Below are 57,320 nucleotides of genomic sequence, written 5' to 3'. Positions count from 1 at the left end.
TCACACCGACGTAGAAGTCGTCGATCGGGATCAGCCGGGTACCGCGCACCGAGGCCGCCTCGACGAACACGTCCCGCCCGGCCGCCAGCAGCGCGGGGTGCGCGTCACCGGCCGGGGAGGCGCCGCCGAGGTTGCCGCCGACGCCACCGCGGTTGCGGATCTGCGGCGAGCCGACGGTGTGCGCCGCCAGCGCGAGGCCGGGCAGCGGCCCGGACAGCTCGTCGATGATCCGGGTGTACGGGACGGAGGCTCCGAGCTTGACGACGCTGCCGTCGTTCGACCATTCGGTGAGCTCGGTGACGCGGTTCAGGTCGAGAATCGCGGATGGCCGGTGCACGTCGAAGTTCATCTCGACCATGACGTCCGTACCACCCGAGATGGGCAGCGCGGTCGGGTACTCAGCCTTCGCCGCGAGCGCCTCGTCCCAGGTGGCGGGCCGAAGGAACTCCATGCGGGTGTCTCCTCAAGTCGTCGCCCGCCGGGTGTCCGGCGGCGTGTCGCCCAGTGAACTCCTGTGACGCGGCCCACTGGCAGTCACCGATGGCATGAAGCCCCGGCTGTGGTCCCGCCCGGCATCCTGTACGTTCCTCTAAGGAGCAGAACCCCGCAGTCCAGGTGTTCGCCGGGTGCTACCTACGACCGTAATCCGGCCGTGACGGACGGGCTACGCCCCGCGATCCGGTGGCCCGCTGGTACGTAACGCCGAGCACGGATGTTCGGGCACACTGTGACCCCCGGACCGATGGCCCGGCCCCCGCCCGCCCTCCCTTCCCCCTCGCTTTCCCTCCCTTCCCTCGATCCAGTCCCCCGTAAGGAGTCTGCGGATGCGCGTCCGTGACCTGCTCGCCCCCGGCGCCCCGCGACTGCGCCTGCTCGCGGCCGAGGAAGAGCTGGACCGGCAGGTCAGCGGCGTGATGACCACCGACCTGCAGGACCCCGGCCGCTACCTGCACGGCGGCGAACTGGTGCTCACCGGCATGCTCTGGCGCACCGTCCCGGCCGACTCCGAGCGCTTCGTCCGGACCCTCGCGGCCGGCGGCGCGGTCGCCCTGGCGGCCGGCGAGGCCGAGGTCGGCCCGGTGCCCGACGACCTGGTCGAGGCCTGCCGCCGGCACCGGATGCCGCTGCTGGCCGTCCCCGACGACATCGCCTTCGGCACCGTCACCGAGTTCATCGGCCGCCAGGTCTCCGCCGACCGCGCGGCCGACCTCGCCGCCCTGGTCGACCGGCACCGGCTGCTGGTCTCCGCGGCCGGCGGCGGCGGGCTGGACGCGGTGCTGGACCTGCTCGGCGGCGACCTCGACCTGGACTGCTGGGTCCTCGCCCCCACCGGCGCGGTGATCGCCGGCCCCGCCGACCGGCTCTCCGCCGAGGACCGCGACCAGCTGGTCCGCGCCCACCTCGCCGCCCAGCGCCAGCGCCGCCGCCCCCCGCACCGGGCCCGCCTGGCCGCCGGCTCCTACTCGCTGCTGCCCGCCGCGGCCTCCACCGAGCACGACGCGCAGCAGGCAGACAGTCCGCCGGCCGACAGTTCGCTGGCCGACTGGATGCTCGCGGTGGCCGGCGACATCACCGAGTGGACCACCAAGCGCCAGCAGCTCGCCGAGAACCTGGCCCGCCTCGTCGCCGCCGAGCGCCACCGCCGCGACGAGGGCCGCCGGCTGCGCCGCCGCCTCGCCGACGAGGTGCTGGCCCTGCTGCGCCGCGACGCCGACCCGGCCGAGATCAGCCGCACCCTGTACGCCTCCTCGGCGATGGCCGCCCGCTACGAGAGCGCCGAGCCCAAGTCCCAGGCGGAGGAGGGCTCTTGGCTGGTGCTCAGCGCCGAGGGCACCGGCCTGCCGGAGGGCACCGTCCGGGCCGTGCTGGAGGAGGCGCTCGGCGCCGCCACCGACCGCGCCCTGGTCGCCGGGACGGGCAGCGGCGCCGTCGTGGTGCTGCCCGCCCTGGACAGCCCGGTGCCCGCCGACACCCTGCGCGACCTGCTCGCCCCGCTGGAGGCCGGGCTCGGCTCCGAGGGCCGGATCACCCTCGGCGTCTCCGCCCCCGCCCCCGAGGCCGGCGGACTGCGCGGCGCCCTGGAGGAGGCCCGGCACGCCCGCCGGATCGCCGCCTCCCGGGTGGGCCGGGTCTGCGTCGCCGGCCCCGAGGAGCTCGCCTCGCACGTGCTGCTGCTGGCCGCCGTCCCGGACGAGGTCCGCCGGGCCTTCCGCAGCCGGCTGCTGGACAAGGTGATCGCGTACGACATCGAGCACCAGGCGGACCTGGTCCGCACCCTGGAGGCCTTCCTGCGCTCGGACGGCTCCTGGACCCGCTGCGCCGGGCAGCTGCACGTCCACGTGAACACCCTGCGGTACCGGATCGGCCGGATCGAGGAGCTGACCGGGCGTGACCTCTCCCGGCTGGAGGACCGGGTGGACTTCTACCTGGCGCTCGAACTGGCCTGACGGCCCGTTCGGCACAGCACGGAGCCCGCCGCGGAAGGACCGCGGCGGGCTCTCGTCGTGCGTCCGTGCGCTACTGCGGCGGGATGATCGAGGTCAGCCAGGTGAAGGCGCCCGGGACCATCTTCTTCCACTGCTCGGTGGTGTGCGGGCCGACGCCCTCCTCGACCTGGATGGTGGTCGGGGCCTTGGCCGCGGCGCGGATCGCCTCGCCGTCCTCGAAGCCGTCGCCCTTGGAGCCGCTGACGAACAGGGCGACCTTCGGCGGCTGCGGGGAGGCCTTCAGGATGTTGACCGGGTTGTTGGCCTCGCGCAGCTTCGGGTCCTTGCCGACCAGCGAGTCCTTCTCGACGGCGGGGTCGTTGTAGCCCGACATCGCGATGCCGGCCCGGTACCGGTTGGGGTGGGCCAGCGACAGCTTGGCCGCGCAGTGGGCGCCGGCCGAGTAGCCGGCGATCGCCCAGCGGTCCGCGGACGGGTCGGCGCGGAAGTTGTCCAGCACCATCTGCGGGACGTCCCGGGTGATCCAGGCGTCGGCGTTGACCTTGCCGGGGATGTCGGTGCAGCCGGCGTCCTGGTTGGCGCCGAGCAGCAGGGTGCGCGGCGAGACCAGGATGAACGGGGCGACCTTGCCCTGCTGCATCAGCGGCTTGAGCTGCTCGGAGACCTTGAGCGTGCCGTACCAGGTGGAGGAGGAGCCCGGGTAGCCCGGGATCAGCTCGACCACGGGGAACTTCTTGTCCTTGAACGCCGGGTCGTTGTACTGCGGCGGCAGCCAGACCAGCACCTCGCCGTCGACGCCGGACACCTGGCCCTTGAGCTCGGTCTTCTGCACGTCGCCCGGTACCGCCGGGTCGTTCACGCCGCCGAAGCTCTGCTTGACCTTCGGGAGTTCCTTGGCCGCCTCACCGCTGGTGCCGCCGGGCGCGTCCGCCGGTGGCACCGGGGGCACCGCGCGGACGTGGTTGCCGGTGCCGAGCAGGTCGTCCCAGTTGCCGTAGATCAGGTTGGCGTTGTTGACCATCACGAAGACCATCAGGACGGCTGTGACCTGGCAGAACATGATCATGACGATCCGGGTGAGGGTCCTCACCGGCTGGGGGCCGCCGACCTTCCCCCAGAACAGCAGCGCCACTGTGATGGACACCGGCACAAGAATGACGGTGAGGATGAAGAATGGCGTACCTGTCAGTTCCATCGAGTTCTCGTATCCGGGTCGCTCGCCGTTCGGGCCCCAGTCGTCCGAACGCGCGTCAATGGCATCAGACGGCCGATGGCGGATGATCGGTTGCCGTCCGAATCTGTGCGGAACCTGAGAGGAACATCACGTTCTCGTGATGCGCCCCCTTCGGATCGGCGCCTAGTCTGTCACCCGGACGGCGGTTGTCCGGACCAGATGTTCAGCGAACTTCCAGGAAAGGTCCCCCGGGGCACCTTACCTCCCAGGCCGTTCGCGTCGGCGGGCGAGGCGGTGCGATCCCGTGCGGCCGGGCCAGGGAGACTATGGGGATGAGCATCACCCGCTTTCGTCCGTCCCGCCGCTTCTGGCCCGTGTGCGCCGTCCTGGCCGTCGCGGTCACCGCGGCCGGTTGCAGCAGTACCGGAGGCAGACGCGCCGAGGAGGCCCGCGCCAAGGCCGCGTCCGCGGCCGGCGGCGCCGTCACCACCCCGCGCTGGAAGGTCGCCATGGTGACCCACGCCGGGGCCGGCGACGCCTTCTGGGACACGGTGCGCAAGGGCGCCGAGCAGGCCGCCGCCAAGGACAACATCGCCTTCCTGTACTCCAACGACGCGCAGACCCAGAACCAGGTCCAGCTCGTCCAGGCCGCCATCGACCAGAAGGTCGACGGCCTGCTGGTCACCCTCGCCAAGGGCGACGCCATGGCTGACGTCCTCGCCAAGGCCAAGGCCGCCGGCATCCCCGTGATCACCATCAACTCCGGCCAGGAGTACTCCGGGAAGTTCGGCGCGCTCACCCACATCGGCCAGGACGAGGCCACCGCCGGCCAGGCGGCCGGCACCGAACTGTCCGCCCGCGGACGCAAGAACGTGCTCTGCGTCATCCACGAGCAGGGCAACGTCGGCCAGGAGCAGCGGTGCTCCGGCGCCCAGTCCAAGGCCGGCGGCGCCTTCCAGGTGCTCTACGTCAACGGCGTCGACATGCCGGACGCCCGCGCCTCGATCTCCGCCAAGCTCCAGGCCGACCCGGCCATCGACACCGTGCTCACCCTCTCCGGCCCGATGGCCGCCACCGGACTGCAGGCGATCCAGGACGCCCACCGCCCCGTCGAACTGGACACCTTCGACCTCGGGCAGCAGGTGGTGGCCGGGCTCAAGTCCGGCAGCGTCGGCTTCGCCGTCGACCAGCAGCCCTACCTCCAGGGCTACGAGGGCGTCGACCTGCTCTGGCTCTACAAGTCCAACCTGGACATGCTCGGCGGGGGCAAGCCGGTCGAGACCGGCCCGCAGATCCTCACCAGGGAGAACGCCGACGCGCTCGCCGGGTACGTCGCGAGGGGGACCAGGTGAGCACCCCGGACCTCCTCGCCCAGGACGGCCTCGTCCAGGACCGCCCGGCGGCCCTGCGGCGGCTCCTCGCCCGCCCGGAACTGGGCTCGCTGATCGCCGCCGTCGCGGTGTTCGTGGTCTTCGCCGCCGTCGCCGCGCCGTTCCTGCGGGCCTCCTCGCTGGGCACCGTGCTCTACGCGGCGTCCACCATCGGAATCATGGCGGTGCCGGTGTCGCTGCTGATGATCGGCGGCGAGTTCGACCTCTCGGCCGGTGTGCTGGTCACCACCGCCGCGCTGACCTCCTCGATGGTCTCGTACCAGTTCACCGCGGTGACCTGGGTCGGCGTCCTGGCCTCCCTCGCGACCACGCTGGCGGTCGGCTGGTTCAACGGGTGGATGCTCGGCCGCACCAAGCTGCCCAGCTTCATCGTCACCCTCGGCACCTTCCTGATGCTGACCGGCGCCAACCTGGGCGTCACCAAGGCGGTCTCCGGGACGGTCTCCACCAAGCCGATCTCCGACATGGAGGGCTTCGCCGCCTGCCGCTGGCTGTTCGCCTCCGAGGTCACCGTCGGCGGGCTGACGATCAAGGCCACCGTCTGGTGGTGGCTCGGCCTGCTCGCGGTCGGCAGCTGGGTGCTGCTGCGCACCCGCTTCGGCAACTGGGTCTTCGCCGTCGGCGGCGACGCGGCCGCCGCCCGCGCGGTCGGCGTGCCGGTCGCCCGGACGAAGACCGTGCTCTACCTCGGCGTCGGCTTCGGCGCCTGGGTGCTCGGCCAGCACCTGCTGTTCTCCTTCGACACCGTGCAGTCCGGCGAGGGCGTCGGCAACGAGCTGATCTACATCGTCGCGGCCGTCATCGGCGGCTGCCTGATCACCGGCGGCTACGGCTCCGTCGTCGGCTCCGCGCTCGGCGCGCTGATCTTCGGCATGGTCAGCAAGGGGATCATCTACGCCCAGTGGAACCCGGACTGGTTCAAGTTCTTCCTCGGCGCGATGCTGCTGATGGCCGCACTGCTGAACGCCTTCGTCAAGCGCCGGGCCGAGCGGGGGCCGCGATGACGGGCAGTGAACTCCTCGCCCTCGAGGGCGTCGGCAAGAGCTACGGCACCGTCAGGGCGCTCCGGGACGTCTCGCTGACCCTGCGGGCCGGCGAGATCAGTTGCGTGCTCGGCGACAACGGGGCCGGCAAGTCCACCCTGATCAAGATCATCTCGGGGTTGCACCGGCACGACGAGGGCAGCTACACCGTGGGCGGCGAGGAAGTCCGCCTCGACTCCCCGCGCCAGGCCCTGGACCGCGGTATCGCCACCGTCTACCAGGACCTCGCCGTCGTCCCGCTGATGCCGGTCTGGCGCAACTTCTTCCTCGGCTCCGAACAGGGCATGCGCCGCTGGGGCGGCCTACGCCTGGACGCCGACGGGATGCGCGCCACCACCCGCGAGGCACTCGCCCGGATGGGCATCGACCTGCACGACGTCGACCGGCCGATCGGCACCCTCTCCGGCGGCCAGCGCCAGTGCGTGGCGATCGCCCGCGCGGTGCACTTCGGCGCCAAGGCCCTGATCCTGGACGAGCCCACCGCCGCACTCGGCGTCAAACAGTCCGGCGTGGTGCTCAAGTACGTCACCGCCGCCCGCGACGCCGGGCTCGGGGTCGTGCTGATCACCCACAACCCGCACCACGCGCACCTGGTCGGCGACCACTTCACCCTGCTCAAGCGCGGCCGGATGGCGGGCAGCCACCCCCGCGCCGAGATCAGCCTGGAACAGCTCACCACCGAGATGGCCGGCGGCTCCGACCTCGCCGAGCTCTCGCACGAGCTGGCCCGACCCTCCGCCTTCGATTCCCGTGAGGAGCGTCCGCAGCCGTGACCAGCCCCCAGAGCAGCACCAGGCCGCCCGTCCTGCCCACGCTGCTCGGCCTCGGCCCGCGCGCCGAGCGCCGCCGCCGCGCCCTGCCCGCGGGAATACTGCGACTGCCCACCATCGGCATCGACATCGGCGGTACCAAGGTGGTCGCCGGGGTGGTCGACGGCGAGGGCAAGGTGCTGGAGAAGCTGCGCACCGACACCCCCGACAAGAGCAAGAGCGCCAAGGTGGTCGAGGACGTCATCGTCGAGCTGGTGCTGCAGCTCGCCGACCGGCACGACGTCCACGCCGTCGGCGTCGGCGCGGCCGGCTGGGTCGACGCCGACCGCTCCCGGGTGCTGTTCGCCCCGCACCTCAACTGGCGCAACGAGCCGCTCCAGCAGGCGCTCAGCGAGCGGCTGCGGTTCCCGGTGATCGTGGAGAACGACGCCAACGCGGCCGCCTGGGCCGAGTGGCGCTTCGGCGCCGGGCGCGGTGAGGACCACATGGTGATGCTCACCCTGGGCACCGGCATCGGCGGCGCGGTGGTCCGGGACGGCTACGTCGACCGCGGAAAGTACGGCCTGGCGGGCGAGTTCGGGCACATGCAGGTGCTGCCCGGAGGCCACCGCTGCCCGTGCGGCAACCGCGGCTGCTGGGAGCAGTACTCCTCCGGCAACGCCCTGGTGCGCGACGCGCGGGAACTGGTCGCCGAGGAGTCCCCGGTGGTGCAGCCGCTGCTGGCCCGGGCGGGCGGCACGGTCGAGGGCATCACCGGGCCGCTGGTCACCGAGGCCGCGCGGGAGGGCGACCCGACCGCCATCGAGCTGCTCTACGAGGTCGGCACCTGGCTCGGCGTCGGCATCGCCAACCTGGCCGCGGGGCTCGACCCGGGCCGCTTCGTCATCGGCGGCGGGGTCTCCGAGGCCGGCGACCTGCTGCTCGGCCCGGCCCGGGACACCTTCCGCCGCACCCTCACCGGCCGCGGCTTCCGCCCCGAGGCCACCATCGTGCACGCCGCCCTCGGCAACGAGGCCGGCCTGGTCGGCGCCGCCGACCTCGCCCGGCAGGTGGCCCGGCGCTTCCGCACCATCAAGCGCCGCCGGGTGGAGCGCAGCGCGCTGTAGGGGTGGGGCGGGGCGGGGTGGGCGTGGGCGGCTGACGGGTCTCAGCCGACGGGATTCAGCTGACAGAGTTCAGCGAACAGATTTCGTTATCTGTTCGCTGAACTCTGTCAGCTGAAAGTTGTCAGTTGTCAGCTGTTCGGCCCCCGCCCCTCGCCTTGCCCCCGGTCGCTTTCGCTCCGTCAACTACCGGTTGGTAACGCCTCGGTGTGGTTGTCGGATCATCTCTCCTGTGGAACAACTGGGTTGACGTCGACCCAGGAGGACTCGGATGAGGGCTCTGACCCGTCTCGCACCACCACTGCTGCTCACCACCGCGTTGGTCTGGTCCACCGCGCTGCCGGCCGGTGCGGCGGCCCCGCCGCCGAAGGCGCCCGAAGCGGTCGGCTGGGGCGGCGCGGTGGCCACCGTCGACGCCGACGCCACCGCCGCCGGGATCGAGGTGCTGCGCAAGGGCGGCAACGCGGTGGACGCGGCGGTCGCCGCCGCGGCGGCCCTCGGGGTCACCGAGCCGTACTCCTCCGGTGTGGGCGGCGGCGGGTACTTCGTCTACTACGACCACGCCACCGGCCGGGTGCACACCCTCGACGGCCGCGAAACGGCCGGCCGCGGCGCCGACACCGGACTGTTCCTGGAGGACGGCAAGCCGCTGGCCTTCGCCGACGCCGTCACCAGCGGCCTGTCCGTCGGCGTCCCCGGAACCCCGGCCACCTGGGACGCCGCACTGCGCCGGTGGGGCAGCCGTTCGCTCGCCCGGAACCTCGAACCCGCCGAGCGGATCGCCGACAACGGCTTCGTCGTGGACGAGACCTTCCGCAAGCAGACCGCCGACAACCAGGCCAGGTTCAAGGACTTCCCGGCCACCGCGAAGCTCTACCTGCCCGACGGCAAGCCCCCCGAGGTCGGCACCGTCCTGCGCAACCCCGACCTCGGCGCCACCTACCGACTGCTCGCCAAGGACGGCGTCAAGGCCTTCTACCAGGGCCAGTTGGCCCAGGACATCGTCAACACCCTGCAGCACCCGCCGGTCGACCCGGCCTCCGGCCGCAACGCCCGCGCCGGCAAGGTCGATTCCGCCGACCTCGCCGCCTACCAGGTCCGCGACCAGGCTCCCACCCACGTCTCCCACGGCGCCTACGACGTCTACTCGATGGCCCCCTCCAGCTCCGGCGGCACCACGGTCGGCGAGGCGCTCAACATCCTGGAGGACGGCGGCGACGTCTCGACGTACAGCAACACGCAGTACTACCACCACTTCCTGGAGGCCTCCCGGATCTCCTTCGCCGACCGCAACCGCTGGGTCGGCGACCCGGCCGCCGTCGACGTCCCCACCAAGCAGCTGCTCTCCGAGCGCTACGCCACCTCCCGGGCCTGCCTGATCAGCCCCGACCACGCGCTCACCAGCCCGCTCGCCCCCGGCGACCCGCGCCACCCGGCCGACTGCGCCGACGCCGGCCAGACCGCCGCCGAGCCCTACGAGGGCCCCAACACCACCCATCTGACGGTCGCCGACCGCTGGGGCAACATCGTCTCCTACACCCTGACCATCGAGCAGACCGGCGGCAGCGGCATCACCGTCCCGGGCCGGGGCTTCCTGCTCAACAACGAGCTGACCGACTTCGACTTCGCCCCGCTCGCCCCCGGCGTCCCCGACCCCAACCTGCCGGGCCCGGGCAAGCGGCCGCGCTCCTCGATGTCCCCGACCGTCGTGCTGCGCGACGGCGAGCCGTTCCTCGCCACCGGCAGCCCCGGCGGCGCGACCATCATCACCACCACCCTGCAGGTGCTGCTCGGGCGCCTCGACCGGGGCCTGAGCCTGGAGCAGGCCATCGCCGCGCCGCGCGCCAGCCAGCGCAACAGCACCGCGACCCAGGCCGAGCCCGCCTTCCTGGCACTGCCCGAGCGGGCCGGGTTGGAGGCCCTCGGGCACAGCTTCGCCAACGCCGGCGAGATCGGCGCCGCCACCGGCGTGGAACGGCTGCCGGACGGGCGCTGGGTGGCCGCCGCCGAACCGGTTCGGCGTGGCGGCGGTTCGGCGGCGGTGGTCCGGCCCGTGCGCTGACCGGACCGGCGGCCGGGCGCCGGGGCCGGCCGGATTGTCAGTGCCGGACGGTATGTTCGGGGTGGGCCTTCCCCGCGCGGGGCGGCCCACCCCGTCCGTAGCCACCGCTGTACCCGCAGCCGGGGCTCCAGCCGTGGATCCAGCCGTATCCCCGTCCGTACCGAACCATCGGGAAGGCCGCCCGCCGTGACCGTCCGCATCGCCACCTGGAACATCAACTCCGTCACCGCGCGGCTGCCCAAGCTCCTGGAGTGGCTGGAGAGCGCCAAGCCCGACGTGCTCTGCCTGCAGGAGCTCAAGTGCGCGGCCGACGCCTTCCCGTACGACGAGGTCCGCGAGCTCGGCTACGAGACGGCCGCGCACGGCACCGGCCGCTGGAACGGCGTCGCCGTCGTCTCCCGGCTCGGCCTGGACGACGTCGTGCGCGGCCTGCCCGGCCAGCCCGGCTACCTCGCCGACGGCGCGCTGCTGCCCGACGTCGAGCCGCGCGCCATCGCCGCCACCTGCGGCCCGGTCCGGGTCTGGTCGGTCTACGTGCCCAACGGCCGCGAGGTCGGCCACGCGCACTACCAGTACAAGCTGGAGTGGCTGGAGGCGCTGCGCGCGGCCTCCGTCGAAGACGCCGCCGGCTCCCGCCCGTTCGCCGTCCTCGGGGACTTCAACATCGCCCCGACCGACGAGGACGTCTTCGACGTCGCCGCCTTCGAGGGCCTCACCCACGTCACCCCGGTCGAGCGCGCCGCGCTGGAGGCGCTCGCGGGCATCGGCCTGCAGGACGTGGTGCCGCGCCCGCTCAAGTACGACCGCCCCTACACCTACTGGGACTACCGTCAGCTGGCCTTCCCGAAGAACCGGGGCATGCGGATCGACCTCACCTACGCCAACAAGGCCTTCGCCGATGCCGTCACCGACAGCTACGTCGACCGCGAGGCCCGCAAGGGCAAGGGCACCTCGGACCATGCGCCGGTCGTGGTCGACCTCGACCTCTGAGGCCCATCGGGAACCTTCGGCGGAGGTCACCCTGGGTGACGGGCCGTAACTCGAACGGTCCTGAGCGCTGGCTGAGCGCGAGGCGCGTGCCTACCGTCGGTGAATGACCGGGTGCGGTTGATCGACCACGTGGACATGGAGTCCCCGGCTGCGCCCGAGAATCCCGGAGGTTCCGGCATGCGCCCCACGCGTACGGCCGCCGCCGCCCTGATCGGCGCGGCGGCACTGACCGGCCTGACGGCCCCCCTCGCTTCCGCCAGGGACGGCGCGGCCTCGGTCAGCCCGTCCCAGGCCGCACCGGGCCAGACCGTGACGGTCACGGTCTCCTGTGAGAAGTCGGACAAGCCCGACGCCAAGACCATCACGGCCCGCTCCGCCGCCTTCGAGGGCGGGCCGGCGACCCTCACCCTGGGCCCCGACGGCAGACATGCCGGCTCCGCCCGGCTGAACTCCCAGCACAGCGGGGACAGCAAGGTCGACGGCACCTGCCCGGACGGCGGCGCCTTCTCCACCACCGTGACGGTCGCCACCGTCGCGGCCGCCACCCCCGACAGGGGCCTCGGCGGCTGGAGCGAGGCGGCGGGGGAGTGGGCCGGCTCGCTCGGGCAGTCCGGTGCCGGCAGCCAGCAGGTCGCCCCGCACGGCGCCGTGAAGACCGGTCTCGGCGGCTCGGTCGCGGCGGATCCGGGCGAGCTGGCCGGTGGTCTCGCGCTGGTCGCGGGCGGCCTCGGTGGATTCTGGCTGCTGCGGAGGCGCGGTGCCTGAGGGCCTTGGCCTCGCCACACGCCCCGCCGCGCCCCTGTGCCGCGCCGCCGGACCCTGACGGGACCGGCGGCGCGGCGGTGTGTCAGACGGTCCGGGGCTGCGGGCCTGCCAGGCGCTCCACCCGCGTGCGCCCGTCCCGCGAGGGCCCCTCCTGCTGCGAGGGCCCTTCCTGCTGCGCGAGCCTGTCGTCGTGCGCGAGCGTGCCGCCGGCCAGCAGGTACTGGGCCAGCACGTAGGTCGCCATGATCCAGAACTGATGCCCCGGCAGCTCCCGCCACTTCGCCAACTTGGTGGCGATCAACGTGTCGGAGAGCAGGAACAGGGCCCCGCCCAGCCCGGTCCGCCAGCCCAGCCCGGCCGAGGTGACGGCCGTCGAGGCGAGCAGCAGGCTGTAGCCGGCCACCGGGACCTGCAGGTCCCCGAGGTCCGGCCAGAGCCGGCCCACCAGGACAACCCAGGCCGTCGCGTACGCCGCCGCGACCGCCAGGGCCCGCCGGCGGTCGGTGAGCGCGCCGCGCCGGACGAACATCGTGACGTAGCAGACGTGCGCCGCCGCGAAGGAGCCCATGCCCGCGAGGAACGCCGGGTCGTTCTTCAGCTGGAGCAGCACGTCTCCACCCGCGCTCAGCAGCAGCGCCGGCGCCAGCAGTTTCGGCGCCTCCCGCCCGGCCGCCCTGGCCGCCGTCACGCTGTGCGCGGCCAGCAGCGGCATCAGGGCCGGCTTGGTGGCGTTCTGCACCACCGGGGCGCCGGACAGGATCGAGCCCAGGTGTGCCGCCGAGGCGGCCGCGAAGCCGCCCAGCAGGCCGGTGGTCGACCGCAGGCGCGCGCCGAGGACGGCGCGGGTGGTCGTACGGATACTCATGCTGCTGCGGCCTCCGGCGGTCGGGCGGTGGGGGATCGCACCGACCCTAAGGGAGCCGGACGGGCGGCGGAAGGCCGGGTTACCGGCGCGTAACCCGGGCGGGGCACGCCGGATGACGGCGTGGCGTCCGGGGGGAGGGGTGGGGAGCGGAGGGCGGGCGGCCGATTCGAGGGCTCTTGCGGAGACTTCCTCAGGAGGCCGGTTGCTGCCACCGGGTGACCCGGGCACCGTCTAGTCTGGATCCCGACATGGATCAGCAGGACTACGCGGTCGGCGCCACCCGGGTGGCCGCCGGCAGGCCGAACGGACCTACGGGCGGGGCAGGACGGGGAACCGCCGCCGCCGTCCTCGCCGTACGCGAAGCCGCTCCCGCCGGGGCCGTCGAGGGGGCGCCCGGGCCCGTTCCGGCTGGTCCCGCTGCTCCTGCCGCTCCCGTTGCAGCCGTCACTCCCGCCGCACCGGTCACACCCGCCGCTTGCGCCGACGCTGCTGACGGCCCGCAGGCCGTCGCTGCCTCCAGCGGCGCCGCCCTCTCGCCCGACCCGGGGCTGCTGCGGCTGGCCCACTGGTTCGCCGCCGCCACCCCCGGCACCGCCGACGACCTCTGTGCCGCCTCCTTCGGCCTCTACCCCGCCCGCCACCTCGGCGCGCCCGCCGCGCCCGCCGACCCCGACGTCAGCTGGTGGCACGGTCCCACCGTGCATGCCGCCGCGTCCCCGCGCTCGCGGGGGGCCAGGGACTCGCGTACCGAGGGCGGCCTGCGCCGGGCCCGCCGTGACGACGCCGCGCTGCCCGTCGTCCGGTCAGGTGCCAAGCCGGGCAGGCCCGGCAGGCACCGCAAGCCCGAGCGCACCCGGGTGCTGCCGGAGGCGCCCGTCGACGCGTGCCCGCCGCCGCCTCCGGTCGCGCAGGATCGTTCCGGCGAGGAACTGCCCGTCGCCGAACGGCGGATCGCCGCCCGGCTGCTGCTCGCCCACCCGCTGGTCACCGCCTCCGGCCCGCACGCCGACGGCTTCCCGCTGATCCGCCGTCACCGGCTCTGGCTCGCCGAACGGTTCGATACCCTGCTCGGCTACCGCCTCGACGTCGGGCCCTGGCACGCCCGGCTCTGCAAGGCCGGCCTCGGCGCCGGCGCCGCCCGCCGTCTCGAACACCCCGCCACCGGAGCTCCGTTCACCCCGGGCGCCTACGCCCAACTCGCCCTCGCCCTGGCGCTGTTGGTCGACGCCCCGGAACAACTCCGGTACCGGCGGCTGCTCGACGCGATGCGCGCCGCCGCGCCCGGACTGGCCGCCGACCCGGGCGACGTCGACATGGCGCTGGCCACGCTGGCCGGGTGGCAGGTGCTCGGCGACCTGCCGGCCGACCCGGCCGACGACTCCTTCGTCCTCACCGTGGACAGTGAACTCGCCCGCGCCGTCCCGGCCGGCCCGCCCGCCCTCGCCGCCGACGCCGCCGACCTCATCCGCCGCGCCGCCGAGGCCGAACCCGCCACCGCCGTACGCCGCCTGCTCGCCGAGACGCCCGCCGTCCTCACCGCCGACCTCCCCGAGGGCCACCGCGCCTGGCTGCACGAGCACCGGCTGAGCGGTCCCGCCGCGCTCGCCGAGTTCCTCGGCCTGGAGGCCGAGCTGCGTGCCGAGGGCGTCGCCCTGCTCGATCCGGCCGCCGAACTCACCGACCTCGCCCTCCCCGGCGCCGGCACCCTCGCCCAGGCCACCCAACTGCTGGTCGAGTGCCTGGTCGAGGAGGTCCGCCCGCTGCCCGGCGAGGGCGCCGACGGCGACGCCCCGATCCCGGACGCGCTGATAGACGGCGTCCTCGGCGACATCGCCGACGACTACGGTCTCCCGGCCCGCTACCTCTGCGACCGCACCGCCCTGCGCCGCGACGCCCTGGACCTCCTCCACCGGCTCGGCCTGATCACCCCCACCCCCCAGCCCAAGCGGCCCCCCACCTGGCACCTCCGCCCGCACGCCGCCCGTTTCGCCCCGGCTGCCGACCTCCAGCCCACCCCCGGCACCGGCCGCCACTCCCGCCCCATCCCCCTGGTCCCCTCCCCGCCGGCCGCCCGCACCGAACAGCGGGCGTAGGGAGCGAACGGCCTCCGCGCAAGCAGAAGCACCGCGTCCGTCATGCGGGACGGCGGTGCTGGGCGGCGTGCTGGGGTGGCGGGATTCGGGTGGGATGCGGGTGGGAGGTGGCTACTTGCTGGCGGTGGTGCTGGCGAGGGGCCCGTGTTCGACGGTTTCCACGGTGGCGCCGACGCCCAGGGCGCCGAGGGCGATGGAGGCGAGGACGGCGGTGCAGGCGAGCAGGCGGCGGTGCCGCTTCGGCAGGGGGAAGCGCGGTTCCTGGTAGGGCGCCTGAGGGTTGGCGTTCATGACAGGGAGGCTTCCAGGGCGGCGTGAACGGTCGGTACGCGCGGGTGAAGTCCGGACGGGGGTTGGACGTCGGTTGGCCGCGTACGCCCCACCCGCCGGGAGCGGGGCGTACGAGCTGGTCAGCGCTGTGCGCTCCGCTCACCGACGGTGGCCCGGACGGCGTCCCGCAGGCCGTGCGGCGGGTGGAAGCGGGACGGGCCCGCGGCCGGGTCCTCCCGGAGCTCCTTGACCAGGGAGACGCACAGCAGCAGCATCACCACGACGAACGGCAGGGCGACCAGGATGGTCGCGTTCTGCAGCGCGCTGAGCCCGCCGGCCAGCAGCAGGGCCGCCGCGACCCCGCCCATCAGGACGCCCCAGACGACCACCAGCCAGGTCCGCGGGTGCAGCGAGCCGCGGCTGGAGAGCGAGCCGAGCACCAGGGAAGCCGAGTCGGCGCTGGTGATGAAGAAGGTCATCACCAGCAGCACCGCGACCACGCTGGTGACCGAACCGAGCGGCAGCGCGCGCAGCATCTCGAACAGCGAGGCCTCGGGGCCCTGCGGGATGGTCGCGACCAGGTCGGCCGCGCCGGTGGTGACCAGCCGGATCGCGGTGCCGCCCATCACGCAGAACCAGACGACCGTCGCCCCGCTGGGCACCAGCAGCACGCCGAGCAGGAACTGCCGGATGGTGCGGCCACGCGAGATGCGGGCGATGAAGGTGCCGACGAAGGGCGCCCAGGAGAGCCACCAGGCCCAGTAGAAGATCGTCCAGGTGCCGAGCCAGGTCTCGTCGGTGAACGCCCCGGTCTGGGTGGACATCGCCAGCAGGTCGGAGAGGTAGCCGCCGACCGTGGACGGGATCGCGTCCAGGGCGAACACCGTCGGGCCGAACACGAAGACGAAGAGCATGATCAGCGAGGCCAGCACGACGTTCGAGGTGGAGAGCCACTTCACGCCCTTGTGCACGCCGGAGAAGGCGGACAGGACGAACGCGGCGGTCAGCGAGCCGATGATGACCAGTTGGGCGTTCTGGGTGTTGCGGACGGAGGAGATGTAGCCGAGGCCGTCGGCGACCTGCAGCGCGCCGAGGCCGAGGCTGGTCGCGGAGCCGAAGACGGTGGCGAAGACGGCCAGCAGGTCGATGGTCCGCCCGGCCCAGCCGTCCGCGCCGCGCTGACCGATCAGCGGGACGAAGGCGGCGGAGATCCGGTTGCCGCGGCCCTTGCGGAAGGTGGTGTAGGCGAGGGCGAGGCCGCCGACCGCGTAGATCGCCCAGGGGTGCAGGGTCCAGTGGAAGAGCGCGAACTCCAGGGCCTGCCGGGCGGCGGCCGCGCTCTGCGGCTCCAGACCGGAACCGGGCTGCGGGGCGGCGAAGAGCTGGAGCGGCTCACCGACGCCGTAGAACATCAGGCCGATGCCCATCCCCGCGCTGAACATCATGGCGACCCAGGCGAGGGTGGAGAACTCCGGTTCGTCGTCGTCGCGGCCGAGTCGGATCCGGCCGAACCGGCTGAAGGCGAGCAGCACGGTGACGACGAGGAAGATGTCGGCGGCGACCACGAACAGCCAGCCGAAGTTGTGCAGGACCCAGCCGAGCGCGGTGCTGGAGGTGCGACCGAGCGAGTCCTCGGCGAAGACGCCCCAGGCGACCACCGCCAGCACCAGGACGGCGCTGATGCCGAAAACCGCCCGGTCGGTCGCCAGGGTCGCGGCAGGCTCGTCGGGCTCCTTCACGCGCTGGTCGGGCTGCGGCGGCTGGGTGCTCATCGGATGGCCTCTCGACAGACTCGATGTCTCCGGGGCGCGGTGGTTCGCGCCGTAAGTCGCACTATGTCCAGTGCGTTCCGTGAGGCGGGGGAGGGCGCGCCGGGTGGGCGGGGAGCGGCCGGCGAGTGCGGAACGGCCGAAACGGTTCGGCGACGGGGCCGGGGCCTGGACTGTGACGGACGGCGGTGGTCACGCAGCGCGTCGGAGCGCCTACGCTGGGACGGCGGGGCGCTTACTGTGTGCCCGTGTCGGCCGCGCCGGCGTGGCCCCGGGCCGGGCGGTCGCCGAGGAGGTGCCCAGGTCCCATGTTCGAAAATGTCACGCCCCCGATCCCCACGCCCGGGGTCGCCCCGTCCGGGATCGTCAAGCCGCTGCCCGCCGAGTGGTTCGTCCCGCACGGCACCAACGCCGAGATGCGCTGGGAGGCCCTGCGGGACGCCGACGGCGCGGCCGTCGTCGGCCGGCACGTGCCCGTGGAGCGGTTCTTCGTCCGCAACCACACCGGCACACCGTTGATCGACCCCGACACCTGGCGGCTGAGGCTGTTCGGCGCCGGCCTGCGCGGGGCGCCGACGGCGGAGCACCCGGTGGAGTTCGACCTGGCCGGCCTCCGGGCGCTGTCCGCGACCCGGATCAGCGCGGTGATCGAGTGCGCGGGCAACGGCCGCGACTACTTCCGCCGCCAGCAGGGCCAGTGCGTCCCGGGCACGCCGTGGACGCTCGGTGCGATCGGCTCGGCGGCCTGGCGGGGCGTCCGGCTGGCCGAGTTGCTGCACGCGGCCGGGCTGACCGGCGGGGCGGTCGACGTGCTGCCGACCGGCCTGGACGCGGACTACGTGGTCGACGGGGTCAACCACGGCCCGGTCCGCCGACCGCTGCCGCTCGCCAAGGCGCTGGACGACGCGCTGCTCGCGTACGAGATGAACGACGAGCCGCTGACGCCCGACCACGGCGCGCCGCTGCGGCTGGTGGTGCCCGGCTGGGTGGGTGTCGCCTCGATCAAGTGGGTCGGCACCATCGAGGTGGCCGACCACCCGCTCCACTCGCCCTGGAACACCGACTTCTACCGGATGTTCGGCCCGGACCACCCGCCGGGCGGCGGGGCGCCGCTCACCGCGCAGGTGGTCCGCAGCGCCTTCGAACTGGCCCCGGACGCGGCGCTGGAGGCCGGCCACGTCCACCGGCTGCACGGGCGCTCGTGGTCCGGCACGGCGGCGGTGCGCCGGGTCGAGGTGAGCGCCGACGGCGGCCGGACGTGGCGGCGCGCCGAACTGCACGGCGGGTCGCACGCCGACGACTGGACGCGCTGGAGCGTCGACTGGCGGCCCGAGCGGCCCGGCCGGTACGAGCTGCGCGCCCGTGCGACGGACCGCCGGGGCAACACCCAGCCCGAGCGGGAGGCGTTCAACCGGGAGGGCTACCTGTTCGGTGCGGTGGTGGCCCACCCGGTGACGGTGGTCTGAGCCCGCCCGGGGTCAGCCGGTGGACTGGACCTCGTACGGGGCCGGGTAGCGCGTCTCGTACGGGTTCAGCACCAGCCGCACCACGTCCTCCAAGCGCCGCCGGGCGTCCCCGAGGGTGGTGCGGCCGGTCACCCAGGCGGTCAGCTCGCCCTGCCAGGCGTGCGCGACGATGTGGCGCACCAGGTCGCTCGCGGCGGCCGGCACCTCGGCCGTCACCGCCTGCAGGGCGGTGCTGTCGGCGCGGGCCATGCCCTGCAGTGCCTCGCTGGCGAACGGGTCGGTGGAGGCGGCCACGGACACCCGCAGCCGGGCGAGTTCGGGCTGCCGCTGGTAGGCCCGCATGCCGCCCCGGACGAACCGCACCGCCCGGTCGGTCGCGCCCGGACCGGCCCGGGGCCCGCGCAGCTCGGCCACCAGGTCGGCCAGCAGCAGGCGGTGCCATTCGGCGATCGCCGCCGCCAGGAGGTGGTCCTTGGAGGAGAAGTAGCGGTACGCCGTCCCCAGAGCGACTCCGGACCGCTCGCACACGTGCTTCATCTGCAGCCGCTCGACGCCGATCTCGTTCACCAGGGCGAGCGCGGCCGCTATCAGGTTCTCGCGGCGTTCGAGCTGACGTGGAGACATCGCCTCCACCGGCCGTGGTGACAGGTCAACCTTGGTCACCCGCACCATGATACGGGCCGGGACCGCTCAGGAGTATGACGCCGACCGGCTCCCTTCCGTTCGCCCGTGGGTCACCGGGCTGCGGCGGCGCTACGGCTGTCGACGGATCAGGGCCTCCTGGACGGCGGAGGCCACCAGTCGGCCGTCCCGGTCGTAGAACTCGCCGAGCGCCAGGCCCCGGCCGTCCGAGGCGGACGGGCTGCGCTGGGCGAACAGCAGCCACTCGTCGGCCCGGAAGGGGCGGTGGAACCACATCGCGTGGTCCAGCGAAGCCATCAGCAGCGTGGGCGGCTCGGTGCGTTGGAAGAAGTTCGGCTGCTCGTTCAGCCCGGCGGTGGAGGCCAGGGTGAGGTCGGACAGGTAGGCGAGCGCGGCGGCGTGCAGCAGCGGGTCGTCGCCCGGCAGCGGGGAGGCGGTGCGCATCCAGACGAACTGCTGGAGCAGGCCGGGGACGGCCGGCGGCAAACCCGGGGAGCCCGGCGGGACGAAGCGCACGTCGAGGTCGTTGAAGCCGCCGGTCGCCGCGACCGTCCGGCGGACCTCGTCGGGTGCGTGGGCGACGGCGTCCGGCAGGGACTCCGGGCCGGCCAGCGGCGGCATCGTGCGGTGGCGGTCGAGGGCCGGCTCGGGGTGCTTGAAGGAGACGGTGAGCGAGAAGATCTCGTTCCGCTTCTGGACCGCCGTGACCCGGCGGGTGGTGTACGAGAAGCCCTCGCGCACCCGCTCGACCAGGTAGTCGATCGGCTGGGTGGGGGTGCCGGGGAGGAGGAAGTAGCCGTGCAGCGAGTGCGCCGGGCGGCGGTCCTCCAGGGTGCGCCCGGCGGCGACGAGTGCCTGCGCGGCGACGTGGCCGCCGAAGGCGCGCATCGGGGCGCCGGCGTGGCAGAAGCCCCGGAACGTGTTCTCGTCCAGCTGCTCGATCTCCAGCAGCTCGGCGAAGGGGGCGGTCGGCCGGGCGGCCCCGGCGGGCCGCAGGTGCGGTTCGGTCAGGTCGGTCACGGGGTCATAGTGGCAGAAGCCAACCGTGCGGTGGTGTGACGTGGGTAACGGGGCAGGAGCGGAGCGGGTCGTAGAACACGTTCCAACTTTCACGGAACGGCGGACCGCGAAGGGCGAACGGCGAACGAAGAACGGAGAACGGAGAACAGAGAACGACTAACAGCGAACAACTAACAGCGAACAACTAACAGCGAACAGATTATGAAATCTGTTCGCTGAAATCTGTTACCTGTTCGCGCGCCTCACTGCTCGCGGTGGCCGCCCCCGCCGCAGCCACCGTCCCGTTCGCCACCGTCCCGTCCGCCCGCGCTCCGGCCGGCGGTTCGCTGCCGTACGGCGAAACGGCGACGGCGCGCCACCAGAGGCGGAGGGCGGGCGGGTCGGCGGGTTCGAAGGGCTTGCCCGGGCGGGGCACCGCGAGGCGGGCGCCGAGTGCCTGGGCGGCGGCGACCACCCGCTCGACGGGTTCGTCCCAGGGGTGCAGCGCGAGGTTGAACGTGCACCAGTGGATCGGCAGCAGTAGTTCGCCGTCCAGGTCCAGGTGCGCCTGGACGCCCTCCTCGGGCGTCATGTGTACCTCGGGCCAGAAGTCGCTGTACGCGCCGACCTGCATCATGGTCGCGTCGAACGGGCCCAGTCGGCGGCCGATCTCGGCGAAGCCGGGGAAGTAGCCGGTGTCGCCGCTGTGGAAGATCCGGTGCCCGCTGCCGGAGACCACCCAGGACGCCCACAGGAACAGGGAGCTGGTGCGCGGCCCCCGGCTGCAGTAGTGGCGGGCGGGCGTGGCGGTCAGGGTCAGCCCGGCGACCTCGGCCGACTCCCACCAGTCCAGCTCGACGATCCGTTCGACCGGCACGCCCCAGTGCTCGAGGTGAGCCCCGACGCCGAGCGGTACGGCGAACACCGCCCCCGTCCCGGTCAGTGCCCGGACGGTGGCCATGTCGAGGTGGTCGTAGTGGTCGTGGGAGACCACGACGACGTCCACCGGCCCGATTTCGGACAGCGGTAGCGGCACCGGGTGGAGCCGCTTGGGGCCGGTCCAGGAGAACGGGGAGCAGCGCTCGCCCCAGACGGGGTCGAGCAGGACGCGCCGTCCGCCGATCTCGGCGAGCACGGTGGCGTGGCCCAGCCAGGTCAGCCGCAGCCCGGATTCCGGCGGTGCGGCCAGGTCGGCCGGGAGCAGCCGGTGCACCGGTACGGCGGCGGCCGGCGCCCGGTGGGTCTTGCTCCCGGCGAGCTGGGCGCGGGTGATCTCCAGCGGGCTGCGCTCGTACACCAGGCGGCGGGTCGGCACCGGGTTGCGGAAGGCGCCGTCGGCGAAGTGCGGGGAGCGGCGGATCCGGGCGAGCCGTTCGCCCCGGGGCTCGGCGCCGAAGGTGTCGGCCCGCACCCGGTGCCAGGCGGCCCGGGGCAGCCCGGCCAGCCCGGGGACGGCGCGGTCGGCGATGAGGTCGGCGGCGGCGCCGGTGGGGGGCGGGGCGAACTGTGCGGACAGACCGGCGAGGCGGGAGAACCACGGGGCGGGGCGGGGCACGGCTCCTCCAAGGACGGTCACGGCTACCGGGCGTGCCCGGGGCGCGTATCGCAGTGGCGGGTGGGGCCCTCGTGATACGACAACCATCTCGTCGGAGATTACTCGCCATGGGCCGTCCGGACCTGGTGGAGGGCCAGGTGCGGTCCAATCGGCGTACCCGGCCGATCCGGTTCCGGGCCGCACCGGTCGGGCCCGGAGAGCGCCCTGGGCCCCGGTTCCCGGGCCCCGGCTCAGGCGTAGAAGCGAGTGATCGTTTCTGCGACGCAGTGCGGCTTGGCGCTCCGCTCGCTCGTGATGGTGAACCGCACCACGGCCTGGACGCCGCCGGGCACCTCGGTGGCCGTGACCAGCTCGGCCGTGGCCCGGATCGCCGTACCGACCGGTACCGGCGCGGGGAAGCGCACCTTCTCGGAGCCGTAGTTCAGCGCCATCCGCACACCCTCGACGGCGTAGCACTCCTTGGCCAGCACCGGGATCATCGACTGGGTCAGGTAGCCGTGCGCGATGGTCGAGCCGAACTGGCTCTCCTTCGCCCGCTCCGGGTCCACATGGATCCACTGGTGGTCGCCGGTCGCCTCGGCGAACAGGTCGATCTGCCGCTGCTCGATGGTGTGCCACTCGCTGGTGCCCAGCTCGGTGCCGACGGCGGCGGTCAGCTCGGCGAGGGAGGCGAAGGTCGTCACGGTGCGCTCCTGGAGGGGGACGGGCCCGGGGAGGGGTTAGGACGCCGGAAGCGTATGCCTACCCGCCGGTATCTGTCAGGAGTCCGAAGATCCCGAACGCCGAAATTCGGTGCCGAAGGGACGGGGCAGGGCGACGGACGGGAAAGGGGCGCCGGTGTTCAAGGCCGCGGCACGGCGCGCCCCGGGCCGTCTGGCCCGGTCGGGCCCAGCCGGCGGCCGCTCACCAACTCCGGCGCCAGCGCCACGAACAGCGGCTCCGGGTCGCCCACCCACGGCCGCAGGCCGGAGCGCAGCATCCGCCGCACCTGCTCGGGGTCGCGCACCGCGTCGGCCCGCCCGTGCACCAGCACGCTCCAGCCGGTACGGGTGACCGGGTCCAGCAGGTCGGCCTGGAAGGCCACCACCGTGCCGTCAAGCCCGCGCGCGGTGGCACTTCCCCGGCGCACGGCGAGCACCAGCCGCCCCTCCAGCACCTCGAAGGAGACCGGCAGGACGGCCGGCAGTGCGTGCTCGGTGTACACCACGCGTCCGACGGGCACGGTGCTGAGCAGCCGCAGGCACTCGGCCTCGCTCAGGGTCTCCACGCAGTCCTCACGCTCCATGCGTCCGATCGTCCTCCGGTCGGCGCCCGCGTCGATAGGGCCCATGGTCCCTGAGACGGCGGGCCGGGAGCCCCGGCGGTGGCCGGCCGGGGCGGTAGCCTGCCCGGCGGCGCAAGAGTGACGCGGAGACGGATCGGGGCCGCGCACGGTGGCTCGCCCGCGAACCGCGCGGCGGCCGACCGCGGCGGCGGGTGCCGGCCCCGGGTGCCGGGGCGGCCAGGAGGGGGGGACGGATGGCGGGCGGGGTCGATCTGGTGGTGATCGGGGCGGACGGCGGGCCCGACCGGGCCTTCGGCGGTTCGGCGCTCGCGCCGGCCGGCGCCGGGCTGCTCGCCGAGGTGCTGCCCGGGATGTGCTTCGACACCGGCGCGGCCGGCTGCCGGGTCACCACCGCGCCCCCGGACGCGGACGCCAACGCGATGCTCACCGCCGTCCGGGACGCGGCCCAGCACCCCGGCCGCTGGCTGGTGGTCTGCCTGGTCGGGCAGTTGGTGGCCGATCCGCGCGGGCGCCGCCTCGCGCTGGTCACCGGCGGCAGCACCGCCGACAACGCCTACCGCCGGGGCCTGGCCTGGGACTGGGTGGTCAGCGCGATGGTGCACGGCGACCAGGAGGAGGCACTGCTGCTGGTCGACGCGGTGGCCGACCGGGACACCTGGGCGGCGCTGGAGCGCGGCGGCGGCGAGGACGGCGCGGGCGAACTGCTGAGCTTCTCGCGCGTCCCCCTGTGGGGCCGGATCGGCCGCTACGCCCCGGGCAGACGCGGCCGGGACGCCGTACTGCCGGGCGGTGACGGCTCGTTCAGCCGGGCCCTGACCGCCGTCCTGCGCGAGGGCGTCCCTGGTGCGCCGGCGGCCGTCGCCCCACTGGACCTCCAACCCGCCGTGGCGGCGCTGACGGACGGGGCGAAGTCGGCCGGTAGTTCGGGTGCGCCGGGCGCGCGCCTGCTCGTTCCGCCGCACGGCGGGCGCCTGTTGATGCGCAATCGGGCCGCGGTTCGGGGCGCATTGGCCGGATTGTCGCTTTCCGAAGAACTGTTGGCCGTTCTGTGGCGGGAAAGTGCCCCGACGGAACCGCCTTCCGCGTAAGGTCAGGGGGCCTGAGGTGTTGCCGTGATGGGGTGGGTTGGCGAAGAATCGATCCCCAGCGGAAAGCCCGGCGGGACGACGGAATTCTTCCGGCGGCCGTGGATCACGGATCGGGTCGGTCGCGACGAGGTGGGCGATGCGGCAGCGCGGAAATGTGGTGCGCCCCGGGGCGGTTGGGGTCGGTGGGGCGGTTCTGGTGTTGTTGCTCGGCGCTTGCGCGGGCGGTGGTTCCGGCGGTTCCGTCGATCACCTGGGGACGGCTGCGCCCACTGTTGCGGGAGTGGCTCCGGTAACTCCTTCGAGTGGTTCGGTAAACGCCGCGATCGCGCCGACCGAGGGCCCGGAAGGGGCCTTGAGCCGGGTGGCACTGAAGGCGTATCAGGACTGGTGGCAGATCCAGGCCGAGGTTTTCGGACGACCGGATTCGGACGGATACACACTGGAGCAGTACTCCTCCGGGCGGGCCCTGTCGGACACCCTGGTCAGCCTCCGCCAACTCCGCGACGCCAAAGTGGTGATGACCGGAACGCCGCGCAATTCGCCGGTGGTCAAGACCGTCGACCTGAAAGCCGATCCGCAGACCGCCGTGATCGAGGACTGCGTCGACCTGACGGGTTGGCACCGCGTCGATGCCGTCACCGGGGCCGCGAAGGATCCGGGGCAGCGGCTGAACCGGTATCTCGCGACCGCGTCCCTGCGCATGTTCCAAGCACATTGGCTGATCTACGAGTTCACACGGGAGGTGGACCGGACATGCTGAACGCGCGGAAACCGGCCCGGCGAATCGCGGCCGTGGCGTCGATGTCGGTCGGATTGCTGCTGTCCTCGGCGGTGACCGCGACGGCGGACGAACCGCCGAGCGGTGGGGCCGAGCAGTGTTTCCCGAACGTGATCTGCGCGGACGCCAATTCCGGCGGAAAGACGCCCGTGCCCGGATCCACGAAACCGGGCGGAGGGGGAGGCGGCGGCGCGGACACCGGCCCGCAGCTGTGCAGCTACCACGACGTCCCCTGGGCCTGCCACGACCCGCAGTTGGGCTGGTTCAACAGCGACAAGGGCTGCTACTTCCGCCAGCTGGACAACCCGCCGGCCGCGGGCGACCCGGCCTGGGACGGACACGACCCGAAGGACGGCTCGCTCTACTCGAAGGTCTGCCCGCAGACGGGCGGGGGCCAGGACGGGGCCGAGGTCGTCTTCGTGCCCAAGTCGGAGAACGGGCCCGCGCCGGACGCCGAGGCCATGGCCATCGAGTCGGCGAGGGAGCGGGTCGTCTTCGGGACGCCGGTGGGCCGGGTCGCGCCCGAAGGCACGGCGGTGGTCAACTCGCCGGTCTGGCTCTGGGCCGACCACGCCGCGACACCCGCGCCGGGAACCGCGGCCGTGCAGGGCATCTCGGTCACCGTCACCCCCAAGCCGGTGCGGGCGGACTGGGACTTCGGGGACGGCCTCAGGACGTCCTGCGCGACGGCCGGGACGCCGTACGACCCCGCGTACGGGGGCGCCGAGTCCCCGGACTGCGGCTACCTGTTCAAGACCGGCTCCGGCCGGCAGAAGGACGGGGCCTTCGCCGCCACGGTGACGCTGAACTGGGAGGCCACCGTCGTCGTCACCGGCGGGCCCAACCCGCGGACCTTCAAGATCGGCGGCATCAAGCAGACCAGCCCGGTCTTCCGACTCAAGGTCGCCGAGGTGCAGGTGCTCAACTGACCCCGCCGCGACGGCGATCCGACACTGACGGTCCAGAGACGAACGAGGGAAAGGCGGAACCCGGTGGAGAACCGTACATTCGCGACGCCGGGATCCGGCACACCCGCGGGCGCCGGCGCGTCCGTGGCGCTCCCGGAACAGCCGGAGCAGGGCGGCGCCGCGGGCAAGGGCCACGGGCGGACGCCGCCGCACGTGCCCGGGCGGACCATGCGGGCGAGGCGGCGGCGCCCGGCGGTGCTGGCGATGGCGGTCGCGCTGATCGCGGCCGGCGGCCTGGGCGGGGCCGTCCTCTACAACAGCACCGGCCAGCGGGTCGCGGTGCTTGCGCTCGCCCGGGACGTGCCGTGGGGGCAGGTGATCACCGAGGACGACCTGGTGGTGGCCCGGATCGCGGGCGACCCGGCGCTGCACCCGCTGTCCGCCCAGGACCGGACGAAGGCGGTCGGCATGCGCGCCGCCACCGACCTCAAGCGCGGCGCCATGCTCACCGGCGCCGACCTGGCCCAGGGCCTCACCGTGCAGCCCGGGCAGATCGTGGTCGGCGTGTCGGCCAAGCGCAGCCAGCTGCCCGCCAGCCGGCTCCAGCCCGGGGTGCAACTGGTCGTGGTCTACACGCCCGACAACGGCCGGGCCGACTCGCTGCCCGCGACGGCGATCACCGTCGGCCGGCTGGACACCGACGGCAGCCAGGTGATCGACGTCGCGGTCGGCACGGCGGACGGGCCCCGGCTGGCGCAGTGGGTGGCGAGCGGGCGGATCCAGGTGCTGCTGGCGCCGCGTGGCGCCTCGACCGGAGCCTCCACCGGGGGCGCGGGCGGCGGTGCGGCGTCGAGCCCCGCGCCGAGCGGCACGCCGTCCGCCGGTGCGCCGTCCGGCGGCGCGGGCGCGCCCGGGTCGCCCGCCGCGACGGGAGGCGCCTGATGGCGGTGATCGCGGTGGTCGGCGGGCCGGGCGCGCCCGGCGCGACCACGGCCGCGCTGGCACTGCTGCTGGCCTGGCCGCTCCAGCCCGGCCGGCGGATCCTACTGGTCGAGGCCGACCCGGACGGCGGCGCGGTGCTCGCCGGCGCCCTGGAGGGCCGGGTCGAGGCGGTGTACGGGCTGCGCAACCTGGCCGTCGCCGACCGGCGCGGGCTGCTCGCCCAGACCATCTGGGAACAGCTGATCGACCTGTCGCCCGACGGCGAGGCCCAGCGCCTCCTGCTGCCCGGGCTGACCGACCCCACCCAGGCCCCCGGCCTCGCCTACACCTGGGAGCCGCTCGCCGAACTGCTGCACGGCATCGAACAGCAGGGCTACGACGTCATCGTGGACCTCGGCCGCTCCGGCGCCACCGGCGCGAGCGCCGTGCTCGCCCGCCGGGCGGACGTGGTGGCCGCGACCGTCCGGACGACGCTGCGCGGGCTGAGCTCCGTCCGGCCCCGGCTCTCCGCCCTCGCCGAGGACCTGGCCTCCGCCGGCACCGGGGCGGACGCGCTCGGGCTGCTGCTGGTCGCCGAGGGTCCGTACGCGCGGGCGGAGGTGGCCCGCGAACTCGGGCTGCCGGTCCTCGGGGTGCTGCCGTACGCCACCCGGACCGCGAAGGTGCTCTCCGACGGCGGTGACACCACCGACCGGCGGTTCGTCCGCTCCGAGCTGATGCGGACGGCGCGGTCCGCGGCGGACGAGGTGCAGCTGCTGGTCCGCCGCAGGCGGCAGCGGCTCGCGCCGACCGCCGAACCGGGCGCGGCCCCGGCCGAGTTGGCGGCGGCGGGTCCGGTGGGGGTGGGGCCGGTGGTGCCTTCTCCGGTGGGGACTGGTCCGGTGCAGGCCCAGCCGATGCCGATGCCGGTGCCGCCGCCGATGCCGACGCCGACCACGTACGGCCAGGCCGCGTACGGTCAGACCGGGTACGGCCAGCCCGGGGCCGCGCAGCCGGCGTACGGGCAGTACCCGCACGGGCAGAACGCCTACGGCGCGGCCGCGTACGGGCAGGGCGGATACGCCCAGCCGCCGTACGGCCAGGCCGCCGCCGAGGCCGAGCCGCCGTCGTACAGCCCGCCGCAGTCGGTCCCGCCGGTGATCACCACCGGTCCGGTGGCGCCGCTCGCCGGGCTGGCCCCCCAGCCGGCCGCGCCGGCGCCGTTCCCGGAGCACGTGCAGTCGCCGCAGCAGGCCGAGCGCGGTGATCGGAGCGGTCCCGACGACCAGAACCAGATCCAGCAGGCAGCGGTGACGAATGGTCAGGCCAAGGTGAACGGGCAGTACCCGCCCAACCCCGGGGAGGTGCTCCGTGCGCGGTAGCCCCCTGCACCAGCGCCCTGTGGCCGACCCGGCCGCGCTGCCCTGGGCCGCGCCGACGCCGACGCAGGCTTCGCCCGCCGCGCACACGACCGGCCCGGTCGCGCCGCCCCAGGCGTACCAGCCGGGACCGGTGGCGCCGCAGCCCGTGGCCGCCGGTCCGGTCACGCCCACAGCCGTTCCCTCGCAGCTGCCCTCGCTGGACGTGCGGGGGGCCGCGACCAGGCCGGCCGTCGACCCGCAGGTCGCCCGCGAGCTCAAGCGCCAGGTCGCGGCCGAACTGCACCAGCAGATCACCCGGTTGACCGCCACCTCCGGATCCGAGCCGGACCGCGCCACCCGCCGCCAGCGCGGCCGGGCGCTGATCGAGGAGGCCGTCGCCCGCTGGTCCGACGCCTACGCGCAGACCCACGGCATCCCGCCCACCCGGGAGCAGGACCGCGCCCTCGCCGAGGCCGTCTTCGACCTGCTCTTCCGGGCCGGCCGGCTCCAGCCCTACCTGGACGACCCGGAGATCGAGAACATCCTGATCAACGGCTGTGACGACGTCTGGGTCTCCAAGGTGCACCAACCCCTGCGCCAGGTACCGCCGGTGGCCGACACCGACGCCGAACTCGTCGAGCTGCTCCAGGACTTGGCCCGCCAGCACGGTGGCGGCGAGCGCAGCCTGTCCACCGCCAGCCCGACGCTCGCGCTGCGCCTGGAGGGCGGCATGCGCCTGCAGGCGCTCACCGAGGTGACGCCCCGCCCGTACGTGGCGATCCGCCGTCACCGGGTGGCCTCCGCGACACTGCCCGAGATGGTCGAACTCGGCACCCTGGACGGCACATTGGCGGCCTTCCTGGCGGCGGCGATCCGGGCCCGGAAGAACGTGATGATCACCGGCACCCAGGGCGTCGGCAAGACCAGCCTGCTGCGCGCGATGGCCGCCGAGATCCCGCCGGACGAGCGGATCGGCACCCTGGAGTCGGAGTTCGAGCTCTGGCTGCACACCCTCGGCCACCTGCGCCAGGTCGTCCCGATGGAGGCCCGCGAGGGCAACGGCGAACGCGTCGAGGGCCGCCTGGCCGGGGAGTTGACGATCGGCGACCTGATCCCCGCCGCGCTGCGGATGACGCTGTCGCGGATCATCGTCGGCGAGGTCCGCTCCGGTGAGGTCGTCCCGATGCTGCGGGTCATGACCAACGGCGAGGGCGGCTCGATGTGCACCCTGCACGCCCGCGGCCCGCACATGGTGGTCGACCGCATCGCCGAACTCTGCCTGGAATACGGCTCGCACATGACCGACTCACTCGCCTACCGGCTCACCGCCAACGCCCTGGACCTCATCGTGCACGTCACCATGGTCGACGAGACCGCCGTCGGCGGCCGCCGGCACCGCTTCGTCTCCCACGTCCTGGAGGTCACCGGCCTCGGCGAGAGCGGCCGGCCCGCGCTGAACACCGTCTTCGGCCCCCGGCCGGACCTCGGCGAGCCGCGGGCCGTCCCGCACACCCCGCCGCAGTGCCTGGACGACCTGCGCCGGGCCGGCTTCGACGCCGCCCTGCTCGACTCCCGGTACGGGAGTTGGGCCACCCCGCTGCAGCTGCGGATCGGGGGTGGCGCGCGGTGATGCTGCTGTTCGCCCTGTGCGGGCTGGCGGTCGCGGGCGGCCTGGTCGCCCTGGTGGCCTGGGCCCGCGGCAGCGAGCCCGGCGACGAGGACGCGCAGGCGCGGCCCAACCCGCTGGCCGGGCGCGCGCACGTGTTCTGGTACGGCGCCCCCGGATCGGCCGCGCCGCGGATGGTGCGGCTGCGCCGCGTCCAACTGCCGCTCGCACTCGTCGGCGCGCCGCTGGCCTGGCTGTTCACCGGCATCCCGCTGACCGCGCTGCTGGTGCCGCTGGCCGTCTTCGGCCTGCCCTGGCTGTTCGACACCACCCGACCGGACACCCACCGGATCGAGCGGCTCGAAGCGCTGTCCGAGTGGACCCAGCGCATCGCCGACGTGCTGCTGCTCGGCGTCGGCCTCAACCAGGCCATCGTCACCAGCCGCCGCACCGCACCCGCCGCCCTGGAGGACGAGATCGGCGAACTGGCCGCCCGGCTCCAGGCCCGCTGGCGGCCCGAGGAGGCGCTGCGCGCCTTCGCGGACAGCCTCTCCGACGCCACCGCCGACAAGGTGCTCGCCGCGCTCGTGCTGCGCGCCGGGGACAGCGGCCCCGGCCTGGCCCGCACCCTGGCCGACATGGCCGACTCGGTGCGCGAGGAGGTCCGCCAGCGCCGCACCATCGAGGCCGACCGGGCCAAGCACCGGACCACCATCCGCTGGCTGGTCGGCATCATCGTGCTGGTCGTCACGGTCGGCTCCTTCAACACCGAGTACACCCGCCCGTACGGGACCTTCCTCGGCCAGCTGGTCCTCGCCGTGGTCGCCGCCCTGTTCGTGGCGATCATCGCGTGGATGCGGGCGCTGGCCTCCCACCCGCCGGTACCCCGGCTGCTGACGCCGGACCGGCGCAGCCGCGGCGGGCGGCGGACGGGCGCCGGGGTGCGCGAGCAGGCGCCCGCCGAGCAGGTCGGGGAGGTCCGGTGATCTCCCCCTGGTCCGTGCTGGCCGGCGCCGTCGCGGCCGGCGGCGTCGCCCTGCTGGTCGCCGAACTGCGGCCCGCGCCCCCCGACCTGCGCCAGGCGCTGGACCGGCTGCACGCCGTCCCCGCCGACCGTGTGCAGGACCCGGACGAGCGGCCGCGCTGGTACGACCGGATCGGCGAACGGTCCGTCCACCTTCGCGGCGTCTCCGTACCGCGCCGCGAGCTCTCCCTGATCGGCCGCACCCCGGCCCGGTTCATGGTGCACAAGCTGCTGTTCGCCGCGCTCGGCCTGATGCTGCCCGCCTACCTGGGCGCGATGGCCGTGCTGATGGACGTCGGCCTGCCCTTCGCCCTGCCGCTGGTCGCCGGGCCGCTGCTGGCCGGCCTGCTCTGGTTCGTCCCGGACGCCATCGTGCGCGGCGAGGCCAAGGAGGCGCGCGCCGAGTACCTGCACGGCATCGCCGCCTACCTGGAACTCGTCGCGCTGGAGCGGGCCGCCGACTGCGGCCCCGCCGAGGCGCTGCGCCGGGCCGCCTCGGTCGGCCGGGGCACGGTGTTCCGGCGGATCCGCGACGCGTTGGAGCGCGCGGCCACCGACCGCCTCCCGCCGTGGGCCGGACTCGACGCGCTGGCCGAGGAGTTGGGGCTGAGCCCGCTGCAGGACGTGGCCGACATCATGCGGCTGTCCGGCAACGACGGCGCCGCCGTGTACGACACCCTGCGCGCCCGCGCCAAGGGCTTGCGCGGAGAACTCCTCGCCGAGGACCTCGCCCGGGCCAACGCCGACAGCGAGCGGATGGTCGCGCCGGGGGCCGCCCTGACCCTGTTGATGACGGTCCTGATCGTCTTCCCCGCACTGCATCAGATGCTCAACTGACGCCTTCTGACAGGCCGGTTGATACCACAGCACGCCACGCCACAGCATGCCGCACCTCACCACATTCACATTGCCACAGTCACATTGCCACAGCCCCCGGGAGACCCCGATGACCGTACGACTCGCCCAGCTGGCCGGCCGGGTGCTGCGACCCGCCCTGCTGCCGGTGCAGTTCGCGCTGCTGCTGTTCACGCTGCGGCTCGGCCGGCTGCGCGCCGCCCGTGCGCGCGGCGACCGCGGCGCGATCAGCATCGAACTGGCCCTCGCCATCATCGCGTTGGTCTTCGTCGCGGGCGCCGTCGCGACCGCGCTGTACCTGCTCAAGGACAAGGTCGTCCAGAAGGTCGAGCAGGACCCGAACCTGCCGGGCGGCGCGGGCGCGGGCGGCGCCACCAAGTGATGCGCCGCCCTCTCCGCCGCAGGGACGACCGGGGGTCGATGAGCGTCAGCCTCGCCATCGTCTTCCCGGTCGTCCTGCTGCTCCTGCTGCTCGTCGTCCAGGCCTCGCTGTGGTGGTACGACCGGCAGGTCGCGCTCACCGCCGCCCGCGAGGGCGTCGACGCCGGACGGGTCCAGGGGAACGCGACGGACGAGGTGAAGAACGAGGCGGCGCAGCGCCAGGCCCGGGACTTCCTCGACCGGCAGGGCGCGCACGGCTACTCGGTGAGGACGGACGGCAGCACACCCGTGACCATCCGGGTCACCGTGGAGCTGACGCCTCCGCTGCTGATACCCGGGCTCCGCGCCCCCGGCATCACCCAGTTCGCCGAGGCGCCGCGCGAGCGCTTCGTCCCGCCGGCGGTGAAGCCGTGAGACCGGGATCGCCCTCGGTGGCGCTGCGCCGGTGGCGGCTGCGCAGGCGGGACCGGGGCGGGATCGCGATCGAGGCGGCGATCGTCGTCCCGCCCGTGGTCGGCCTGGTCCTGCTGGCCATCGCCGCCGGACGGGTGCAGACCACGGCGGCCACGGTCGAGGCCGCCGCCCGCGCCGGCGCCCGTACGGCCACGCTGCAGCGCGACCCGGGCGCGATGAGCCAGCCGGCCAGGGACTCCGCCTTCGCGACGCTGCGCCAGCAGGGCGTCTCCTGCCGCGACGGGGACGTCCGGGTCGAGAAGGGGACGCTGAGCCTGCCCGGCGGCCCGGTCGCGACCGTGAAGGTCACGGTGGTCTGCGACGTCGAACTCGCCGACCTGCTCGGCGGGCCGGCCGGCCTGCCCGTGACGAAGCACCTCGTCGGTGAGTTCACCTCGGTGGTGGACCGTTACCGGGGCACCTGACGGCGCGCGCCGCCGCCACGGGCAAGGCGAAGCCGGGGGATTGGAGGCGGCCCGCGCGGGGGAGACGCAAGCGGAGAGCGCGCGGGGGATGACACAGCGGTACCGAGGGGCGCCCGGTGGGGGCCGGTGGGGAGAACAGCGTGCGGATTGGGGGGGAGGGAATGCGGATGCTGAGCCGTCTGCGGCGACGGGCCGCGCATCGGTCCGACCGGGGCGCGGTGGCCCTCTTCGTGGCGATCTGCGCGGCGTACGTCGTGCTCGTCATCGCCCTGGTGATCGACGCGGGCGGCAGGCTTCGGGTCGCCGAGCGCACCGACGCCTACGCCCTGGAGGCCGCGCGGGTCGGCGGACAGCAGCTCGACCAGGCGGAGCTGCTGAAGGGCAAGGGGTTCAAGGCCCAGCAGCGGTACGCCCAGGACGCCGCCGACGCCTACCTCGGCCTGTACGGGCTGAAATCCGCGAGCGTCGACTTCTCCGATGACGGCAGGGTCGTCATCGTCACCGTGCAGGCCGACTTCCACCCGGCCCTGCTGGGCGCCCTCGGAAACCGGAAGGTAACGGGCAAGGGCAGTGCGACCCTCGTCCACGGAGTCGAGAAAGCGGAGACCGACTGATGGCCGCGCCACGTGCCAAGGACCAGGCCCGGACTGCCCGGGACCGTACCGGCCGGGACCACGCCGACCGGGACCGCACCGACCGGGACCGCACCGCGGGGCGCCGGTCTGCCGCCCCGGCGCACCGACCGCCGCGCGGCGGCCGCGGCGGCGCCCTGATCACCGCGCTCGCCGCGCTGGCCACCCTGGCCGTCCTCCTGCTGGGCGTCCCCGCGCTGCTGCTCTACGGCACGCAGGCGGTCGCCGGGATGGGCGAGGTCGCGCCGGGCGGCATCGGAGACGCGCTGACCAGCCAGGACGACGGGCAGCTGTTCCTGTGGGCACTGGTGGTGGTCGGCTGGCTCGCCTGGGCCTGCTTCGCGTTCTCCGTCCTGCTGGAGATCCCGGCCCAACTGCGCGGCCGGGTCGCCCGCAGGATCCCGGCCTTCGGCTGGAGCCAGCGGCTCGCCGCCGGGCTGGTCGGCTCGGTGCTCGCACTGCTGCCGGTCGCCGGATCGGCCTTCGCGGCCGTCCCCGAACTGGCCCACAGCCCGTCCGTCCAGGCGCAGTTGACCCCGGGCGTGCAGCGCGCCGCGCTGCCCGCCGCCCAGTCCGCGCCCGCCCTGACGCCCGCCGCCGAGCAGCAGCCCACGTACACCGTGCGGGACAGTCGGCCCGCCGACAGCCTGTGGTCCATCGCCGAGCGCCAACTGGGCTCGGGCGAACGGTGGGTGGAGATCGCCAAGCTCAACGACGGCCGGGTGATGGAGGATTCGGGCATCCGCTTCGACGCCGACCGGCCGATCCAGCCCGGCTGGGACCTGCTGATGCCGGCGGACGCAAAGCCGGACGAGGCGAAGGGCTCGACACCCGCTCCGGCCCCGGCACCCCCGGCGGACGCGGCCCAGGGAGCACCGGGAGCGACGCAGGCGACGCCGCCGTCGAGCCCGCAGGCGAACCCGCAGACGACGCCGCAGTCCGGGGTCGAGCCGGGTGGCGCGGGCGGGCAGCACACCGTCACCGTCCAGGCCGGGGACAGCCTGTCGGTCATCGCCCAACGGGAGTTGGGGGACGGCGAGGAGTGGCCGAAGCTGTTCGAGGCGAACAAGGGGGTACGGGCGCCGGACGGCGAGCAGCTGACGAACCCGGACGTGGTGGTGCCCGGGATGGTGCTCACGGTGCCGGGTGCGGCTGCCACACCCGCGCCTGCCCAGGCTCCCGCGCCCGCGCCCGCGCCCGCGCCCGCTCCGGCACCGGAACCGGCACCTGCGCCCGCTCCTGTGCCGTCGGAGGGGCAGGCGCCCGCGCCGGCCGCCCAGGCGCCCGCCACTCAGGCCCCGGCGCCCGCCCCCGCCGCGCACGCCGATCCGGCCCCCAGCGACGACTACACCGTCGCCCTCACGGCCTCCACCGTCGGAGTCCTGCTCGCCGCCATCATGGTCGGCACCGTCGCCCACAAGCGCGGCACCCAGCAGCGTGCCCGCCGTCCCCGGCACCGCATCGCGATGCCGGGCGTCCGGGCCGCCGCCTTCGAGAACGAGCTGATGGCCCGGCAGGACCAGGACGGCCTCGAACTCCTGGACCGCGCCCTGCGCACCCTGGCCCGGAACACCGTGCGCGGCGGCAAGCGCCTGCCCGCCATCGTCGCCGCTCGGATCACCCCCGGCCACACCGTCGAACTGCACCTGTCCGGCCCGGCCACCCCGATCGCGCCGTTCCGCGCCGCGCACGCCGCCAACGTGTGGTGGTGCAGCGCCGACTCCGGCGACATGCTCAGCGCCGCCCAGGCCCGGAAGACCGCCGCGCCCTACCCCGCGCTGGTCACCCTCGGCACCTCGCCCGACGGCTCGGTGGTCCTCGCCGACCTGGAGGCCGTCCGGCTGCTCCACCTCTCCGGCCACCCCGACGACGCCCGCGACGTCCTGCGCACGCTCGCCATCGAGCTCGCCCACAGCCCGCTCGCCGACCGGCTCCACCTGCACCTCGTCGACCTCGCCGAGGAGGTGCCGATCAGCGGCCCGGCCGCCGAACGCGTCCACCGGCACGCCACCCTGGAGGCCGCGCTCGCCGCCCTCGGACCGCGCACCGCCAAGGCCCGCGCCACCCTGGTCGCCGCCGAGGCCGCCAGCCCGCGCGACGCCCGCAGCCGCGGCCGCGCCGACGAGGCCTGGACGCCGGAGATCGTGCTCTGCGCCCAGCAGCCCGGCGGCGACATCCCGGCCGAGCTCGGCCGACTGCTCGACGCCCGCCCGCGCACCTGCGTCGCCGTCATCACCCGCGCCCCCGAGCGCGGCACCGGTCCGGTCGCCCGCTGGACCCTGCCGACCAGCGGCCAAGCCGCCATCCCCGGCCTGCACCTCACCGTCGAGCTGCAGCGGCTCAGCGGACCCCAGTACGACCAGGTCGCCGAACTGCTCCGGGCCGCCGACGACACCACCCAGCACCCGGCCCCGGCCTGGACCCTCGACGGACCGGAGGACACCGACACCACCGAACTACCCCTCGCCGTACCGGTGCTGGCCGCCGTCGGGGCGTCGGGCCATGCGGACGAGGGCGGGGCGGGAACCGCCGCCGGCCCCCGGCTGCCGGCGCGGGCCATCGGCACCGGCGCCAGCCCCTTCGCGGGCACCGACCCGGCGACGCCGGCTCCGGTCCCGGCCGGCCCGGCGCGGTTCGCCGTCAACGGGCAGGGGCGGCAGGCGGCGGCTGAAGAGACCACCCGGGACCTGCGGCGGCCGAGCGTGCCGGAGGAGGCCGGGGAGGGCCCTGAAGGGGGCGGCGGCGATGCGGCGGCCGAGACGGCCGCTGAGGCGCCGGAGGCCCTGGCGGCGCCCGCTGGGGCGGTCGTCCTCTCCGTCCAGCCGGTCGTACCGCGGCCGGCCGAGTCGGAGGAGTGCTCGCCGGGGGAGGGTCCTGCGGAATCAGGTGCGCAGGAGCCCGTCGAAACCCGCGTCGCCCCCGCGCCCGCCGTGGAGCCCGGCCCCGCCGCCGTCGCCCCGGTCGCCCCGGCCGCGCCGGTCGCCACGGCCACGCCGGTCGCCCTGAGCACGTCCGGCCGCAGCGACAGCGACGACCTGCTCGGCATCCTCCGCTCGCCCGAGGCGCACGCTCCCCGCAACGCCCCCCGGATCCGGCTGCTCGGCCCGGTGGATGTCGCCGGCGTCCTCGGCAGCGCCGAACCCGGCGCGCTGCCCCGGCTCACCGAGCTCGCCGTCTACCTCGCGCTGCGCCCCGGCTCCGACCACCACGCCCTCGACCACGACCTGCACCCGGGCGCCGCGCACCTCGACCCGCACCCCACCACGGCCGACGCCAGGAGCCCGCTGCCCGGCAAACTCGCCGACCTGGCCGACTGGTTCGGCACCTCGCCCGAGGGCCTCGCCTTCCTGCCCACCGAAGGCACCGAGGGCTACTCCTTCGCCCCGACGGTCACCTGCGACTGGGACGAGTTCCGCAGCCTCTACCGGCGCGGCATGCGCAGCACCAGTGCCACCGCTGACGCCGCTCTCGCCCACGCGCTGGCCCTGGTCCGGGGCGCCCCGTTCGCCGAGGCCCCGCCCGCGTCGTTCGGCTGGGCCGAGGCGGAGCGCCAGGACATGATCGCGGCGATCGTCGACACCGCCCACGAACTGGCCGCCCGCCGCCTCCAGTACGGCGACCACCGCAGCGCCGAGGCCGCCGTCTTCCGTGGCCTCGCCGTCGCCCCGGACGTCGAACTCCTGCACCGCGACCTGTTCTACGCCTATGCCTCGGCGGGCGCCCGGGACCAGCTCCTGCGCGCCGTCAACCGCCTGGACGCGCTCAGCCGCCGTACCGGCCGAGACCTCGACGCCGACACGGTCGCCCTGCTGAGGGACCTGCTCGCCGGGTCCTGAGGGCGGCGCGGCCGGCCGGGATCGGCAAGTCGTTCCAAGGGCCTGGGCGGTGCGCTGGTCGATCGCAGTCGGCTGGGCGGCCTTGGGTCGGTCGTGCGGCCAGGTCGCGCGGGCCGGTGGTCGGCGCCCGTGCCGCTCGGTGCCGTAACCGATCGGGTGGTTCGTTCTCAGGTGGCGCGCAGCCAGGCGGCCAGGGTGGTGAAGTCCGCTTCGGTGAGGCCGCGTTGGGGGTCGACCCGGTGGAGGAGGGCGCGGGCCGGGGAGTGGGCCGCTACCCACCGGCGGTCCGCCTCGGTGATCTCGTCGTCGATCCAGGCGAACGGGCGACCGGCGGCCCACGCGACCAGTGTGCGGGTCTTCCAGTGCACCCCGGCCGGACCGATCTCCTCGTTCACCGGCCACTCCACGACGGGCAGTTGCGGTAGGCCGAGCCATGGCGCGAGGCACGCGTTGGCGTCGTCCAGCCAGGTCGTCGCCCACACCAGGTCGCACGGCAGGCTGAGCAGGCGCGGCCCCCAGGACGGGTCGGCGCGGGCCAGCAACGGATTGCCGCCGGGGAGCGAGCCGACGCCGTACGGGCCGCGGTGGGTGGGGTAGCCGCCCGGGGGAGGGGCCCCGAAGGGGATGAGCGGGCCGTCCACGTCGAGGAACAGCAGGGGACGGCCGGGAACGGTCATGACCGCACGATAGTGGGCATCGCGGGTGGCGTGGCGTGCCGATCGGAGACCCGGCCTGGATAGGGCGCGCCGGGATCTCGTAGGGTGGCGCGCACGGAGTGTGGTGGCAAGCACCACGCAGGCAAGGGCATCAGACGCCGCGGGAGCGGCGGGGCGGGGCGGTGACCAGGAGATGGCGGAGACCACAGCGGGTGCCGGAGGTCCCGACCCGGCAGCGGATTCGGGCCCCTGGGATGCCGTACCGCCACCCCCGCGCCTCCCGTCCGAGGAGCACCCGCCCGGGCCCGCCGCGCTCTACGAGCCGCCGCCTGTGGCCCCGGCCGTGCCCGCTCCGGCTCCAGTTCCAGTTCCGGCTCCGGAGCCTGCGGCTGCCCCTGCGGACGCCCCGACGACTCCTCCGGCGTTCGTGTCGGCCGCCGCGCCGCCGTCCGGCCCTCAGCCGGTCGGGCACCAGCCTGCGCAGACGCCCACGCAGCCGCCCGCGCCCCCGGTCGCGCCGCCCGCGGCGCCCACCGGATGGACCCTCACCGGCCTTCCCACGGCAGGCCTGGCAGGCCTGGCAGGCCCGGCTACGCCGCCGCCGTTCCCGGCCGCCGGCGGGCTGCCGGGCGCCGCCGTCGCCGGTCCGGGCGGGCTCGGTGCCGCGCCGCGCGGACGGATCCTGGTGATCGAGGGCGGGTACGGCAACTCCGGCCGCCGTACCTGGGGCCGGGGCGGCCCGACCCAGGCGCCGGTGCTCTCGGCCATGCTCGCCGCCGTCTCACCGCAGGTGCTGCTCGCCGCCGACGCGGTGGACGCCGTCCACCTCCCCGGCGCCAGCGACCCGCACACCGTCCTGGCCCACCTGCGCGCCGCCTCCCGGCACCCCGGGCCGCTGCTGGTGCACGTGGGCGGCCACGTGGTCGCCGACAAGCGCGGCGGCCAGCTCCAGCTGACCCTGCGCGACGCCAAGCAGGACGGTCTGGCCTGGCAGGCCATCGCCGCCGAGCTGAACCACCGCCCGGCCGAGTGGCAGACCCTTGTCATCGCCGACCTGAGCGCCGACCAGAACGCCTGGCCGTACCTCCAGGGCACCGTCTCGCCGCTCAGCGAGGGCATCCCGCTGTGGGCGGTCGTCAGCCCGGACCCGGAGCAGATCGGCACCTTCACCCGCGCCCTGATCGAGGCGCTGCACGGCGGCCGCCCCGGCGCGGGCGAGGTGCTCGCACCCGAACAACTGCGCCAGCAGGTCTACTCGGTGCTGCGGCCGGACGTGGTCATCCTGGCCACGCACGCACCGGACCGCCCGTTCTTCCGCAACACCGCCCGGCGCGGCGACGCCCCGGCGGCCGAGATGCCGCCGGTGATGGACGCGGTGCCGATCCTGGACCCCACGCGGTTTCCGCCGCCCGCGGCGCCGGTGCTGCCGCGCCCGACGCAGCCCATGGACGACATCGCCGCCCGACCGGCGACTGCCCCTCCTGCTGCGGCCGCTCCGGCGGCCGGCGGCGGCCCGGTCAGCCTGGTCAAGCCGGGCGTGCCGCCGACCCCGCCACGCCCGGCCCGCCCGGTCAGCCTGCTGAAGGCGGGCGAGGCCGCCGTGGAACCGGGCGTCACCCTGCGCAAGGCAGCCCCGGCCGAGGCCGCGCCTGAGGACGTCGCGGACACGGTCATCGCGCCTGAGACTGCAGAGCCCGAGACCGTAGGGCTCGAGGACAGCAAGCCCCCGGTGGGAGTCACGCTCCGCAAGGCCGGCGGGACGAAGGCCGAGGACGTCGTCGTCGAGGACGAACTCCCGCACGCGGAGTTCGCGGCGGCTGGGGACGTCGTGGACGCAGCCGAGGCCGCAGCGCCGTCGGAGGTCGCCGAGGAGCCCCAGGACGCCGCTCCGGCCGATGCCGAGCCGACGGACGAGGTGGCCGCCGACGCCGTCCCCACGGACGTCGTGCCTGCCGAGGACGCGTCTGCTGACGGTCCATCCGCCGATGCTGTGCCGCAGGACGAAGTGCCTGCCGACGAGGTCGCCGCCGACGACAGCGCGGCCGACGCGCCGCCCGCCCCGACGGAGGCTGCCGCGGAGACCCCTGCCGAAGCGTCCGCCGAACCGCCCGCCGAACCGCCCACCGAAGCGTCCACCGAGCCGGAGGCCGGCCGGCCCCGCCCGGACTACCGCGAGGTCATCGGACGGATCGTCCGCAGCGCCGACGCCGGGGACCACGCCGCCGCCACCGACCTGGCGTTCGCCCTCGAACTGGAGGCGATCGCCGAGCACGGAGCCGTTTCCGAACCGGTCCTCCAGGTACGGCAGGTCCGGGCGCACGTGTGCCGGCTGGCGGGTCGCCCGGCCGAGGCCGCGGACATCTACCGCGAGGTGGCCCTGACGCTGCTCCGCTCGCAGGGCCCGGACCACCCGGAGACCCAGCAGGCGGCCACCAACGCCGAGGCCTGCTGGCGCTCGATCACCGATCGGGCGGAGGCCCTCCGCATCGCCCCGGAGATCATCGAGCTGCGCGCCTACCTCCCGGGCCCGGAGGGTCGCAAGCTTCGCGCTGCCGAGCGCTACCTGGCCCAACTGGCCGCCACCGGCTGACAGATGCCGACAGGCGGATAGCCGAAGACCGAAGACCGAAGACCGAAGAGCGAAGACAGAAACCAGGAAACAGAAAACAGCGGACAGATAACAGATTTCGAAATCTGTTATCTGTCCGCTGTCATTTGTCAGCCGTTACGCGGTCACCGACCGGCGATCGCGTGCACGAACTTGGAGGCGTCGATGGTGCCCAGACCGCTGGAGAGGTCGTAGCCCGAGGCGGCGTTGTAGCCGGTGACACCGCCCCAGCCGTTGTCGCCGTCCTTCACGTCCACGATGCCGCTCCACTGGCTCGGGAGCAGGCTCAGGCCGTACAGGCGCCAGTTGAGCTGGCCGAGACGGTGGCCGGCGAGCTGGTCGGCGAGGGCGACGACACCCGAGAAGATCGGGGTGGCCTCGCTGGTGCCGCCGGTGAGGTGCCAGCCGACCGCGGTCGGGTCGTAGGACTCGTAGGTCCAGGCCCCGCCGTCGACCGCCGCGCTCATGCTGATGTCGGGCGTGCCGCGGTGGTTGCCGGTGACGTTGGCGACGCCGGCCTGGTACCACGGCCGCTCGAAGATGCCGGAGACGCCGCCGCCGCCGGCGCCGGACTGGTCGTGCCACACCTTGTCGGCCGAGGTGCGCTTGCCGGAGTCGTCCAGGGTGAGCTGGGTGCCGCCGATGGAGGTGACCAGCGGGTCCGAGGACGGCCAGGAGTTGACCTTGTACGGGTAGAGGTCGGTGCCGTTCTCCTTCGCGTCGGTGGCGCCGTTGTCGCCGGACGCGGCGAGCACCGTCACGTTGCGGTCGGCGGCGGCCTGGAAGGCGTAGCGCAGGTCGGTCAGCGACTTGAAGTCGCCCTTGTCGTACCCCGGGAAGGTGTTCTCGGTGGCGCCGAAGCTCTGCGAGATGACGTCGCCGCGGCCGGACTTGATGAGGGCCTTCTCGGCGTCCATCATCTCGGGCAGGCCGGTGGTGCCCTCGGTCTCGGCGACGCCGGTCTCGACCAGGACGATGTGCGCGTCGGGGGCGACCGCGTGGGCGTACTCGACGTCCAGGGTGGTCTCGCCGGCCCAGCCGGTGTGGTCGGGGTTCTTCGGGTCGAAGACGGGGACGTTGCCCCACTTGACCACCTCGACGTTGGTGTCCGGGATGCCCCACTGCTTGTCGAAGACCTCCAGGTCGTGCTGGATGGTCGGCGAGCCGAAGGAGTCGACGATGACGATCGTGCGTCCCTTGCCGGTGATCCCCTGGTCGTACAGCGGGTTCAGGTTGTAGGCCGCGCGGTACTGCAGCGGCGAGTAGCAGTGGAGGCCGATCTGGCTGACGCACTGGGTGGTGGTCAGCGGGGTGGGGCGCGCCTGGGCGAGGTGGTGCCCGAAGGAGGCGGGGCGGACGTGGACGCCCGTGAGGTCGTGCGAGGGGGCGGCGGTCGCGGCGCCGGCGGTCGGCACGGCGATGGTGCCGGCGGTCAGGGCGGTGGCTCCGACGGCGAGCAGAGCCAGGGCGCGGCGGAGGGGAGCGGGGCTGCCCATGGGACTCCTTGGGACGCAGGGCCCGACCTGGTTCGGTCGGGTCGGTTGGGCCATCCCATCGAGTGCCACATGATCATGCCATAGTCATTTGGTGGGGTCATGCGATCAAGGTCATGGTCATGCTCGGCCACGAGAAAAGGTAAAGGCCGTCCCAGGCGAAGGTAACCTCGCACCTGGGACGGCCTCCTGATGGCACGTCAGTGATATTCAATGAATATCAAGCGTATCTACTGGGTGTCGGTCGGTTCAACCATGACGACCGGAAATATCGGAGTACCGGTCCGGCACTGGCACCAGTACGGGACTACCGGGCCCCGCCGTTGACGTACAGTGTCTGCCCGCTGACGTACGACGCATCCTCGCTCGCCAGGAAGACGACCACCGAGGCCACCTCCTCCGGCTGTCCGACCCGGCGCAGCGGCGTCCGGGCGGCGACCTCGGTCTGGTGGTCCTCGGCGGTGCTGCCGACCCGCTCGGCGGTGGCCGCGGTCATCGGGGTGGCGATGTATCCGGGGGCGACGGCGTTGACATTGATGTTGAACGGGCCGAGCTCGATCGCCAGGGTCGCGGTGAGGCCCTGGATACCGGCCTTGGCGGCCGCGTAGTTGGCCTGCCCCCGGTTGCCGAGGGCGGAGCGCGAGCTGAGCGAGACGATCTTCCCGTACTTCTGCGCCACCATGTACTTCTGCGCGACGTGGCTGCAGTTGTACGCACTGGTCAGGTTGACCGTCAGCACCGCGTCCCAGTCGGATTTGGGCATCTTGAAGAACAGGTTGTCCCGGGTGATCCCGGCGTTGTTGACCAGGATGTGCAGCCCGCCGAGGTCCGCCGCGACCTGGGCGAACACCGCCTCGACGGCGTCGTAGTCGGCCACGTCGCAGCCGTACGCCCGGGCGGTGCCGCCCTTGGCGGTGATCTCGGCGACCGTCCCGGCCGCCCGCTCGGCGCTGAGGTCGACCACGGCGACCGCCGCGCCCTCCTCGGCCAGCAGACGGGCGGTGGCCGCCCCGATGCCCTGTGCCGCGCCGGTCACCACGGCGACCTTTCCCGCGAAACGCGTCATGCGAACTCCTTGAAGAAAAGTGGAGACGGCTGACAGATGACAGATTTCATCATCTGTCATCTGTCATCTGTTGCCCTGTTGCCCTGTTGCCCTGTTGCTCTGCTGCCTGTTGCCCGCCGCCGGCCGGCTGCCCGCTACCCGCTGTCAGGCGTTCTCGACCAGCACGGCCGTACCCTGCCCGACGCCCACACACATGGTGGCCAGGCCGCGCCGGGCGCCGGTGCGGCGCATCCGGTGCAGCAGGGTGGTGAGGATGCGGGCGCCCGAGCCGCCCAGCGGGTGGCCGAGGGCGATCGCCCCGCCGCTGGGGTTGACCAGCTCGTCGGCCTGGTCCGGGTCGAACCCGATGCCGTCGGCGGAGGCCAGCGCCTGGGCGGCGAAGGCCTCGTTCAGCTCCGCGGTGTCCAGGTCCGCGAGCGACCAGCCCGCCCGCCCGAGCACCTTCGCGGTGGCCGGCACCGGCCCGATGCCCATGACGTCGGGGTGCACCCCGGCCGAGGCGCCGGCCACGTAGCGGCCGAGCGGCTGCAGGCCGAGGTCGCGCAGCGCCTCCTCGCTGACCAGGACCAGCCCGGCCGCCCCGTCGTTCATCGGCGAGGCGTTCCCGGCCGTGACGGTGCCCCCGGCGCGGAAGACGGGCTTGAGTCCGGCGAGCTTCGCCAGGCTGGTGTCCTCGCGGATGCTCTCGTCCTGGCCGACCGTCACCCCGTCCGGGCGCTCGACCGGGACCAGTTCGGCGTCGAAGTGCCCGTCCTTGCGGGCCGCGGCGGCCCGCTGGTGGCTGCGCAGCGCGAAGGCGTCCTGGCGCTCGCGGCCGATGCCGTACCGGCTCGCCACCTCCTCGGCGGTCTCGCCCATGCTGAGCACGCCGTGCAGTTCGGCCATCCGGGGGTTGGTCAGGCGCCAGCCGAGCCGGGTGTCGTAGGTCTCCATCCGGTGCGGCAGCGCCTCGTCGGGGCGGGGCAGGACGAAGGGGGCGCGGGTCATCGACTCGCAGCCGCCGGCCAGGACCACGTCGGCCTCGCCGGAGCCGATGGCCCGGGCGGCGAGGGTGACGGCCTCCAGGCCGGAGGCGCAGAGCCGGTTGACGGTGGCTCCGGGGACGGTCTCCGGCAGGCCGGCCAGCAGGACGGCCATCCGGGCGGCGTTGCGGTTGTCCTCGCCGGCCTGGTTGGCGGCGCCCCAGTAGACGTCGTCGATCCGGGCCGGGTCGAGGGCGGCTACGTCGGCGAGCAGGGCGCGCAGCACGGTGGCCGAGAGGTCGTCCGGGCGGACCGTGGCGAGCGCTCCGCGCAGCCGGCCGATGGGTGTGCGGCGGGCTGCGGCGAAGTAGACAGGACGCACGTCGTCGGGCTCCTTATCTGGTTGGGCGGGATGCTCTTATGGATGTCAGAAGGCGTTGACGCCGGTGAGGGCGCGCCCGATGAGCAGTTGGTGGATCTGGCTGGTGCCCTCGTAGAGGGTCATCACGCGGGCGTCGCGCAGGTACTTGCCGACCGGGTACTCGTCGATGAACCCGTAGCCGCCGAACACCTGCAGCGCGTTGTTGGCGGCGCGGACGGCGGCCTCGCTGGCGTAGAGCTTGGCGACGGAGGACTCGGTGGCGAACGGTAGGCCGCGTTCGATGTGGTCGGCGACCTTCCAGGTGAGCAGTCGGGCCGCCTCGACGTCCACGGCGATGCCGGCCAGCAGTTGCTGGACGAGCTGGTGGGAGGCGATCGGCCGGCCGAACTGCTCGCGCTCGCCCGCGTAGCGGACCGCGGCCTCCAGGCAGGCGCGGGCGATGCCCACGCAGCCCGCCGCGACCGACATCCGGCCCTTGGCGAGTGCGGCCATCGCGACCGTGAAGCCCTTGCCGACCTCACCGAGCCGGGCGCCGTCCGGCACCCGGACGTTGTCGAAGGCGAGTTCGGCGGTGGCCTGGCCGCGCAGGCCGAGCTTGCCGTGGATCTCGGTGCGGGTGAATCCGGGCCGGTCGGTGGGGACCAGGAAGGCGGTGATGCCCCGGTGGCCCTGCTGTTCCGGTTCGTCGCCGCCGGTGCGGGCGAAGACCAGGGCCACGTCGGCCCAGGTGCCGTTGGTGATGAACATCTTGCTGCCGCTGATCAGCCAGTCCGCGCCGTCCCGCACCGCGCGGGTGGTGAGGTTGGCGGCGTCCGAGCCGGTGCCGGGCTCGGTGAGGGCGAAGCAGGCGAGCGCCTCGCCCGAGGTGAGCCGGGGCAGCCAGTGCCGCTTCTGCTCGTCGGTGCCGAAGCCGTTGATCGACTTGCCGACCAGACCGAGTGAGACCGAGACGATTCCGCGCACGGCCGAGTCGCCGCGCCCGAGCTCCTCCAGCACCAGGCAGTAGGCGAGGTGGTCGCCGCCGCTGCCGCCGTACTCCTCGGGGATGGTCAGGCCGAGGAAGCCGACCTTCGCGAGCTTGCCGACGATCGCGCGGTCGACGGACTCGACGCGGTCCCACTCGGCGGCGTACGGCACGATCTCGCGGTCGGTGAAGGAGGCGGCGAGGTCCCGGACGGCGCTCTGCTCCTCGGACAATTCCAGGTTCACGGCGGCTCTCCCGACTCGGGCCCGTTAAACTAGCGCTGCAAGTTTTATGCAGGGACTGTAGCTCCGGCCGGGCCGCGCTGGGAAGAGGCACCTGCCAGAATCGGTCCCCACCGCACCCGACCGGAGGAACCGGAGGAAGTCGCCGAGATGGCCCGTCCACGTACCCCGCTGCTCAGCCGCGAGCGCATCGTCGCCGCCGCTCTGCGGCTGATCGACGACGAGGGGCTGGACACCCTCTCCACCCGTCGCCTCGCCACGGAGCTGTCGGTCAGCGGGCCCTCGCTCTACAACCACTTCGCCACCAAGGACGAGCTGCTGGACGCGGTGGTGGACAGCGTCATCGGCGAAGTCGACCTGTCGATGTTCGGGGTGGCGGGTGCCCCGTGGCCCGAGGCGCTGTGCGACTGGGCCCGCTCCTACCGCGCCGCACTGGCCGCCCACCCCAACATCGTCCCGGTGCTCGCCCAGGGCCCGGGGCGGCGGCCGAACGCGCTGCGCCTGGCCGACGCGGTCTTCGGTCACCTGGTCGAGGCCGGGTGGCCGCGCGGCCAGGCGACCAGGATCGGCGCGCTGATGCGCTACTTCGTCACCGGCTCCGCGCTGGCGTCCTTCGCGGCCGGCTTCCCGGCGGACGCCGAGGTCTACGACGCGGCCGACTACCCCCACCTCGGCGAGGCGCACCGGCTGGCCGGGCACCGCGGGGCGGTCGACGAGGGCGCCTTCGAGACCGGCCTGGAGGCGCTGCTCGACGGGCTCGTCCTGCGTTTCGCCCGCCTCCCCGAGCGGGCCTGATGCCGTACCGGCGCCCCCCCAACCCGTGCGGCGCGTACGGCACGACCGGCGCGGCGGTGCTACCAGGGCTCGCGGGGGACGAAGGCCGGCCGCAACATCGGGTCCACCGGGTCGTAGTACCGGTGGTAGACCGGCGTCAGCGCGCCCGACACCGGGGGCACGATCCAGCTCCAGTCCGCCGGGGTCGGCCGGCCGAGCCGCCTCTCCTGCGCGACGTGCTTGAGGAAGCGTTCCGACTCGGTGTGGTGGTCGGCGATCGTCACCCCGGCTTCCTGGAAGGAGTGCAGCACCGCGATGTTGAGCTCGATCAGCGCCCGGTCGCGCCACAGGGTGCGGTCGCTGGAGGTGTCCAGCCCCAGCCGTTCGGCTACGGCGCCGAGCATGTCGTAGCGGTCGGTGTCGGCGAGGTTGCGGGCGCCGATCTCGGTGCCCATGTACCAGCCGTTGAACGGCGCGGTCGGGTAGCGGACACCGCCGATCTCCAGTGTCAGGTCGCTGATCGCGGGCACCGCGTACCAGCGCAGCCCGAGGTCGGCGAACCAGCCGTGCTCGGGGTGGCTCAGCGGTACCTCCAGCGTGGTGTCGTCCGGTAGTCCGTACCAGGCGGGGCGCTCGCCAGGGCGTTCCTGGACCAGCAGCGGCAGCACCTCGAAGCGGTCCTCGGCGCACTTCCAGCCCAGGTCGCGGGCCCGCGCGGCGAGCACCGTGCCGGCCGGGTCGCCGAAGGTGCCGCTCTCGGTGCGGTGGCCGGCGTAGCGGACCAGCTGCTGGTTGAGGATGCGCGCGGCCGGGCGGCCCGGGCGGTCGGGGGCGAACACCGAGACCACCGGCCGGATCCGCCCGCCGTTGCCCGCCAGCCGCAGGTGCTCGAAGCACTCGGCGGCGATGTCGTCGGCCGAGGAGAGGTGGCGCAGGTCGCGGACCACCAGGCTGCGCCAGTACAGCCGGCCGATGCAGCGGGCGGCGTTGCGCCAGGCGAGCTTGGCGCCGTAGGCGAGTTCGGCGGGGGTGTGCCGGTAGGTGCCGGTGCGGTCGATCTCGTCGAGGACGGCGCGCAGTCGCGGCTCCGGATCCCCGGCGGCGGGCTGCTCGCGGTGGAACTGCCGGACGAAGTCGGCGGCTTGGTCCGGGTCGGTGAACGGCGGCGGCGCGGACGGCAGTTGCGGACCGGGCGACGGTTCCGGCTGCGACGGTCGCGTCGGGTACGGCTGCCGGACCGCGTACGTCGGCTCGGCCTGATACGTCTGTGTCTGCGCGTGGGTGTGCGTGTGGGCGTGGGTGTCGGTGTGGGCGTACGGGCAGCCGCCGGTCGGGGCGGCGGCGGCGAGTCTGCGGGCGCGGAGCCGGTTGAAGATCAAGGACACATCCCTCCTGTCGCACAGGAGTACCGGAGGTGCCCGGTCCACCGCAGGGAGTGAACGATTCGGCCCCCGCACCCGCGCTGATCGCGCTAGGGTGCGGGGGCCGAAGGTCCGACAGTCGGATCAGCAGATGTCCGACTGTCAGCCCATGTCCTCCAGGCGGATGCCCTTCGTCTCCTTCAGGTATTTGGCCACGAAGAGGGCGGACAGCGCCGCGAAGGCGGCGTAGATCAGGTAGGTCGCCGACAGGTTCCAGCGCGACATCGACGGGAACGACACGGTGATCACCCAGTTCGCGATCCACTGCGCGGAGGCGGCGACGGAGAGTGCGGCGGCGCGGATCCGGTTCGGGAACATCTCGCCGAGCATCACCCAGACGACGACGCCCCACGACATCGCGAAGAACAGCACGAAGGCGTTGGCGGCGATCAGGGCGACGGTGGCCTGCAGGTCGGGCAGGGTGAGGTTGTCGCCGCTGCCGGTGGCCGAGGAGAACGCCCAGCCGGCCGCGCCGAGGGCGACCGCCATGCCGACCGAGCCGATCAGGGCGAGCGGCTTGCGGCCGATCCGGTCGACCAGCACGATCGCGACCACGGTGCCGAGGATGTTGATGACCGAGCCGATGAAGCTGATCAGCAGCGAGTTGCTCTGGTCGATGCCGACCGACTGCCACAGGATCGACGAGTAGTAGAAGATCACGTTGATGCCGACCAGCTGCTGGAACACCGACAGGCCGATGCCGACCCAGACGATCGGCAGCAGGCCGAAACGGCCGCCGAGCAGGTCGCTGAAGCGCGGGCGGTGGTCGGAGGCGATCAGGGTCCGGATCTCGGCGATCCGGGCGTCGGTGTCGACGCCCTCGCCCTCGACCGCGGTCAGCACCTTGCGGGCTTCGGCCAGCCGGTCGGCCTGGATCAGGAAGCGCGGGGACTCGGGGATGACCGAGGAGAGCGCGAAGTAGACCGCGGCCGGGACGACGCAGATGCCGAGCATCCACTGCCAGGCCTCCAGGCCGAGCAGCTGACCGCGGGTGTCGCCGCCGGCCGCCTGCGCCAGCACCCAGTTGACCAGCTGGGATATCGCGATGCCGAGCACGATCGCGGCCTGCTGGAAGGAGGCCAGCCGGCCCCGGTACTTGGTCGGCGCGACCTCGGCGATGTAGGTCGGGGCGATCACCGAGGCGATGCCGATGGCCGCGCCGCCGAGGACGCGCCACAGGGCGAGGTCCCAGGCGGAGAACGGCAGCATCGAGCCGACGGCGCTGACCGCGAACAGCAGCGCGGCGACCTTCATGACCTTGATGCGGCCGTACCGGTCGGCGAACCGGCCGGCCAGCGCCGCGCCGATCGCCGAGCCCAGCAGGGCCGAGGAGACGATCAGGCCGGTCACGCCGTCACCGACGCCGAACTTGTCCTGGATGCCGGAGACTGCGCCGTTGATCACGGAACTGTCGTAGCCGAACAGGAACCCGCCGAGGGCCGCGGCGGCGGTGATGAAGACGACGAAGCCGAGGCGGCCGGGCACGGGGGCCTCGACCGCCCCGGAGGGCTTCTGGGTGACGCTCACGATCTGACTCCTGGTACTCAACGCTGAGCTCGGTAGCGGAGATCGTAACCCTGTTCGTTTAAGTCTTGTACACCCGGGAGCTCAATTTTCGCTCCGAGAATTCGTAAGGTGAACAAGCAAATTGGGCCAGGGCGCGCCACCCCCGCTCTTCGCCGGATCCCGGCGGCTCCCGGGCGGTCTCCCGCCCGCTTCCCGCCTGCTTCCCGCCCGCTCCTCAGGCCGGGGTGGACAGTGAGAGCCCGAACCGGCCCTCCGGATCGGTCCACCAGTGGTCCAGCCGCAGCCCGGCCGCCGCCAGCTCCTCGTCCACCCGCTCCCGGCGGAACTTGGCCGAGACCTCGGTGCGCAGTTCCTCGCCCGGGGCGAAGTGCACCGGCAGGTCCAGGGCCGGGATCTTCACGGTCTGCGAGCGCAGCGAGCGCAGTCGCATCTCGATCCACTCCTGCTCCGGATCCCAGAGCGCGACGTGCTCGAAGGCGTCCGGGTCGAAGTCGGCGCCCAGTTCGCGGTTGAGCACGTTGAGCACGTTCCGGTTGAACTCGGCGGTCACCCCGGAGGCGTCGTCGTAGGCGGCGACCAGCACCGCCGGGTCCTTGACCAGGTCGGTGCCGAGCAGCAGGAAGTCGCCCGGGTCGAGGGCGGCCCGCAGACGGCGTAGGAAGGCCGCGCGCTCCTCGGGCAGCAGGTTGCCGAGGGTGCCGCCGAGGAAGGCGACCAGCCGCGGGCCGCCTTCCGGGGGGAGTCCGAGCCGGGCGGTGAAGTCGGCCAGCACGCCGTGCACGGCCAGCCCGGGGTACTCGGCGGCGAGCGCGGCGCCGGCCGTGGTCAGCGCGCTCTCGGAGACGTCCACCGGGACGTACGTCTCCAGGGTGCCGAGCGCGCGCAGGGCGTCCAGCAGCAGCCGGGTCTTCTCGGAGGAGCCGGAGCCCAGCTCGACCAGGGTGCGGGCGCCGGTGGCGGCGGCGATCTCGCCGGCCCGGGCGGTCAGGATGGCCCGTTCGGCGCGGGTCGGGTAGTACTCGGGCAGCCGGGTGATCTCCTCGAACAGCTCGCTGCCCCGCGCGTCGTAGAACCACTTCGGCGGCAGCCACTTGGGGGTGGCGGTCAGTCCGTGCCGCACGTCGTGGTGCAGCGCGGTGCTGAAGTGGTCGGCGGGCAACAGTCGGACGAGATCGAAGGTGTCCATGACAGGGTGGTTCCTCTGTTCAGAAAGTGAAGGGAGGGTGGAGAGTCAGGAGGGGTTCGGGAGCTGACGGACGGTGACGCCGGCTGCGTCGGCCAGCAGCAGCGAGCCGTCCGGGACAGGCGTCCAGCCCGGTCCGTCGTCGTACGGCTCGGAGGCCACCACCGTGCCGAAGCCCGGCAGGGTGCGGTGGTGCAGGGTGTCGCCCCAGGTGGTCGCGGCGATCGCGGTGCCGTCGGTGAGCAGCAGGTTCAACCGCCCGGTGGTGTGCGCAGCGACCTCCGCGACGGTGTCCGCCAGGGCCTCGCCGAGCCCGGCGCCGGCCCGCAGCCGGTGCAGGGTGAAGGCCCACAGCAGGGCCGAGTCGGTGCGCGCCTCCAACTCCAGCAACTCGACCGGGGGGAGCAGCGCGGCCAGTGCGTTCAGCTTGCCCGGCCAGCCGGCCACCGCGCCGTTGTGGCTGAACAGCCAGCGCTCGGCGGCGAACGGTGCGGCCGCGCCCTCGCCCGCCGCGCAACCCGCGGTGGCGGAGCGGACGGCGGCCAGCAGCGCCCGGGTGCGAAGGACCCGGGCGAGGTCGGCGAAGCCCTCGTCCGCCCAGATCGGTCCGGTCCGGCGGTAGCGGGCGGGCACCTCGTCGCCGTCCGCGTACCAGCCGAGGCCGAAGCCGTCCGCGTTGACCGTGCCGTACTGCTGCGTCCGCGGCGCCCAGGACTGCCGGTACAGCCCGTGTGGCGGGTGCACCAGCAGCTCCCGCGGCGCCACCGGCTCTCCCACGTAGGCGATGTGACGGCACATCAGCCGCGCTCCGCGTCGCGAGCGGTGCGGAACCCGGCGAAGATCTGCCGCCGGACCGGATAGTCCCAGTTGCGGAAAGTGCCCCGGCAGGCGACCGGCGCCACCGCGAAGCAGCCGCCGCGCAGCACCTTGTACTCCGGGCCGAAGAAGACCTCCGAGTACTCCTGGTACGGCCAGGCCCGGAAGCCCGGGTAGGAGCGGAAGTCGCTGGCCGTCCACTCCCACACGTCGCCGATCAACTGCCGCACGCCGTACGGGGACTGGCCCTCCGGGTAGCTGCCCGCCCCGGCCGGGCGCAGGTGGCGCTGGCCGAGGTTGGCGTGTTCGGGGCCGGGTGGCCCGTCGCCCCAGGGGTAGCGGCGCGAGCGGCCGCTGACCGGGTCGTGCCGGGCCGCCTTCTCCCACTCCGCCTCGGTCGGCAGCCGCCGCCCGGCCCACCGGGCGTACGCGTCGGCCTCGTACCAACTGACGTGCAGCACAGGCTCGTTCGGCGGTACCGGTTCGACCGTGCCGAAGTGGCGGCGGAGCCACTGGCCGCCCTCGCGCCGCCAGAACAGCGGCGCGGTCAGGTCGGCGCGCTGCCGGTGCTCCCAGCCCTCCGGCGTCCACCAGCGCGGGTCGTCGTAGCCGCCGTCGGCGATGAAGCGCTGGTAGGCGGCGTTGGTGACGGGCGTGGTGTCCAGCAGGAAGGCCGGCAGGTCGACGGTGTGAGCCGGTCGTTCGTTGTCCAGCGCCCACGGCTCGGTGTCCGTGCCCATCGCGAACGGCCCTGCGGGGATGAGGACTTCGGCGGGCAGCGTGGCCGCGTCGGCAGGCGCGGGCGGCGGCGGGGGAGCGGCCAGGGCCGGCTCGCCCTTGCGGAGCTGGTGGGTGATCAGCATCGTCTCGTCGTGCTGCTGCTCGTGCTGCGCGATCATCCCGAACGCGAACCCGGCCTCCAGCAGCGGCGCACCCTCCAGCGGGCTCGCGGCGAGCAGGTCCAGCACCCGTCCGCGCACGTCGTGGGCGTACACGCGGGCCTCGGCGGGCGCCAGCAGCGGCAGGCTGGGGCGCTCGGCCCGGGAGTGCCGGAAGGCGTCGTACAGCGGGTCGATCTCCGGGCGCAGCGGGTCACGGCCGCCGACGTTGCGCAACAGCCACAGCTCCTCCTGGTTGCCGATGTGCGCGAGGTCCCAGACCAGCGGGGACATCAGCGGGGAGTGTTGGGCGGTGAGGTCGCCGTCCTCGACGCAGTCCGTCAGCGCGGCGGTCCGGGCGCGGGCGGCCAGCAGCTCGGCGGCGATGGTCTCGCGCAGGTCCTCGGTGCTGGTACCGCTTTCGCTCCCGCTGCCGTTCTCGCGCAGGTCCTCGGTGCCGCGTAGCGCCTCGACCCCGGTGGCGGGGGCTGTGGTCGGGCCGTTCGGTCGGACGTCGGTCATGGTGCGGCCTCCTCCGGGGGAGTGCGTCGGGTGCCGGAGCGCAGGGCGTCCAGCTGGTCGTCGGCCGGGCAGCGGCCGCGCGCGGGGTAGCGCTCGGCGAACTCGGCGACGGCGGTGCGCAACCACCCGGCGCCGGGCAGGCGGCCCAGCGCGGCGTCGGCGGCGGCGAAGCAGGTGAGGGCGGCGCGGCGCAGCTCGGGGTCGGCGACGGCCAGGGTGGCCGCACGACGCCAGACTTCGCTGCGCGGCGGGCGCGGGCCGTCCCGGCACTCCAGCGGCTCCAGCGCGGCCAGCGCGGTGTCGGCGGCCACCGGGTCGTCCAGCAGGGCGGTGACCAGCGCGGCGACCACCATCCAGCCGTCCCCGGGCTGGGCGTCGATCATCCGCAGCTCCAGGTGGCCGTGCGGGCGCACCGGGGGGAAGAGGGTCGTGCGGTGGTAGTCCAAGTCGGCGAGTGTCGGCGGGCGTTCGCCCGCGCCGCGGATCCAGTCGCGGAACGTCAGCCCGGGCGGAGCCGTCCACGGGAGTCCCTCCGGCCGCTGCATGCACAGGACTTCGGCGTCCAGCACGTACTGCGCCCAGGCCTCGCGGGGGTCGCCGTGGTCCGGTTCCGGGGCCAGCGTGCGGCTCGGGTCCATCCGGGACCAGACGGTCTGCCGGGTCGACCGGTGTCCGGTCGGTTTTCCGTCCAGGAGCGGGGAGTTCGCGAAGGCGGCGACCAGCACCGGGCCCAGCCGGTGGACCAGTCGCCAGCGGCGCTCCATCGCGTGCGGGCCGCCCGTGTCGCCGGCGTCCAGGCACACCTGCACCGAGGCGGTGCCGGTCATCATGATCCGGCCCCAGGGCCCGGCGGAGTTGAAGAACCGCTCCATCGCGAGGTAGCGGGGGTGGTGGTCCAGCACCATCCGTCGGGGGCGGGCCAAGGGGTCCGTCCCGGTGCCGGTGAGTCGAAGGCCCTGCGCCGCGAAGGCGGCCCGCAGGGCGGTCAGATCGCGCCGGGTGTCGTCGACGCAGGCCAGGAGGCCGGTGGCGGGCGGGGAGCTGAGCTCGACCTGTCCGCCGGGTTCGAGCGTGAGGCGCGAACCGGAGGGGAGCGAATTGCCGTCGGGGCCGCCGAGGGGCAGCGACTCCAGTGCGGCGTGGAGCAGGTCCGGCCGAACGGGTCGGGTGGGACATCGGTCGTCATGGACGAACCACTCGACTTCGACGCCTACCAGTCGAGGTGGTCCGATCTTGAAACAGACGCCCGAGACGTGGCTGCGCGCCCCCGATTCGGTCAGCGGGGTCACCCCCGTCGGGGTCGGTGGCGTGCTCTGCCGGTCGGGCGGAGTGGTGCGGGATGTCGGTATCACCGGACTTACCATCCTCGGGATCACGATTGCGGCCCGGTCTACTTTGCCCAGTCTGCTACGGAGCATGCGGGCCCGCTCCGCAAATATCGTGTGAATGTTCGTTTTTGCAGGTCAGCGGCATGACGAACGGGTGAATCCGGGTTTGCCCGCGCCTTGGGACGGGCTCGTGCGCGGGCGCGCAGGGCCCGGCACATGCCGGGGTCACGGGTAAACCAGTCACGGGTGGCCGGGTGGCCGGGCGGCGGGAGGGCCGGTCAGGGGAGGTCAGGTCACGGGAGGTCGAGCCGCGCCAGCCGTTCCAGGACGGTGGCCAGCGTCGAGCCCGGCAGGGCGTAGTTCAGGCGCAGCGAACCCCGCCCGCCGGGGCCGAACTCGGCGCCGTCGGAGGCTTCCAGGCCGCAGCGCTCCAGCAGCGCCTGCCGGGCCGTCCCCGGCGGCAGGCCTAGGGCGGCGGCGTCCAGCCAGAGCAGGTACGACGCCTGCGGGGCCGATCGGACGGCGGCCCCGAGCCGGTCGTTGAGACGGGCCCGGGCGGCGGCGAGGTGGACGAGCAGAGCGTCCAGCCACGGGCCGCCCTCGCGCAGCGCGGCCTGCTGCACGGTCTGCTCCAGCAGGCCGCCCTCCCAGAGGCCGTAGCCGGCCAGGGCGTCGGCGAACCGGGTGCGCAGCCCCGGATCGGGCACGAGGGCGAAACTGCTGGGGATGCCGGAGCAGTTGAAGGTCTTGCCGACGGAGTTGAGGGTGACGGCGAGGTGGCGGTGCGCCGGGTCGACGGTGGTGACGGCGACGGGGTGCGGGCGGCCCGGGTGGGTGAGGTCGCCGTGCACCTCGTCCGACACCAGCAGTGCGCCCGCCTCCGCCGCCCGCTCGGCCAGGGCGCGCAACTCGTCGGCGGGCCAGACCCGGGCGGAGGGGTTGTCCGGGTTGCTCAGCAGGACGGCGGTGGCGGGACGGGGAAGCGGACCGTCCGGGAGGCGGTAGCCCCCCGGGCCGACGGGCAGGGGGAGCTCCCGGAACTCGAGGCGCGCGGCGCGGCACAGCTGGGCGAACCCGCCCCACTCCGGGGTCGGGAAAAGGACCGGCGCAAGGGGCGGTGCCGCCTCCGCCCGTACGGTCTCCAGCAGGATCCGTAGGGCGGTGCGCGGGCCGCAGGGCAGCAGCAGGACCCAGTCCGGGTCCACCTCGACGCCGTGCCGCGCGCGGTACCAGTCGGCCACCAGCGAGCGGCCGGCCGGGTCGCACACCGTGTAGCCGTAGGCGCGGTGGCGGGCGCGCCGCCGCAGGGCGTGGGCGATGGCGGGCGGGCCGGGGAGGTCCATGTCGGCGAGGCCCATGGGGATCATCCCGGGGGCGGTCGCCCGGGCCCACTTGCTGCTGCCGGTGCCGGTGCGGTCGAAGGGGGAGTCGAAGTCGAAGCCGCGGCCGAAGCGGGGGGCGGGGCCGAAATCGGGGCCGGGGGCGAAATCGGGCCCGACGCCGGGATCGGGAGCGCGCCGAACAGATGACAGATTTCGAAATCTGTTATCTGTTCGCTGAAAGTTGTCATCTGTCATGCGCCGCCTCCACTCGCCACGTACGCCGCCAGCCCCCGCCGCCCCCGCCGCATCATCACCGCGTGGTTGGCCCGGAAGACCGGGTGCAGCGGCAGGGCGAGCCGGCGCAGCAGGGACTTGCCGGGTCGGGTGTCCTCTTCGAACAGCACCCGGCTGCCCGCACCCCGCCCACCTGCGCCCAGGCCACCCGCACCACGCCCACCCACGCCATGCGTACGGCCCGCGCCGCCGGGGGCGTCCGCTGTCACCGTGAACCGCGACCACCCTTCGAGGTCGCCCCGCATGACCGCCTCGAGCACCCCGGCGGCCGGGTCGCGCCGGCGGGCCTCCAGGCTGATCACCAGCCGGTACGGCAGCAGTGCGCGCACCACCACATCGCCGGTCGTCTCGCCGGTCTCCCGGACCTCGCGGATCTCCGGCCACCAGAGCGGGTAACTCCGAACGTCCTCCAGCGCCGCGTACACGACGGCCGCCGGTGCCGCGAGCCGCCACACGCCCCGGAAGCGGTAGTGGTTGGGGTCCACGGGCCCACCCTAGCCGGGCCAGGGCGGTGCGGTGGCCGAACGCCGGTGGGCCGTTGCCGAGTTGGTCCGGCGGCCTGCCGGGCGCGGAGGTGAACGCTCCGGAAACGTCCGCTGTCGGGAGGGATGCACTCCGCTTGCACCTGTTCGGCGTGCGGAGGAGGATCTTCTGTGCTTGTAGTCTCATCTGTCACGGCAGCATCTCCAGGGCGCTGCACCCCCGGAACCGGAATGAAGGAGTCACAGGCATGCCGCGACCGAGCTGGGTACCGGAGGGCATGGACCTGGACAAACCGAACGCCGCGCGGGTCTACGACTACTACCTGGGGGGCTCGCACAACTTCGAGGTCGACCGGGAGATGGCCCGCAAGGCGCTCGCCCTGTGGCCGGAGCTGCCGCAGATCATGCGCTCCAACCGCGCCTTCCTGCGCCGCGCCGTGACCTTCCTCGCCGAGCAGGGCATCACCCGCTTCCTGGACATCGGCTCCGGCATCCCGACCTTCGGCGCCGTGCACGAGATCGTCCGCGCGATCCGCCCCGAGGCGAAGGTCCTCTACGTGGACCGCGACCCGGTCGCCGTCGCCCACAGCCGCCTGCTGCTGGAGGACGACGGGGCCGGCGACGTCGTCCAGGCCGACCTGCGCGACGTCGCCGACCTGATGGGCCGCCCCGAGGTGACCGAACTGCTCGCCGAGGGCGAGCCGGTGGCCGTCCTGCTCGTGGCCGTCGCGCACTTCGTCACCGACGACGAGGACCCGTGGAAACTGATCGGCGTGATCCGCGACGCGCTCCCGCCCGGCAGCGCGCTGGTGCTCTCGCACGCCTCCCTGGAAGGCCGCCCGGACCAGGCGGAGGACCACCAGAAGCTCTACCGGATGACGCCCACCCCGCTGACCATGCGCACCCACGAGCAGATCGCCGCGATGTTCGCCGGCTTCGAACTGGTCGAACCGGGCGTGGTCTACCTGCCGCAGTGGCGCCCGGACCAGCCCGACACGGTCGGCGAGCACCCCGAGCGGATGACCGGGGTGGCGGGCGTGGGGTTCCGCCCTTGAGCAGACGCGACCGACGAGGCACCGACGGCAGCCCGCCCCGCGCGGCGGCCGCCGGGAGCACGGCCCTGCGCACGGGCACACCAGCGGCCCTCAGCGGATCCGTCGCGGCCGGTGAATGCGTCGCTCCCGCTGAACCCGTCGCGGCCGCTGAACCCGTCGCGGACAGCGGCCGTGGGACGCACCGATGAGCACCCCCCCGCTGCGTGGCAGCGCCGAGCGGTTCCACGAGGACTGGGCCCGACTGCTCTCGGCCGACCACGGCATCGCCGTCCACCCCGGACTGCTCAACCGGCTCGTCGCGCGCACCGCCGCGCTGCTGCATCGCGCCCAGGAAGGCGAGCCGTTCGAGCCGAGCCTGGCCGCCCAGGCCGGCGCCGAGCTGGTCGAC

50 protein-coding genes (2 of these 50 running past the window's edge) are annotated in these 57,320 nt (G+C 73.9%); 27 read left to right on the top strand and 23 right to left on the bottom strand.

What is annotated here, in order from left to right:
• Positions 1–451: the 5' portion of an FAD binding domain-containing protein gene (locus tag AC0B61_RS00740; RefSeq protein WP_471738408.1), read on the bottom strand. It extends 437 nt beyond the left edge of the window; 451 of the gene's 888 nt are visible here — the first part of the coding sequence; the start codon lies at positions 449–451; its stop codon lies beyond the left edge, outside the window.
• Between the two features lie 373 nt (positions 452–824).
• On the opposite strand from AC0B61_RS00740, the gene AC0B61_RS00735 reads away from it, so the two are divergent.
• Complete coding sequence (locus tag AC0B61_RS00735) at positions 825–2,447, top strand: PucR family transcriptional regulator (RefSeq protein ID WP_471738407.1); 1,623 nt, start codon at positions 825–827, stop codon at positions 2,445–2,447.
• 70 nt (positions 2,448–2,517) lie between these two features.
• Here AC0B61_RS00735 and AC0B61_RS00730 read toward each other — a convergent pair whose 3' ends face one another.
• Positions 2,518–3,591 (bottom strand): alpha/beta hydrolase, encoded by a 1,074-nt coding sequence (locus AC0B61_RS00730; RefSeq protein ID WP_471738406.1) that lies wholly within the window; start codon positions 3,589–3,591, stop codon positions 2,518–2,520.
• Positions 3,592–3,959: 368 nt separating this feature from the next.
• On the opposite strand from AC0B61_RS00730, the gene AC0B61_RS00725 reads away from it, so the two are divergent.
• From AC0B61_RS00725 to AC0B61_RS00695, 7 genes are all read left to right on the top strand, one after another.
• Positions 3,960–4,973, top strand: a complete 1,014-nt coding sequence (locus AC0B61_RS00725) for a substrate-binding domain-containing protein (protein ID WP_471738823.1) — start codon at positions 3,960–3,962, stop codon at positions 4,971–4,973.
• Entirely contained in the window at positions 4,970–6,016 is a 1,047-nt protein-coding gene (locus AC0B61_RS00720) for an ABC transporter permease (RefSeq protein ID WP_471738405.1), read from the top strand. Before AC0B61_RS00725 ends, AC0B61_RS00720 begins: the two co-directional genes overlap by 4 nt.
• Positions 6,013–6,828, top strand: coding sequence for an ATP-binding cassette domain-containing protein (locus AC0B61_RS00715; RefSeq protein ID WP_471738404.1), 816 nt, complete (start codon positions 6,013–6,015; stop codon positions 6,826–6,828). The genes AC0B61_RS00720 and AC0B61_RS00715 overlap by 4 nt, the downstream gene beginning before the upstream one ends.
• Positions 6,825–7,931 (top strand): ROK family glucokinase, encoded by a 1,107-nt coding sequence (locus AC0B61_RS00710; RefSeq protein WP_471738403.1) that lies wholly within the window; start codon positions 6,825–6,827, stop codon positions 7,929–7,931. Before AC0B61_RS00715 ends, AC0B61_RS00710 begins: the two co-directional genes overlap by 4 nt.
• Before the next feature lie 268 nt (positions 7,932–8,199).
• Complete coding sequence (gene ggt / locus AC0B61_RS00705; RefSeq protein ID WP_471738402.1) at positions 8,200–9,990, top strand: gamma-glutamyltransferase; 1,791 nt, start codon at positions 8,200–8,202, stop codon at positions 9,988–9,990.
• Between the two features lie 186 nt (positions 9,991–10,176).
• Positions 10,177–10,980 (top strand): exodeoxyribonuclease III, encoded by an 804-nt coding sequence (locus AC0B61_RS00700; RefSeq protein ID WP_471738401.1) that lies wholly within the window; start codon positions 10,177–10,179, stop codon positions 10,978–10,980.
• Positions 10,981–11,157: 177 nt separating this feature from the next.
• Positions 11,158–11,745 (top strand): hypothetical protein, encoded by a 588-nt coding sequence (locus tag AC0B61_RS00695; protein WP_471738400.1) that lies wholly within the window; start codon positions 11,158–11,160, stop codon positions 11,743–11,745.
• 82 nt (positions 11,746–11,827) lie between these two features.
• Here the strand turns inward: AC0B61_RS00695 and AC0B61_RS00690 are convergent, their stop codons facing one another.
• Positions 11,828–12,610, bottom strand: a complete 783-nt coding sequence (locus tag AC0B61_RS00690; RefSeq protein WP_471738399.1) for a lysoplasmalogenase — start codon at positions 12,608–12,610, stop codon at positions 11,828–11,830.
• A gap of 248 nt (positions 12,611–12,858) precedes the next feature.
• Here AC0B61_RS00690 and AC0B61_RS00685 point away from each other — a divergent pair, with 248 nt between their 5' ends.
• On the top strand, positions 12,859–14,703 hold the full coding sequence (locus AC0B61_RS00685; RefSeq protein WP_471738398.1) for a DUF2398 family protein: 1,845 nt from the start codon (positions 12,859–12,861) through the stop codon (positions 14,701–14,703).
• A gap of 111 nt (positions 14,704–14,814) precedes the next feature.
• On the opposite strand, the gene AC0B61_RS00680 is transcribed toward AC0B61_RS00685, so the two are convergent.
• Positions 14,815–14,994 (bottom strand): hypothetical protein, encoded by a 180-nt coding sequence (locus AC0B61_RS00680; RefSeq protein WP_471738397.1) that lies wholly within the window; start codon positions 14,992–14,994, stop codon positions 14,815–14,817.
• A gap of 119 nt (positions 14,995–15,113) precedes the next feature.
• Positions 15,114–16,745, bottom strand: a complete 1,632-nt coding sequence (locus AC0B61_RS00675) for a BCCT family transporter (RefSeq protein WP_471738396.1) — start codon at positions 16,743–16,745, stop codon at positions 15,114–15,116.
• A 239-nt stretch (positions 16,746–16,984) separates the two neighbouring features.
• Here AC0B61_RS00675 and AC0B61_RS00670 point away from each other — a divergent pair, with 239 nt between their 5' ends.
• Positions 16,985–18,208: a sulfite oxidase gene (locus AC0B61_RS00670; protein WP_471738395.1), complete on the top strand. Its 1,224-nt coding sequence runs from the start codon at positions 16,985–16,987 to the stop codon at positions 18,206–18,208.
• A 12-nt stretch (positions 18,209–18,220) separates the two neighbouring features.
• Here the strand turns inward: AC0B61_RS00670 and AC0B61_RS00665 are convergent, their stop codons facing one another.
• From AC0B61_RS00665 to AC0B61_RS00645, 5 genes are all read right to left on the bottom strand, one after another.
• On the bottom strand, positions 18,221–18,871 hold the full coding sequence (locus tag AC0B61_RS00665; RefSeq protein ID WP_471738394.1) for a TetR/AcrR family transcriptional regulator: 651 nt from the start codon (positions 18,869–18,871) through the stop codon (positions 18,221–18,223).
• Positions 18,872–18,961: 90 nt separating this feature from the next.
• Positions 18,962–19,870, bottom strand: coding sequence for an acyl-CoA thioesterase (locus AC0B61_RS00660; protein WP_471738393.1), 909 nt, complete (start codon positions 19,868–19,870; stop codon positions 18,962–18,964).
• Positions 19,871–20,069: 199 nt separating this feature from the next.
• Complete coding sequence (locus AC0B61_RS00655; protein WP_471738822.1) at positions 20,070–21,293, bottom strand: MBL fold metallo-hydrolase; 1,224 nt, start codon at positions 21,291–21,293, stop codon at positions 20,070–20,072.
• A gap of 341 nt (positions 21,294–21,634) precedes the next feature.
• Positions 21,635–22,087, bottom strand: coding sequence for a MaoC family dehydratase (locus AC0B61_RS00650; RefSeq protein WP_471738392.1), 453 nt, complete (start codon positions 22,085–22,087; stop codon positions 21,635–21,637).
• Between the two features lie 158 nt (positions 22,088–22,245).
• A complete protein-coding gene (locus tag AC0B61_RS00645) occupies positions 22,246–22,689 on the bottom strand; it encodes a pyridoxamine 5'-phosphate oxidase family protein (RefSeq protein WP_471738391.1) in 444 nt (147 codons plus the stop codon).
• A gap of 233 nt (positions 22,690–22,922) precedes the next feature.
• Between AC0B61_RS00645 and AC0B61_RS00640 the strand changes: the two genes are divergently transcribed.
• From AC0B61_RS00640 to AC0B61_RS00580, 13 genes are all read left to right on the top strand, one after another.
• Positions 22,923–23,777 (top strand): hypothetical protein, encoded by an 855-nt coding sequence (locus AC0B61_RS00640; RefSeq protein WP_471738390.1) that lies wholly within the window; start codon positions 22,923–22,925, stop codon positions 23,775–23,777.
• Between the two features lie 361 nt (positions 23,778–24,138).
• Positions 24,139–24,537: a hypothetical protein gene (locus tag AC0B61_RS00635; protein WP_471738389.1), complete on the top strand. Its 399-nt coding sequence runs from the start codon at positions 24,139–24,141 to the stop codon at positions 24,535–24,537.
• Positions 24,531–25,484 carry a hypothetical protein gene (locus AC0B61_RS00630; protein WP_471738388.1) on the top strand — a complete coding sequence of 318 codons (954 nt, stop codon included), beginning with the start codon at positions 24,531–24,533 and terminating at the stop codon, positions 25,482–25,484. The genes AC0B61_RS00635 and AC0B61_RS00630 overlap by 7 nt, the downstream gene beginning before the upstream one ends.
• A 63-nt stretch (positions 25,485–25,547) precedes the next feature.
• Positions 25,548–26,405 carry an SAF domain-containing protein gene (locus AC0B61_RS00625; RefSeq protein ID WP_471738387.1) on the top strand — a complete coding sequence of 286 codons (858 nt, stop codon included), beginning with the start codon at positions 25,548–25,550 and terminating at the stop codon, positions 26,403–26,405.
• Positions 26,405–27,766, top strand: a complete 1,362-nt coding sequence (locus tag AC0B61_RS00620) for a CpaE-like family protein (RefSeq protein WP_471738386.1) — start codon at positions 26,405–26,407, stop codon at positions 27,764–27,766. The genes AC0B61_RS00625 and AC0B61_RS00620 overlap by 1 nt, the downstream gene beginning before the upstream one ends.
• Positions 27,756–29,375, top strand: coding sequence for a CpaF family protein (locus AC0B61_RS00615; RefSeq protein ID WP_471738385.1), 1,620 nt, complete (start codon positions 27,756–27,758; stop codon positions 29,373–29,375). Before AC0B61_RS00620 ends, AC0B61_RS00615 begins: the two co-directional genes overlap by 11 nt.
• Positions 29,375–30,337: a type II secretion system F family protein gene (locus AC0B61_RS00610; RefSeq protein ID WP_471738384.1), complete on the top strand. Its 963-nt coding sequence runs from the start codon at positions 29,375–29,377 to the stop codon at positions 30,335–30,337. Before AC0B61_RS00615 ends, AC0B61_RS00610 begins: the two co-directional genes overlap by 1 nt.
• The gene (locus AC0B61_RS00605) at positions 30,334–31,212 is read left to right on the top strand and encodes a hypothetical protein (RefSeq protein ID WP_471738383.1); all 879 of its coding nucleotides are present in this window, start codon (positions 30,334–30,336) and stop codon (positions 31,210–31,212) included. The genes AC0B61_RS00610 and AC0B61_RS00605 overlap by 4 nt, the downstream gene beginning before the upstream one ends.
• Before the next feature lie 109 nt (positions 31,213–31,321).
• On the top strand, positions 31,322–31,612 hold the full coding sequence (locus tag AC0B61_RS00600; protein WP_471738382.1) for a hypothetical protein: 291 nt from the start codon (positions 31,322–31,324) through the stop codon (positions 31,610–31,612).
• Positions 31,613–31,650: 38 nt separating this feature from the next.
• Complete coding sequence (locus AC0B61_RS00595) at positions 31,651–32,025, top strand: TadE/TadG family type IV pilus assembly protein (RefSeq protein WP_471738381.1); 375 nt, start codon at positions 31,651–31,653, stop codon at positions 32,023–32,025.
• Positions 32,022–32,489, top strand: coding sequence for a TadE/TadG family type IV pilus assembly protein (locus AC0B61_RS00590; RefSeq protein WP_471738380.1), 468 nt, complete (start codon positions 32,022–32,024; stop codon positions 32,487–32,489). Before AC0B61_RS00595 ends, AC0B61_RS00590 begins: the two co-directional genes overlap by 4 nt.
• Positions 32,490–32,656: 167 nt before the next feature.
• Positions 32,657–33,103 (top strand): hypothetical protein, encoded by a 447-nt coding sequence (locus tag AC0B61_RS00585; protein WP_471738379.1) that lies wholly within the window; start codon positions 32,657–32,659, stop codon positions 33,101–33,103.
• The gene (locus AC0B61_RS00580) at positions 33,103–36,957 is read left to right on the top strand and encodes a LysM peptidoglycan-binding domain-containing protein (RefSeq protein WP_471738378.1); all 3,855 of its coding nucleotides are present in this window, start codon (positions 33,103–33,105) and stop codon (positions 36,955–36,957) included. Before AC0B61_RS00585 ends, AC0B61_RS00580 begins: the two co-directional genes overlap by 1 nt.
• A 167-nt stretch (positions 36,958–37,124) precedes the next feature.
• Here the strand turns inward: AC0B61_RS00580 and AC0B61_RS00575 are convergent, their stop codons facing one another.
• Positions 37,125–37,634: an HAD domain-containing protein gene (locus AC0B61_RS00575; protein ID WP_471738377.1), complete on the bottom strand. Its 510-nt coding sequence runs from the start codon at positions 37,632–37,634 to the stop codon at positions 37,125–37,127.
• A 406-nt stretch (positions 37,635–38,040) separates the two neighbouring features.
• On the opposite strand from AC0B61_RS00575, the gene AC0B61_RS00570 reads away from it, so the two are divergent.
• The gene (locus AC0B61_RS00570; RefSeq protein WP_471738376.1) at positions 38,041–40,203 is read left to right on the top strand and encodes a hypothetical protein; all 2,163 of its coding nucleotides are present in this window, start codon (positions 38,041–38,043) and stop codon (positions 40,201–40,203) included.
• 143 nt (positions 40,204–40,346) lie between these two features.
• On the opposite strand, the gene AC0B61_RS00565 is transcribed toward AC0B61_RS00570, so the two are convergent.
• The 4 genes from AC0B61_RS00565 to AC0B61_RS00550 form a co-directional block, all read right to left on the bottom strand.
• Entirely contained in the window at positions 40,347–41,717 is a 1,371-nt protein-coding gene (locus AC0B61_RS00565) for a S53 family peptidase (protein WP_471738375.1), read from the bottom strand.
• Positions 41,718–42,021: 304 nt separating this feature from the next.
• Entirely contained in the window at positions 42,022–42,780 is a 759-nt protein-coding gene (gene fabG, locus AC0B61_RS00560) for a 3-oxoacyl-ACP reductase FabG (RefSeq protein ID WP_471738374.1), read from the bottom strand.
• A 144-nt stretch (positions 42,781–42,924) separates the two neighbouring features.
• Positions 42,925–44,124, bottom strand: a complete 1,200-nt coding sequence (locus AC0B61_RS00555; protein ID WP_471738373.1) for a thiolase family protein — start codon at positions 44,122–44,124, stop codon at positions 42,925–42,927.
• 45 nt (positions 44,125–44,169) lie between these two features.
• On the bottom strand, positions 44,170–45,333 hold the full coding sequence (locus AC0B61_RS00550; RefSeq protein ID WP_471738372.1) for an acyl-CoA dehydrogenase family protein: 1,164 nt from the start codon (positions 45,331–45,333) through the stop codon (positions 44,170–44,172).
• Positions 45,334–45,480: 147 nt separating this feature from the next.
• Between AC0B61_RS00550 and AC0B61_RS00545 the strand changes: the two genes are divergently transcribed.
• Positions 45,481–46,125 (top strand): TetR/AcrR family transcriptional regulator, encoded by a 645-nt coding sequence (locus AC0B61_RS00545; protein WP_471738371.1) that lies wholly within the window; start codon positions 45,481–45,483, stop codon positions 46,123–46,125.
• A 59-nt stretch (positions 46,126–46,184) separates the two neighbouring features.
• Here AC0B61_RS00545 and AC0B61_RS00540 read toward each other — a convergent pair whose 3' ends face one another.
• The 8 genes from AC0B61_RS00540 to AC0B61_RS00505 form a co-directional block, all read right to left on the bottom strand.
• Positions 46,185–47,285 carry a nitric oxide synthase oxygenase gene (locus AC0B61_RS00540; protein ID WP_471738821.1) on the bottom strand — a complete coding sequence of 367 codons (1,101 nt, stop codon included), beginning with the start codon at positions 47,283–47,285 and terminating at the stop codon, positions 46,185–46,187.
• Between the two features lie 342 nt (positions 47,286–47,627).
• Entirely contained in the window at positions 47,628–49,055 is a 1,428-nt protein-coding gene (locus AC0B61_RS00535; protein ID WP_471738820.1) for a sugar porter family MFS transporter, read from the bottom strand.
• Between the two features lie 211 nt (positions 49,056–49,266).
• Positions 49,267–50,238: an L-histidine N(alpha)-methyltransferase gene (gene egtD / locus AC0B61_RS00530; protein WP_471738370.1), complete on the bottom strand. Its 972-nt coding sequence runs from the start codon at positions 50,236–50,238 to the stop codon at positions 49,267–49,269.
• Between the two features lie 45 nt (positions 50,239–50,283).
• A complete protein-coding gene (gene egtC / locus AC0B61_RS00525) occupies positions 50,284–51,033 on the bottom strand; it encodes an ergothioneine biosynthesis protein EgtC (protein WP_471738369.1) in 750 nt (249 codons plus the stop codon).
• Positions 51,033–52,451 (bottom strand): ergothioneine biosynthesis protein EgtB, encoded by a 1,419-nt coding sequence (gene egtB / locus AC0B61_RS00520; RefSeq protein ID WP_471738368.1) that lies wholly within the window; start codon positions 52,449–52,451, stop codon positions 51,033–51,035. Before egtB ends, egtC begins: the two co-directional genes overlap by 1 nt.
• Positions 52,448–53,740: an ergothioneine biosynthesis glutamate--cysteine ligase EgtA gene (gene egtA, locus AC0B61_RS00515; RefSeq protein ID WP_471738367.1), complete on the bottom strand. Its 1,293-nt coding sequence runs from the start codon at positions 53,738–53,740 to the stop codon at positions 52,448–52,450. The genes egtB and egtA overlap by 4 nt, the downstream gene beginning before the upstream one ends.
• A 332-nt stretch (positions 53,741–54,072) precedes the next feature.
• A complete protein-coding gene (locus tag AC0B61_RS00510; RefSeq protein ID WP_471738366.1) occupies positions 54,073–55,356 on the bottom strand; it encodes an aminotransferase class I/II-fold pyridoxal phosphate-dependent enzyme in 1,284 nt (427 codons plus the stop codon).
• The gene (locus AC0B61_RS00505) at positions 55,353–55,880 is read right to left on the bottom strand and encodes an SRPBCC family protein (RefSeq protein ID WP_471738365.1); all 528 of its coding nucleotides are present in this window, start codon (positions 55,878–55,880) and stop codon (positions 55,353–55,355) included. Before AC0B61_RS00505 ends, AC0B61_RS00510 begins: the two co-directional genes overlap by 4 nt.
• A gap of 245 nt (positions 55,881–56,125) precedes the next feature.
• On the opposite strand from AC0B61_RS00505, the gene AC0B61_RS00500 reads away from it, so the two are divergent.
• On the top strand, positions 56,126–56,932 hold the full coding sequence (locus tag AC0B61_RS00500) for an SAM-dependent methyltransferase (protein ID WP_471738364.1): 807 nt from the start codon (positions 56,126–56,128) through the stop codon (positions 56,930–56,932).
• 184 nt (positions 56,933–57,116) lie between these two features.
• A protein-coding gene (locus AC0B61_RS00495; protein ID WP_471738363.1) for a putative bifunctional diguanylate cyclase/phosphodiesterase crosses the window boundary here: on the top strand, positions 57,117–57,320 show its 5' end (the start). The gene runs 1,914 nt beyond the window's last position; the window shows 204 of its 2,118 coding nt (coding positions 1–204); the start codon lies at positions 57,117–57,119; its stop codon lies beyond the right edge, outside the window.

The organism is Kitasatospora sp. NPDC023385 (genome assembly GCF_055664045.1).
The sequence above is the reverse complement of the archived record's forward strand: the minus strand, read 5'-3'. Positions and strand labels throughout refer to the sequence as shown.

Excerpts from the sequence above, each read along its gene's own strand:
- AC0B61_RS00645 (WP_471738391.1), bottom strand. The coding sequence starts at position 22,689 with ATGGAGCGTGAGGACTGCGTGGAGACCCTGAGCGAGGCCGAGTGCCTG.
- AC0B61_RS00735 (WP_471738407.1), top strand. The coding sequence starts at position 825 with ATGCGCGTCCGTGACCTGCTCGCCCCCGGCGCCCCGCGACTGCGCCTG.
- AC0B61_RS00680 (WP_471738397.1), bottom strand. The coding sequence starts at position 14,994 with ATGAACGCCAACCCTCAGGCGCCCTACCAGGAACCGCGCTTCCCCCTG.
- AC0B61_RS00510 (WP_471738366.1), bottom strand. The coding sequence starts at position 55,356 with ATGACAGATGACAACTTTCAGCGAACAGATAACAGATTTCGAAATCTG.
- egtC (WP_471738369.1), bottom strand. The coding sequence starts at position 51,033 with ATGTGCCGTCACATCGCCTACGTGGGAGAGCCGGTGGCGCCGCGGGAG.
- AC0B61_RS00640 (WP_471738390.1), top strand. The coding sequence starts at position 22,923 with ATGGCGGGCGGGGTCGATCTGGTGGTGATCGGGGCGGACGGCGGGCCC.
- AC0B61_RS00500 (WP_471738364.1), top strand. The coding sequence starts at position 56,126 with ATGCCGCGACCGAGCTGGGTACCGGAGGGCATGGACCTGGACAAACCG.
- AC0B61_RS00610 (WP_471738384.1), top strand. The coding sequence starts at position 29,375 with ATGCTGCTGTTCGCCCTGTGCGGGCTGGCGGTCGCGGGCGGCCTGGTC.
- AC0B61_RS00585 (WP_471738379.1), top strand. The coding sequence starts at position 32,657 with ATGCTGAGCCGTCTGCGGCGACGGGCCGCGCATCGGTCCGACCGGGGC.
- AC0B61_RS00620 (WP_471738386.1), top strand. The coding sequence starts at position 26,405 with ATGGCGGTGATCGCGGTGGTCGGCGGGCCGGGCGCGCCCGGCGCGACC.
- egtB (WP_471738368.1), bottom strand. The coding sequence starts at position 52,451 with ATGACCGACGTCCGACCGAACGGCCCGACCACAGCCCCCGCCACCGGG.
- AC0B61_RS00565 (WP_471738375.1), bottom strand. The coding sequence starts at position 41,717 with ATGGGCAGCCCCGCTCCCCTCCGCCGCGCCCTGGCTCTGCTCGCCGTC.
- AC0B61_RS00630 (WP_471738388.1), top strand. The coding sequence starts at position 24,531 with ATGCTGAACGCGCGGAAACCGGCCCGGCGAATCGCGGCCGTGGCGTCG.
- egtD (WP_471738370.1), bottom strand. The coding sequence starts at position 50,238 with ATGGACACCTTCGATCTCGTCCGACTGTTGCCCGCCGACCACTTCAGC.
- fabG (WP_471738374.1), bottom strand. The coding sequence starts at position 42,780 with ATGACGCGTTTCGCGGGAAAGGTCGCCGTGGTGACCGGCGCGGCACAG.
- AC0B61_RS00690 (WP_471738399.1), bottom strand. The coding sequence starts at position 12,610 with ATGAGTATCCGTACGACCACCCGCGCCGTCCTCGGCGCGCGCCTGCGG.
- ggt (WP_471738402.1), top strand. The coding sequence starts at position 8,200 with ATGAGGGCTCTGACCCGTCTCGCACCACCACTGCTGCTCACCACCGCG.
- AC0B61_RS00675 (WP_471738396.1), bottom strand. The coding sequence starts at position 16,745 with ATGAGCACCCAGCCGCCGCAGCCCGACCAGCGCGTGAAGGAGCCCGAC.
- AC0B61_RS00685 (WP_471738398.1), top strand. The coding sequence starts at position 12,859 with ATGGATCAGCAGGACTACGCGGTCGGCGCCACCCGGGTGGCCGCCGGC.
- AC0B61_RS00575 (WP_471738377.1), bottom strand. The coding sequence starts at position 37,634 with ATGACCGTTCCCGGCCGTCCCCTGCTGTTCCTCGACGTGGACGGCCCG.
- AC0B61_RS00595 (WP_471738381.1), top strand. The coding sequence starts at position 31,651 with ATGAGCGTCAGCCTCGCCATCGTCTTCCCGGTCGTCCTGCTGCTCCTG.
- AC0B61_RS00695 (WP_471738400.1), top strand. The coding sequence starts at position 11,158 with ATGCGCCCCACGCGTACGGCCGCCGCCGCCCTGATCGGCGCGGCGGCA.
- AC0B61_RS00600 (WP_471738382.1), top strand. The coding sequence starts at position 31,322 with ATGACCGTACGACTCGCCCAGCTGGCCGGCCGGGTGCTGCGACCCGCC.
- AC0B61_RS00580 (WP_471738378.1), top strand. The coding sequence starts at position 33,103 with ATGGCCGCGCCACGTGCCAAGGACCAGGCCCGGACTGCCCGGGACCGT.
- AC0B61_RS00715 (WP_471738404.1), top strand. The coding sequence starts at position 6,013 with ATGACGGGCAGTGAACTCCTCGCCCTCGAGGGCGTCGGCAAGAGCTAC.
- AC0B61_RS00545 (WP_471738371.1), top strand. The coding sequence starts at position 45,481 with ATGGCCCGTCCACGTACCCCGCTGCTCAGCCGCGAGCGCATCGTCGCC.